Source organism: Mycobacteriales bacterium, assembly GCA_035550055.1.
GTDB lineage: Bacteria > Actinomycetota > Actinomycetes > JAFAQI01 > JAFAQI01 > DASZTV01.
Genome location: DASZRO010000028.1, coordinates 1 through 42194, shown reverse-complemented (window position 1 = coordinate 42194; position 42194 = coordinate 1). Strand labels below are relative to the sequence as shown.

At 70.9% G+C, this 42194-nt stretch carries 36 protein-coding genes; 16 read left to right on the top strand and 20 right to left on the bottom strand.

Features of this window, described 5'->3' with window-relative positions; genetic code table 11:
- Window positions 1-116: 116 nt before the first annotated feature.
- Window positions 117-878 (bottom strand): hypothetical protein, encoded by a 762-nt coding sequence (locus VG899_04615; protein HWA65634.1) that lies wholly within the window; start codon window positions 876-878, stop codon window positions 117-119.
- Between the two features lie 125 nt (window positions 879-1003).
- Between VG899_04615 and VG899_04610 the strand changes: the two genes are divergently transcribed.
- Window positions 1004-1546, top strand: coding sequence for a GNAT family N-acetyltransferase (locus VG899_04610; protein HWA65633.1), 543 nt, complete (start codon window positions 1004-1006; stop codon window positions 1544-1546).
- Here the strand turns inward: VG899_04610 and VG899_04605 are convergent.
- Together VG899_04605 and VG899_04600 are read right to left on the bottom strand one after the other, a co-directional pair.
- Window positions 1543-1770 carry a DUF1272 domain-containing protein gene (locus tag VG899_04605; GenBank protein HWA65632.1) on the bottom strand — a complete coding sequence of 76 codons (228 nt, stop codon included), beginning with the start codon at window positions 1768-1770 and terminating at the stop codon, window positions 1543-1545. The two genes, VG899_04610 and VG899_04605, sit on opposite strands and share 4 nt — an antisense overlap.
- Window positions 1771-1778: 8 nt before the next feature.
- On the bottom strand, window positions 1779-1937 hold the full coding sequence (locus VG899_04600) for a hypothetical protein (protein ID HWA65631.1): 159 nt from the start codon (window positions 1935-1937) through the stop codon (window positions 1779-1781).
- A gap of 70 nt (window positions 1938-2007) precedes the next feature.
- On the opposite strand from VG899_04600, the gene VG899_04595 reads away from it, so the two are divergent.
- The gene (locus VG899_04595; protein ID HWA65630.1) at window positions 2008-2682 is read left to right on the top strand and encodes a hypothetical protein; all 675 of its coding nucleotides are present in this window, start codon (window positions 2008-2010) and stop codon (window positions 2680-2682) included.
- Window position 2683: 1 nt separating this feature from the next.
- Here the strand turns inward: VG899_04595 and VG899_04590 are convergent, their stop codons facing one another.
- A complete protein-coding gene (locus VG899_04590) occupies window positions 2684-3406 on the bottom strand; it encodes a TetR/AcrR family transcriptional regulator (protein ID HWA65629.1) in 723 nt (240 codons plus the stop codon).
- Window positions 3407-3534: 128 nt separating this feature from the next.
- Between VG899_04590 and VG899_04585 the strand changes: the two genes are divergently transcribed.
- Window positions 3535-4989 carry an MFS transporter gene (locus tag VG899_04585; GenBank protein ID HWA65628.1) on the top strand — a complete coding sequence of 485 codons (1455 nt, stop codon included), beginning with the start codon at window positions 3535-3537 and terminating at the stop codon, window positions 4987-4989.
- A gap of 18 nt (window positions 4990-5007) precedes the next feature.
- Window positions 5008-5478, top strand: a complete 471-nt coding sequence (locus VG899_04580; GenBank protein HWA65627.1) for a nuclear transport factor 2 family protein — start codon at window positions 5008-5010, stop codon at window positions 5476-5478.
- Here the strand turns inward: VG899_04580 and VG899_04575 are convergent.
- Entirely contained in the window at window positions 5475-6950 is a 1476-nt protein-coding gene (locus VG899_04575; GenBank protein HWA65626.1) for an MFS transporter, read from the bottom strand. The two genes, VG899_04580 and VG899_04575, sit on opposite strands and share 4 nt — an antisense overlap.
- Before the next feature lie 98 nt (window positions 6951-7048).
- Between VG899_04575 and VG899_04570 the strand changes: the two genes are divergently transcribed.
- On the top strand, window positions 7049-7765 hold the full coding sequence (locus tag VG899_04570; GenBank protein ID HWA65625.1) for a maleylpyruvate isomerase family mycothiol-dependent enzyme: 717 nt from the start codon (window positions 7049-7051) through the stop codon (window positions 7763-7765).
- Between the two features lie 18 nt (window positions 7766-7783).
- Here the strand turns inward: VG899_04570 and VG899_04565 are convergent, their stop codons facing one another.
- On the bottom strand, window positions 7784-9964 hold the full coding sequence (locus tag VG899_04565; GenBank protein HWA65624.1) for a glycosyl hydrolase: 2181 nt from the start codon (window positions 9962-9964) through the stop codon (window positions 7784-7786).
- A 169-nt stretch (window positions 9965-10133) separates the two neighbouring features.
- On the opposite strand from VG899_04565, the gene VG899_04560 reads away from it, so the two are divergent.
- Entirely contained in the window at window positions 10134-10733 is a 600-nt protein-coding gene (locus VG899_04560; protein HWA65623.1) for a hypothetical protein, read from the top strand.
- Between the two features lie 9 nt (window positions 10734-10742).
- On the top strand, window positions 10743-11183 hold the full coding sequence (locus tag VG899_04555) for a protease inhibitor I42 family protein (protein ID HWA65622.1): 441 nt from the start codon (window positions 10743-10745) through the stop codon (window positions 11181-11183).
- Between the two features lie 30 nt (window positions 11184-11213).
- Here VG899_04555 and VG899_04550 read toward each other — a convergent pair whose 3' ends face one another.
- The 10 genes from VG899_04550 to VG899_04505 form a co-directional block, all read right to left on the bottom strand.
- Window positions 11214-12224: a hypothetical protein gene (locus tag VG899_04550; GenBank protein ID HWA65621.1), complete on the bottom strand. Its 1011-nt coding sequence runs from the start codon at window positions 12222-12224 to the stop codon at window positions 11214-11216.
- Window positions 12221-12529 carry a hypothetical protein gene (locus tag VG899_04545; GenBank protein ID HWA65620.1) on the bottom strand — a complete coding sequence of 103 codons (309 nt, stop codon included), beginning with the start codon at window positions 12527-12529 and terminating at the stop codon, window positions 12221-12223. The genes VG899_04550 and VG899_04545 overlap by 4 nt, the downstream gene beginning before the upstream one ends.
- On the bottom strand, window positions 12526-12888 hold the full coding sequence (locus tag VG899_04540; protein HWA65619.1) for a hypothetical protein: 363 nt from the start codon (window positions 12886-12888) through the stop codon (window positions 12526-12528). Before VG899_04540 ends, VG899_04545 begins: the two co-directional genes overlap by 4 nt.
- Window positions 12885-15782 (bottom strand): ATP-binding cassette domain-containing protein, encoded by a 2898-nt coding sequence (locus VG899_04535; protein HWA65618.1) that lies wholly within the window; start codon window positions 15780-15782, stop codon window positions 12885-12887. Before VG899_04535 ends, VG899_04540 begins: the two co-directional genes overlap by 4 nt.
- Complete coding sequence (locus VG899_04530; protein HWA65617.1) at window positions 15779-17788, bottom strand: ATP-binding protein; 2010 nt, start codon at window positions 17786-17788, stop codon at window positions 15779-15781. The genes VG899_04535 and VG899_04530 overlap by 4 nt, the downstream gene beginning before the upstream one ends.
- A complete protein-coding gene (locus VG899_04525) occupies window positions 17785-19215 on the bottom strand; it encodes an FAD-linked oxidase C-terminal domain-containing protein (protein HWA65616.1) in 1431 nt (476 codons plus the stop codon). Before VG899_04525 ends, VG899_04530 begins: the two co-directional genes overlap by 4 nt.
- Window positions 19212-20099, bottom strand: coding sequence for an alpha/beta hydrolase (locus VG899_04520; protein HWA65615.1), 888 nt, complete (start codon window positions 20097-20099; stop codon window positions 19212-19214). The genes VG899_04525 and VG899_04520 overlap by 4 nt, the downstream gene beginning before the upstream one ends.
- A 1-nt stretch (window position 20100) precedes the next feature.
- The gene (locus tag VG899_04515; protein HWA65614.1) at window positions 20101-21750 is read right to left on the bottom strand and encodes an ABC transporter substrate-binding protein; all 1650 of its coding nucleotides are present in this window, start codon (window positions 21748-21750) and stop codon (window positions 20101-20103) included.
- The gene (locus tag VG899_04510; GenBank protein HWA65613.1) at window positions 21747-22631 is read right to left on the bottom strand and encodes an alpha/beta hydrolase; all 885 of its coding nucleotides are present in this window, start codon (window positions 22629-22631) and stop codon (window positions 21747-21749) included. Before VG899_04510 ends, VG899_04515 begins: the two co-directional genes overlap by 4 nt.
- A gap of 64 nt (window positions 22632-22695) precedes the next feature.
- Window positions 22696-24639: a GAF domain-containing protein gene (locus VG899_04505; GenBank protein HWA65612.1), complete on the bottom strand. Its 1944-nt coding sequence runs from the start codon at window positions 24637-24639 to the stop codon at window positions 22696-22698.
- Window positions 24640-24753: 114 nt separating this feature from the next.
- On the opposite strand from VG899_04505, the gene VG899_04500 reads away from it, so the two are divergent.
- Both VG899_04500 and VG899_04495 read left to right on the top strand, forming a co-directional pair.
- Window positions 24754-25743, top strand: coding sequence for an alcohol dehydrogenase catalytic domain-containing protein (locus VG899_04500; protein ID HWA65611.1), 990 nt, complete (start codon window positions 24754-24756; stop codon window positions 25741-25743).
- The gene (locus VG899_04495; GenBank protein ID HWA65610.1) at window positions 25740-26618 is read left to right on the top strand and encodes a carbohydrate kinase; all 879 of its coding nucleotides are present in this window, start codon (window positions 25740-25742) and stop codon (window positions 26616-26618) included. Before VG899_04500 ends, VG899_04495 begins: the two co-directional genes overlap by 4 nt.
- 10 nt (window positions 26619-26628) lie before the next feature.
- Here the strand turns inward: VG899_04495 and VG899_04490 are convergent, their stop codons facing one another.
- Window positions 26629-27600, bottom strand: a complete 972-nt coding sequence (locus VG899_04490) for an NADPH:quinone oxidoreductase family protein (protein HWA65609.1) — start codon at window positions 27598-27600, stop codon at window positions 26629-26631.
- A 172-nt stretch (window positions 27601-27772) separates the two neighbouring features.
- Here VG899_04490 and VG899_04485 point away from each other — a divergent pair, with 172 nt between their 5' ends.
- Window positions 27773-28609 (top strand): hypothetical protein, encoded by an 837-nt coding sequence (locus tag VG899_04485; protein HWA65608.1) that lies wholly within the window; start codon window positions 27773-27775, stop codon window positions 28607-28609.
- Window positions 28610-28785: 176 nt separating this feature from the next.
- On the top strand, window positions 28786-29763 hold the full coding sequence (locus VG899_04480) for a hypothetical protein (GenBank protein ID HWA65607.1): 978 nt from the start codon (window positions 28786-28788) through the stop codon (window positions 29761-29763).
- A 17-nt stretch (window positions 29764-29780) separates the two neighbouring features.
- Here VG899_04480 and VG899_04475 read toward each other — a convergent pair whose 3' ends face one another.
- The 3 genes from VG899_04475 to VG899_04465 all read right to left on the bottom strand — a co-directional run bounded on the left by VG899_04475 (window position 29781) and on the right by VG899_04465 (window position 32813).
- On the bottom strand, window positions 29781-30077 hold the full coding sequence (locus VG899_04475; GenBank protein ID HWA65606.1) for a 2TM domain-containing protein: 297 nt from the start codon (window positions 30075-30077) through the stop codon (window positions 29781-29783).
- 76 nt (window positions 30078-30153) lie between these two features.
- The gene (locus VG899_04470) at window positions 30154-31620 is read right to left on the bottom strand and encodes a CoA-acylating methylmalonate-semialdehyde dehydrogenase (protein HWA65605.1); all 1467 of its coding nucleotides are present in this window, start codon (window positions 31618-31620) and stop codon (window positions 30154-30156) included.
- Window positions 31621-31646: 26 nt separating this feature from the next.
- On the bottom strand, window positions 31647-32813 hold the full coding sequence (locus tag VG899_04465) for an amidohydrolase family protein (GenBank protein ID HWA65604.1): 1167 nt from the start codon (window positions 32811-32813) through the stop codon (window positions 31647-31649).
- A gap of 23 nt (window positions 32814-32836) precedes the next feature.
- Between VG899_04465 and VG899_04460 the strand changes: the two genes are divergently transcribed.
- The 5 genes from VG899_04460 (at window position 32837) to VG899_04440 (ending at window position 42057) form a co-directional block, all read left to right on the top strand.
- Complete coding sequence (locus tag VG899_04460; GenBank protein HWA65603.1) at window positions 32837-33700, top strand: alpha/beta hydrolase; 864 nt, start codon at window positions 32837-32839, stop codon at window positions 33698-33700.
- A gap of 3 nt (window positions 33701-33703) precedes the next feature.
- Window positions 33704-36139, top strand: a complete 2436-nt coding sequence (locus tag VG899_04455) for a glycoside hydrolase family 2 protein (protein HWA65602.1) — start codon at window positions 33704-33706, stop codon at window positions 36137-36139.
- 104 nt (window positions 36140-36243) lie between these two features.
- Complete coding sequence (locus VG899_04450; GenBank protein ID HWA65601.1) at window positions 36244-39183, top strand: DEAD/DEAH box helicase family protein; 2940 nt, start codon at window positions 36244-36246, stop codon at window positions 39181-39183.
- Between the two features lie 2 nt (window positions 39184-39185).
- Window positions 39186-39890, top strand: coding sequence for a hypothetical protein (locus tag VG899_04445; protein ID HWA65600.1), 705 nt, complete (start codon window positions 39186-39188; stop codon window positions 39888-39890).
- A gap of 55 nt (window positions 39891-39945) precedes the next feature.
- Window positions 39946-42057, top strand: coding sequence for a hypothetical protein (locus tag VG899_04440; protein ID HWA65599.1), 2112 nt, complete (start codon window positions 39946-39948; stop codon window positions 42055-42057).
- The last annotated feature ends 137 nt before the right edge of the window (window positions 42058-42194 follow it).

The window sequence follows — 42194 nt, the reverse complement described above, 5'->3', positions numbered from 1 at the left end:
CGGCCTGCCCCGCTGGGGGGTCAGGCCGACGAGCGCCGGCTGAAGGTCTCGTTGCGATGTACGAGACCTTCCCTGCAAGCTCATGTGGCACGCCGGCCGAACGGGACCGAAGCCGGTCAGGAGCCGTCGACCGTCACGACGCCGCTCGTCGAGCCGGCGAAGTTGGGTCCGCCTGCAAAGCCGAGCTGGTACTCCTGCGTACCGGCCGCCTTCGGCGCGAGGAACTCGACGACGCCGTTGCGACGCGTGCGCCGGACCGCCAGGGTGGTCCACCCGGAGCCGCCGACCGGCTGGCCCTGAAGCATCACCTTGCGTCGGGCGAGCGCCCTGCCGCCGCCACGCAGCTGGCCCATGACGACCTCACGGTCGCCGCGTCGGCGCTGCTTGGCTCGGATCGACAACGAGCTCGGTCGCACGACGTGAACGGTCGCGATCGCGCTGCGCGCAACGACGGTGGTCGACGGTGCGGCACTCTGGCTGGCGACCGGTGCCGGTGTCGCATCCGGGACCCGGAACACGAGGCGATAGTGCGTGCTGGTGCTCGGCTGCACGGTGAAGTGGACGCTCCCGTCGCTGGCTGTGACGGCCGAGGCCACCCGATGCCCGGACCAGCGACCTGCCGGGCGCGCCCGCAGGATCACCGTGTCACCGGCCTGGACGACGCCCGCCTCGGACAGGACGCCGCTGACGACGTCGGAGTCGCCCGGCTGGATCGACTTCGCCGCGAGCGCAATGGAGAGGTCATAGCCGTTCGAGGCAACCGGCGCCGGAGTCACGGCAGCCGCTGGGCCGGCCGCCGTGACGACAGTGAGGCCGCCGGACGCGGTCAACGCGAGAGCTGCCGCCGCTCCGACTCGGCGCATCCGAGATCCGGTCATCGTCGATCCCCTTCGTGGGCCCTCCTCTGGGGCGGAGGGCGTGTCACTCCCGACAGCGACGGAACGTCCGGATTCGTTACGGGGCGAGGAGTTCCCGGCCTGGCCGCTCCGGCTAGTTTTCAGCCGTGGTGACGCGCGGCTACCGGACGGCGACCGCGGCCGACGTCGAGGCGATCGTCGCCCTCGTCGAGTCGGCGTACCGCGGCGAGGCGAGCCGGGCCGGCTGGACCACCGAGGCCGACCTGCTCGACGGCCAACGCACCGACGCCGACACGGTCGCGGCGACGATCGCGGCGAGCGACCGGCGAGTGCTCCTCGCATTCGAGGCCGAGGCGCTCGAGGCCGAGGCGCTCGTCGGCTGTTGCGAGCTGCGCCGGTTGCCGCAGGCGACGGCGTACTTCGGCATGTTCGCGGTGGTGCCGACTCTGCAGGGTGGCGGTGTCGGCGGCGAGTTGCTCACCGAGGCCGAGTCTGTGGTGCGGCGCGAATGGCAGGCGACGCGCATGGAGATGACCGTGATCGCGCAGCGGGAAGACCTGATCGCGTGGTACGAGCGACGCGGGTATCGGCGTACCGGCGCGACCGAGCCGTTTCCGTACGGCGACGAACGCTTCGGCCTGCCTCGGCGCGACGACCTGTTCTTCGAGAGGCTGGCGAAACCGCTCTAGGTCTGCCGAACCCTCACCGTCGATGCCGGATACGTCGCGAGCAGCGCCTCCGGCCGGGTCGGGCGGAGCACCAGGTTGCCGCCGCAGTTGGGACACACGTTGTCGAGGTGGTTCTCGACACAGTCCCGGCACCACGTGCACTCGAAGGTGCAGATCCGGGCGTCCGGGTCGCCGTTGGGCAGGTCACGATCGCATCGCTCGCAGTTCGGTCGCAGCTCCAGCACGGCGCAGGCTACTTCCCGATCTCGGCGTAGCGCGCCTGAAGCCGGTCACGCACCTGTTCGGGCGTGAAGGATCTGCGCTGGCGCTCACGTCGCGCGATCACGACACCGGTCGCGGCGACCCCGACCACTCCCGCCAGTCCCACGACCTTCCACCACTTCAAGTTCATGTCTCCCCCACCCTTCACCCCAACCGGCACCGACTGCTGCCTGCTCACCGTAGACGCGCAAGACTGCGGCATGACCAGCGAGCCGCTCTCCCTCGACTCCGCAGTCGAGATCACGCGCACCGGCGACCTCTGGCTTTTCCGGGGGCACAGCGCAGCCGACCGCGCGATCCGCACGCTGACGAACGCTCCGGTCAACCACGTCGGCATGGCGGTGGTGCTCGACGACCTGCCGCCGCTCATGTGGCACGCCGAGCTCGGCCGCTCGCTGGTCGACATGTGGACCGGGAAGTACCAGCGGGGCGTCCAGCTTCACGACTTGCGTGACTCGGCGTTGGTGTGGGCGAACAAGTACGGCCAGCAGGGGTGGCTGCGCCAGCTCGACGGCGAGGTGACGCGACAGGCCGAGGACGCGCTGCTGCGCGCGGTCGCGCGACTCGACGGGACGCCCTTCCCCACCACGCGGGCGCTCGCCGCGGGCTGGCTCGGCGGTCGGCTGCCCAGACGAGGGACGCCGGGACAGGATCGACGGGAGACCGCGTACTGCGCGGAGGTCGTCGCGATCACCTACCAGGAGATGGGACTGCTGCCGCGCGCCCGCGACGCGAGCTGGTTCGACCCGGGCAAGTTCTGGAGCGGCGACGACCTCGAGCTCTCGGCCGGGTTCCGGCTGGCACCCGAGATCCCGGTCGACATCCCGGACGAGGCGCCGAAGACCGGTCGCATGGGTGACGCTCCGACGCGCTGAGCTACTTCTTGGAACGCGCGACGAGGCCACGCACGAGCACGTCGAGGCCGAACTCGAAGCGGGCGTCTGCGTCGTCTCCGACGTCGCCCATCAGCGCCGGGACGAGACTGACGATGGTGGGGAAGCGGTCGGCGGGCAAGCTGCGCAGGTAGGCCTCGAGCTCTCGGTGATAGGCCTCACCCTCCTCGGGCGTCGCGGCAACCCCGGACCGCCAGATGCTGCCCTCATACGCCGAGCTGGTGACGTAGGCCGCAAGCAGATCCGCGCCGTAGCCGATCACCGCGTCGTCGAGCTTGCCGGCACGCATGATCGAGAGCATGCACTCCATGCCGACCACCGAGTTCGGACCGGTCGGCACTCGCCCGAGCCCGACCCGCGCGAGGTCGCGATGCGAGAGCAGGACGGCGTACCACGCCCGCAGGTGCTCCTTGAGCTGCTCCTGCCATCGTTTCGGATCGGCCTCGATCACCGGGATCTCGCCGGCGACCTCGTCGAAGACCAGGTCGAGCAGCTCGTCCTTCCCGGCGATGTGGGCGTAGAGCGAAGCGCCGCCGGTACCCAGCTCCTGCCCGATCCGCCGCATCGTGACCGCGTCGACGCCCTCGTCGTCGATCACCCGAAGCGCCGCGGCGACGATCGCCTCGCGGGACAGCGGCCGCTCCGGGAGCTGCCGGCTCCGCTTCGCCCCGGGACGCCTCGGCGGGAGCGGCAGCGGGTCGCCCACCGTCCACCTCCACGTCGGATCTGCGCCAGCCCGGCGGCTGGCCACGAACATCGTACGTTGACAACGAACATTGTTCGTGGAACAGTGTTCGTGATCTTCGAACCATGTTCGTGACCGAAGGGGCTGCAGTGACGAAGACCGCATACGAGCGCAGGTGGCTGATCTTGTTCGTGATCCTGGCCGCCGAGTGCATGGACCTGCTCGACTCGACGATCGTCAACGTCGCAGCGCCTGCCATTCACCGGAGTCTGCACACCTCGTCGACCGGGCTGCAGTGGATCGTCGGCGGCTACGCGCTGGCGATCTCCGTGGGGCTGATGACCGGCGGCCGGCTCGGCGACGTGTACGGGCGACGGCAGATGTTCATCCTCGGCGCCGCCGGGTTCACCGCGTCTTCGATCCTGTGCGGGGTGGCGCCCAACACCGGACTGCTCATCACCTTCCGGCTGCTCCAGGGCGCGCTCGGCGCGACCATGCTGCCGCAGGGCTTCGGGGTGATCCGCGAGGTGTTCGGGGACGAGTCGACCCAGGCATTCGCCATCTTCGGACCGGTCATCGGGTCCGCCGCGGTGTTCGGGCCCATCGTCGGCGGCGCGCTCGTCGACTGGAACCTCGGCGGCTCGGGCTGGCGGCTGGTGTTCTTCGTCAACGCGCCGATCGGCGTTGCGGCCGTGATCGGGGCGTGGCGGCTGCTGCCGAAGACGAAGCCGGTGCGCGACGAGCGGCTGGACCTGCTCGGCGCGCTGCTGTCGTGCGCGGCATCCCTCTGCCTGGTCTACCCGCTCATCCAGGGCCGCGAACTGGGCTGGCCCGCCTGGACCTACCTCTTGATGGCCGCGAGCGTCGTGCTCTACGCGGCGTTCGGACTGCAGCAGCGCGCCCGCAGCCGCGCCGACGCGGACCCGCTGGTCCTGCCGTCGATCTTCACGCACCGCGGCTACAGCGCAGGCCTGCTCGTCCTGCTCGTCTTCTTCTCCGGCATGGGCGGACTGTTGTTGACCGCGAGCGTGTTCTTCCAGCTCGGCGAAGGCTTCTCCCCGATTCACGCCGGGCTGTCGTTCGTGCCGATGTCAGCCGGGATGGCGGTCGGCGCGGGGCTGTCCGGCGCGATCCTCGGACCGAAGTTCGGGCGGCTGGTGATTCAGGGTGGCGGTCTGGTCACGATCGCCGGCTGGTTGCTGGTGATCCAGCAGGTTCACGGCGCCGGGAACGTCTCGTCGGTGGACGTGATTCCAGGTCTCGCCCTCGCCGGCATTGGCATGGGACTCGTGGTCGCCCCGCTGTTCGACGTGGTGCTCGCGTCGGTCACCGACGAGGAGACCGGGTCGGCGTCCGGTCTGCTGAACGCCGGGCAGCAGCTCGCCGGCGCGATCGGGGTCGCCGTGCTCGGCACTATCTTCTTCGCCGCGCTCGGGCACGTCGGCTTCCACGACGCCTTCGAGCGGACGTTGTGGGTCGAGATCGGCTCACTCGCGGCGATGGTCGGGCTGTCGACCCTGCTCCCGCGGTACGCCCGTGAACCCGGCGCCGAGACGGCCAGCGCCACCGCGGAGCCGGCCTCGCTCCAGCCGGCCAACAGCTGACTCGGGCATGATCGCGTCGTGGACACCGCCGCGATCCGCGAGCTCCAGTTCGGCTACGCCGACGTGGTGTCACGCCGGGCGTGGGACGAGCTCGAACGGCTGCTGCTGCCGGACGCCACGATCGAGGTCGACACCGTCACGAGCCCGAAACGCACGTTCATCGGACCGGCCGAGTTCGCGAACTTCGTCCGCACCGCCACCGACCGGTTCGACCACTTCCAGTTCGTCGTGTTGAACGCGGTGGTGGAAGCCGACGGCGACACCGGCCGTAGCCGGATGTTCATGTGTGAGATCCGGCATCACCGCGACGCCGGTTCGGTCGATGGCGACGACGGCTGGTCGACGGCGTACGGGGTCTACCACGACCGCTACCGCAAGCTCGACGGGCGGTGGTGGTTCGCCGACCGCCGCTACCGGTCCCTCGCCCGCACCGCGCCGCAAGCCGAGATCTTCGGGCTGCCTGCCGGGCTCGGTCCGATCGGCCGCTAAGCGACCGCCGGTACCGCCTCGGAGTCCGCGACCTCGGCCTCCGGGTTGCGCGGCGCCGACAGGATGTTGCTCTCGAAGAACGCGACGACGAACAGCGCACCGGCGACCAGCAGGCCGACCGCAACGTGATACGCCAGCACGAACCCGTGGGTCGACGCGAGCGGCGCGGCGACGCCGCCGCGGCGCAGCGAGGCGGCGTGGCGAAGGGCGAGCGTCACGAGGACCGACAGCCCGATCGCGCCGCCGACCTGTTGCATCGCGTTCTGTACGCCGGAGGCGAGCGAGGAGTCCTGACCGGTGACCTCATGCAATGCGGCGTTGCCCATCGCCGGGAAGCTCAGCCCGGACCCGAGCCCGAGCAGCACCATTCCCGGCACGATGCCCGACCAGTAGCCGCTGTGGATGTCGATCCCGGAGGTCAGCAGCATCCCGGCAGCACACAGCACGAAGCCGGCCGCCAGCAGTCGCTTCACGCCCAGCTTCGGCATCATCGCCGTCCCGATCCCGATGCCGGCACCGATCGTGAGGCCGAACGGCAGATAGGACAGCCCGCCGCGCACCGGCGAGTAGTGCAGCACCTGCTGCTCGAACAGCGTGAGCAGGAAGAAGTACGAGAAGAACGCGGAGGAGAAGAACAGCGTGACGAGGTTCGTCGCGACCCGGGTCCGGTTGCGGAAGAACTCGAGCGGGACGAGCGGCGCCGCGGAGTGGCCCTCGATGAAGCCGGTCGCCGCGAGCAACGCGAGCCCACCGAGCAGGGGCAGCAGCACCTGCCAGGATCCCCACGCGTGGCTCGCGGCCTGCAGCAGGCCGTCCACCACCGCGATCAGGCCACCGGTCATCGTCGCGGCACCGACGTAGTCCGGCTGACCGCCTTCGCGCACCATCCGGCTCTCGTCCACGAGCCGCGGCGTGAACACCAGCGCCACGAGGGCGACCGGCACGTTGACGAAGAAGATCCAGCGCCACGACGCGTAGTTGACGAGCACGCCGGAGATGACGGTGCCCGACGTGCCGCCCAAGCCGGCGATGCCACCCCAGATGCCGAGCGCCTTGACCCGCTCGGCGGGATCGGGGAACAGGACCGCGATCAGTCCGAGCGAAGCGGGGGCGGCGAACGCCTCGCCGGCGCCCTGCACGAACCGCGACGCGACCAGCATGCCCGGATCCTGGGCAGCTCCGCAGGTGGCGCTGGCCACCGCGAACAGGCCCACCCCGAGCAGGAACAGCCGACGCCGACCGACGATGTCGGCGAGCCGGCCGCCGAGCAGCAGCAGGCCCCCGGCCATCAGCACGTAGCCGTTGACGACCCAGGCGAGCCCCGGGCGACTGAAGCCGAGATCGCGCTGGATGTGCGGCAGCGCGACGTTCACGACCGTGACGTCGAGGACGAGCATGAACTGGATCGCGCCCAGCAGCGCGAGGGCCTTCCAACGGCGCGGGTCGGAGCTCGTCGCGGCAGGCGCAGTCATCGGTGGTCCTTCGTTCGAGGGTTCACGGATCAGACGGACTCTGGCACGCTCATGTGACAGTTTCGACGGGTTTCTCCCACGGCGGAGATACTTGCCGCGTGGAGTTCACCACCCGTTTGGAGCGCCTCGCGGCCGAGGCGGAGCGACTCGGCGACGCGGCCGCACGATGCGGCCTCGACGACCCGGTCCCGGGCTGCCCGGACTGGCGCGTTCGCGACCTCGTCGGGCATGTCGGAACCGTCCACCGGTGGGCTGAGCACATCGTCGCCAATGGCTTGGATCATCCGGACGCAGCCGCGCCGCAACCACCCCACGATGGCGAGCTGCTCGGCTGGTACGCCGACGGGCATCGAGCCTTGGTCAGCACGCTGGCGGCCGCGCCCGCCGACCTGAGCTGCTTCGCGTTCCTTCCGGCTCCCTCGCCGTTGGAGTTCTGGGCTCGCCGCCAGCTCCACGAGACGACGATCCACCGCGCGGACGCCGAAGCGGCAGCAGCGATCCCGGTGACGATCGACGACGCGACTTCGCTCGACGGGATCGAGGAGATGCTGTTCGGGTTCGCGAAGCGGAGGCGCGAGTTCGTGCCGGGGACGGTCCGGCTCGCACCGGACGGCAGCGCCGGTTGGCTCATCACCCTCGGCCCCGACGGGGCAAGCGCGGTCGAGGCGGCTGCGCCGGCGGTCGCCGACGCAACCGTGAGCGGGCGCGCCGACCAGGTCTACCTCTGGCTGTGGAACCGGCCGGCGGAGGTGTCCGTCACCGGTGACCACGGCGTTGCCGACCGGTGGCAGCAGGTGAAGGTGCGCTGGGGCTGACCGTCGCCTGCGGGGTCGCTACGGCGTACCGGTCGGCAGCGTCTTGATCAGCGGGTCCCGTAGCAACCGGGCCACGTCGGTGAGATCAGACAGCTCGTAGACGTACGTCGCCCTGCCCCGGCTGTTGTACGTGGAGTACCAGGCAGTGGCGAACGCGACCGCGGGGTAGCTGTCCCGGACGCGCTCGACCAACGTTCTCGCGTCCCACGACCGGCCCAGCGAGCCGGTGCCGTTGCCTGCGGCGTTCGGCCCCTGCCCGAACTCCGAGAACCCGAACGGCTTCCCCGCGGCGACCATGTCCTGGTAGGTGGTCAGACCACGATCGTCGTCGGGGGTGCGACCGATCGCGAGGTCGTTGTCGTAGACGTCGATGCCCACCGCGTCGACGTACGCCGACCCCGGGTAGTAGGTCATGGCCGGCACAGCGCAGTCGCACCCCACCGCGTTCGGCGAGTACAGGAACAGCAGGTTGTGCAGCCCCTTCGTGACCGTCAGGTAGTGGACCATGTCCTGCCACAGCGCAGCGAAAGCCTGAATCCGCGCCGCGTGCGGCGCACCGGTGCTCCCGTCGTCGGACCACCAGAAGAACTTCACACCGTTCATCTCGACCAGCGGCCGGAACAGCACGGGAACACCCGCGGCCTGGAACTTCGCCAGCGTCGCCGCCGCACCGTCAAGGTTGGCGTGCCACGTGTTGTACAGCGTCGTCCCGGGCTGGGTCAGCTGCGTCATCTGAGCGGGCGTGATCGGCGCACCGGGGAAGGAGTTGTCGACCGGGTCGTTCGGATGCCAGTCGAGCTCCAGCACCCCACCGGCGTGGGCGTGCGTGATCATCGTGCTGATCGCCGTGTCGTTCTTGCCGTCACGGATCGAGTCGAGCTCGGCGCCCATCACGACCGGCTCCGGCAGCTTGCGTCGGCGCAGCCGGGTGAACACGCGGTACCACTCGGCTTTCCCCGACTCGAACGTCGGCATCTCCTGACCGAGCAGCACGCGGCCCTTCGACAAGCCGGCCCGCGACTGCAAGGTCTGCAGCAGGCCATTGGTCGCGGCGCTCGCCAGGGGGTCCACCGCATGCGCCGGCGCCGGCAGGTAGTGCACGAGCACCCGGTAGCCCTCGTAGTCGGACAGGAAGATCCGCGAGCTCGCGTCGACGGCGACGCCGAGCGGAGAGTCGCCCGTGATGGCGCCGTCGAAGTTCGAGGTCGCTGCCGGTTGGGTCTGGCTCCCGCTTGTGACGGCGTTGGCGTAGACCGCGAGGCTCGGTGCCGCCGCAGCGCCGTCACCCTGCTGGGTCACGTAGAGCGACCCGTCGGGGCCGACTGTCAGGTCGACCGGATGCGTCACGCCGGTGTAGGTGGCGGTCGAGGCATACGTCGTGGCCGGGTCGTCGAAAGGGCCGGTGAAGCGCAGCACGCGGTTGTCGTAGTAGTCGGCGACGAACAACGAGTCCCCGGACACGGCGAGCGCCTTCGGGCCGGCGAAGCCGCCATCGGCTCCGGCGCCGATGCTGTCGTCCGCCTTCATTCCGGTGGCGAACGGCGGGTCGAACATCAGCACGCGGTTGTTGTCGTCGTCCGCGACGTAGAGCCGTCCGGTCTCGTCGACCGCCAGGCCGCGGGGGTAGTTGAACTCGTTCATCCCCTTGCCCGAGACGCCCGGTGTGCCCAGCACGTACGTCGGGCGCGACGGGTAGCTGCCGCCCGCTCCCGGCACGAAGATGTCGACCGTGTGGTTGAGCGTGTCCGCGACGTACACCTTGCCCGCGCCGTCGACCGTGATCGCCTCCGGACCGACCATTACGCCCGGGGTCCCACCGATGACCTCGTCGGCCGGCTGGCAGGCCGTCATGGCGTCCGCGTCAGGCCAGCTGAGGACTCGTCGGCCGCCGTCGTCGACGACGTAGAGCCGCCCGGTCGACCCGATCGCGATCCCGGTCGGGCCGTCGGTGGTGAACCCGCCGAAGTCATGGCTGCTGAACTGCGCGTCGGCGTTGGGACAGCGACTGGCGAGGGTGGCGCCGCCAAGACTCGGCTGACCGATCACCGAGAAGGTCGCAGCATCGGCAGGTCCGGGCCTGGCCTCGGCCGGATGGGCGGCGGCGCTCGGCGCCACCGCCGGGACCACCGCTGCCGCAACCGCGACGAGAACCCCGCCGAGTCGCGCGATGCGGCGTCGCTGAACAGCACGAATGCTCACAGAAACCCCCCGTTCCCCCGCTGCCGTGAGGTTAGTGCCTGGACCGCGAGTTGGCGACAGGTTGCGTAATGCCCCGTCGGCGGGGCACATCTGGCCATGACGACAAGAGCTCCAGAGAAGGGATCTGGTCATGTCACGCGGCAGTCACGCACAGCCCAGCCGGTTGCACATGTCACGGCGACGCGGGGCGATCGCCGGACCGTTGCTGGTCCTGCTCGGAGCCTGGGGTGCGCTCGTTCCCTTCTTCGGGCATTCCTTCGGCTACGGCTACACACCAGACAACACCTGGACCTGGACGGCCGCGCGCGGCTGGCTGGAGGTGCTGCCCGGCGCCGGGGTCGCACTCGGCGGTCTGCTGCTGACGGTCACCGCGCATCGCGCTGTCGCCCTCTTCGGTGGCTGGCTCGCCGCGGCAAGCGGGGCGTGGTTCGCCCTCGGCACCGTGGTGAGCCCGTGGTGGAACGCCGGCTTCATCGGGGTTCCCAGCGGCGACACGACTCGTGCGGTGTGGGAGCAGATCGGCATGTTCACCGGCCTCGGCCTGGTCTGCGTCTGCCTCGCCGGCATCGCGATCGGCAGCGCGATGGTGGTCGGGCTTCGCGACGTGTCATCGGGCCGGGAGCAGCTCAACGCCTACCGCCGCATCGAAGAGGCACCGGCGTACCGCGAACAGCCGGCGACGCATCCAGCTGACACCATCGACCTCAACGCGGCCGAGCGCGAGCGGCTCAGCCACGCGTCGACGACCACCAACGAGTCCGGCAGCTAGCGTCGTCGGATGAAGCCACGCGCCCTCGCCCTCACCGCCGCCACCGTCCTCGCCACCGCCGCGCCGGTGCTGGGCGTCGCCACGGCGGCCCACGCAAGGCCGGTCGCCAAGGCGCCGGTCGTCTACCGCCAGAAGGACTCCGGGCACACGGTCACCGCGTTCGTCGGCAAGCCGTTCAAGGTCCGCCTCGAGGTGTGCGGCGACTGCGGCGACTCGCTGAAGCTGACCTCCGCCAACACGCCGGTGCTGCACATGACGCACGTCAGCCTCACCTCCACCGCCAAGCCGCCGGCCGTCGGCGGCGAGCAGTTCGAGACGTGGACGTTCGAAGCGCGCAAGCCCGGCCGGGCCGCCATCCGCGTCGTGGAGCGTCGCGCCGAGAAGGGCGGCAAGACCAGCCCGCGCTTCCGCCTGACCGTGAGGGTCAGCAAGCTCGTCGTCGACAACTAGTCATCCGGCCACCGGCTTCAGCGGTTCGGTTCAGCGCCGGCGGGTGAGGTCTTTCGTCAGTGCCCGCAGCGTGAACGGGATGAGCACGATCAGCGCCAGCGGCAGCAGCCACACCTGCGGGTACTGGTAGCCGACTGTCACCAGCCGCCGAAGCTGCGTGGTCCGCCGCGCGATCACCGGCCGCGGGTCGGTCGGCGGCGCGGTCTCGGCGGTCGAGGGCAGCGCGGGCATGGGTACGTCGCCGCCGACGCTCGGCCCCGCTGCCCGCCGCCCGCCTTCCGAGGTGCCCGCCGCGGTGTGATGCTGCGCACCCGGGGTTTTGGTGGGCGGGGTCTTCGCGGCTGCCGGGTGCGCGGCCCGGGTCAGCAGGCGCAGCCGCGGGCCGGCGGAACTTGCTGCGTGGGCGAGGCGGAACGCGATCTGCCACGCGGTCGTGGGCGCGGCGTCGGCGGGCAGCAGCGCGAACCCTTTCACCCCCGCCAGCGGCCCGAGCCGGCGGAGGTCGGCGACCAGACGTGGCGTCGGTTTCGCGACGTACTTCGCGTGGGCGGCGGGCAGGCAGTTCACCGAAGGCGGATTGTCGAAGCCGCCTTCGGTGTCGGTGATCGCCTGATAGGTGACACAGACGTTCACCTTCGCGGCTTGCGGGTCGATGCTGCCGTCAGCCACCGACGTGTCGAGCGGGACGGTCAGCGTCCCGCCGTCCGCGCGCTGTGCCCGGGCGCTGAGCCGTACCGCGATGAAAGCGCGAGCGATCTGCCGCCCGACGGCGGTGCCGACGTGGAAGGTCCCTTTCGGGTACGGCGAGAGCGCCGGCAGCGGGATGAACCCGCATCCGAGCGGAGTGGCACACAGCGGATCGGGTTGGAACCAAGCGGCCGCCGTGATCTTCGGATGCAGCACGTCCGGCACGACCGGCTGCCGGGTGACGAGCACCGATCGCGTGCCACCGGTTGCGACGACGCCGCTGGCCGTGGCAGCCGGCAGCACGGCGGCCCCGATCGCGAACGCGGCGACGGCCAGCCGCAGCCCGGCCCTCATCGCTCGCCGCCGGCGGAGCGGACCGCCTGGATGACCTCGGACGTGCGATCGAGGACGTCGTCGAGATCGGTGCGCTCTTCAGCGGCCGCTGCACGCCCCAGCTGAGCGACGAACAGGCCGGTGCCGATCACGATGAGCACGAGCCCGCCCAGCCCACCGCTGACGACGGCGGGCACCTGCACGGCGACGTTCAGCGTCCGCGCCGCGACCCGCCACCCCAGCCCCATCGCCACGAAGCCGGCCACAACCATGCCGGCGAACAGCAACAGGCTCGGCAGCGCCGGGTTGTCGGCGGGGCGCTTCATCCGGCCTCCTTGCGGGCCCGGCGGGGACGAGCGGTCGGCGCCGCGGGCGGCGCCGACGGCGCTGTCAGCTCGTCGCGCAGCACCGTCAGCAGCGACGCCAGCTCTTGCTGCTGGGCGCGGCGGGCTCGCGCGTCGGCCTCGCGGACTCCGACGACGACCAGTCCGACCCCCACCACGATGAGTCCGACCCCGGGTAGCGCCGCCGAGAGCAGGTAGGGGATCTGCAACGCCACTTCCGACTTGCCCGCCACCAGGCTCCACCCGATGGCCAGCAGCACGCATCCGGCGGCGAGGACCGCCATGCCCAGACACGTCCAGGTCCTCGGCAACCTCACGAGCTCGCGTACCCGTCCGATCATCGTGACGCTCCTACCGGGGCTTCGGCTGCCCTGGTGACCTCGCCACCGAGGTACGCCGTGATGACGGCAGGGTGGCGCTGGACCTGTTCCGGCGTACCGATCGCGATCTCCTCACCGTCGGCCATGCAGACGATCCGATCCGACAAGCCCATGATCAGTGGCATGTCGTGCTCGATCACGACCATCGTCAACGACAGCTCACGGCGCAGCCTCGCAAGTAGCTCGCCGAGCGCCTCCGTCTCCCGCTGCGCCACGCCTGACGACGGCTCGTCGAGAAGCAGCAGCTCCGGCTGCAACGCCACCAGACAGGCGATCTCGGTGATCCGCCGGGTGCCGGTCGACAGCTCGCCGATCACACTCGACCGGTAGCGCGCCAGGCCCATCCAGTCCAGCAGCTCATCGGCGTCCGACCGCTTGCGTCGCTCCCCCGGCCGGATCCCGAGTGAGGCGAGCGCGACGGAGGTCGGCGCGGTCCGCTCGAGGGAGAGCGCGACGCAGTCGGCGACGGTGAGCGTCGGGAACAACGCGGCGTCCTGGAACGACCGGATCAGCCCTCGCCGGGCCCGCGCCTCGGGCGAGAGCCTCGTGATGTCGGCCCCGCGGAAGGACACCGAGCCGCCGTCGGGTCGGACGAAGCCCGCGATCAGCTCGAAGGTCGTCGTCTTCCCTGCGCCGTTCGGACCGATCAGACCAAGCGTCTCGCCCTCCCGCACCTCGAAGGACATCCCGCGCACCGCGCGGACCCCGCCGAAGGACACCCGCAGGTCACGGACCTCCAGCAGCGCCCCAGTCCCCGAGACGCGACGATGCACCGGGCGCGCGAACTCCGGGATCGCCCGCGGTTCGGTGGCGGCCTCGGTGATGCCGCGCTCGGCCGCGGCGGCGGCGGCGAAGTCGATCCCGGCGCGGCCGGCGAGCCACGCCGCGACGCGGTTGCGCAACGCCAGCGGGAGCTGCACGATGCCGCCCGGAAGGAACAGCACGGTCCAGAGGTAGACCTGGCCGAGCAGCGCGTTGCCGAGCGCGCCGATGGTGGCGTACGTCGGTCCCGAGACGACGGCGGCCCCGAAGATCGGACCGGCGAGGGTGCCCAGCCCGCCGACCACAGCGATCTGGACGACGCCGAGGCTGGCCGTGACCGGCCACCCGTCGTAGCCGATCTGCGGCAGCGAATGGCCGTACATCGCGCCGGCGACGCCGGTCAGCGCACCGGCGAGGGCGTAGCACTGCATCTTCGTCCACGTCGCGCTGATCGAGAACGAGCGCGCCGCATCTTCGTTGTCCCGGACGGCCACCAGCCGACGTCCCAGCCCGCCGCGGCGCACGTTGTGCGAGAACAGCAGCGCGATCACCAGAATGCACACCGCGAAGTAGTAGTACGCGTGGCCAGACGCGATGGCGTGCCCGTGGATGATCGGACGGCCCGGGATCTGACCGGTGCCGAGCACCCAGTGCTCGCCGAGCAGGAAGTCCGGTACGACGAGGCTGAAGGCGAGCGTCGTCACCGCGAACATCAGCCCGCGCGCCTTGACGGCGGGAAGGCCGAGCAGCACGCAGAGCAACGCGCCGGCACCGGCGGCATAGGCGAAGGACTCGACGTAGTTGCCGGTTCGTCGGGCGATCTGCCACGAGGCGTAGGCGCCGACAGCCGAGATCGCGAACTGTCCGAGGGACAACTGCCCGCCGAGCCCGGTCACGATCCCGAGCGCCAGCGCGACGATCGTGAAGGCGACGGTGACGGTCAGCGACTGGCTGGTGCCGTTGTCGACCAGCAACGGGAGCGCCGCGAGGATCGCGAACAGCACGACCCACGGCGCCCGTTCGAGCACCTTCACCGACGGCAAGGCACGCACGGTGGCGGGCAGCGGCCGGCTCGGCGTGATGACCGACCACGAGCCCTTGTCCTCGCTGCGTCCGATCGGCTGACGCTGCACCAGCAGGCCGACCACGATCAGCACGAACAGCGCCATCTCGACGATGCCGCCGTTCTGCGAGTTCCACGCCAGCAGCTGCTCGAGCACGCCGATCCCGAGCCCACCCGCCATCGCACCCGGCAGGCTGCGCATCCTCGCGAGCACCGCACCGGTCAAGGCGATGAGCAGCAGCGACGGGCCGAACCCTTCACCGCTGGACCCGACCGAGGGCGCGGTCAGGATGGCGGTGAGCGCGGCAAGACCGCCGGCGACCGCCCATGCGATCGAGCTCATGAGGTTGACCGGGATGCCGGCCATGCGCGCCGCGTCAGGGTTGTCGGCAGCCGAGCGGATGCCGCGACCGGTCCGGCTGAACTTCAGGAACATCCCAACCGCCGCGACCGCGATCGGCGCGATGATCAGGATGGCGACGTAGGACTGGGTGACGAGCAGTGCACCCACGCTGAAGGTCGGCAGGCCCGGCGGCTGCGGGATCGTGACGATCCCGTTGACCGCGTGGCTGTTGATCACCTGCGAGAAGCCGCCGAGACTCTCCCCGGCGATCAGCGTCGCGACGACGCTCATGACGGCGGGCGCGTTGCGCAACCAGCGCACGACGGTGTTGTCGATCAGTACGCCGATCAACGCCGCCACGATCAGCGCCGGGACGAGGGCCAGCCAGAACGGCACGTGCCAGGTCGTGACCTCGATCGCGAAGAACGAGGCGGCGAACGCGCCCACCTCTCCGTGCGCGAAGTTGATGATCTTGTTGGACCGGTAGATCAACACCAGGCCCGCCGCGAGCAGCCCGTACGACGCACCCTCGATCAGCCCGAGGACCACCACCGGCAACGGCGTCTGCCAGTGACCGGTCGAGGTTTCGCTGGTCGAGATGACGTGCGGCAGCACGAAGTCGAGCACGAGCCACAGCGCGACCAGACCAGCCGCGCACATCGCGGCGAGCCGCAGCCGGCCCGTCACGCGACGACGCCCTTCGCGGCGCCCTCGAGGAAGACCGCGCGGAGCAGGTCGTGGCGATCGATCAGGTCGGCTGCCGGCCCGTCGAAGCGCACCTCACCCTTCTCCATGAAGTACGCGCGGTCGACGAGCGACAACGCGGTCGTGACGCTCTGCTCGACGATCACCACCGCGGTGCCGTCGGCGTTGATCCGGCGCACCATGTCGAGCAGCCGGGTGACGATCACCGGCGCCAGCCCGAGTGACAGCTCGTCGATCAGCAGCACCCTCGGGCGAAGGATCAGCGCCTTCGACAGCGCGACCATCTGCTGCTCACCGCCGGAGAGCATCGCGGCCGAGGAGGTACGACGCTCCTTCAGCCGAGGGAACGCCTCGAAGCACCGCTCGATCGCCTCGTCGACGGCTCGCCGGTCCCGGCCGAGCGTGTAGCCGAAGCTCTGCAGGTTCTCCACCACGTTCATCGACCGGAACACGGCCTTGCCGCCGGGCACCTGCGTGATGCCGATCCGGACCCGGGCTTCGGCGTCGAGATAGGTGATGTCGCGCCCGTCGAAGGTGACGTTGCCGCGCTGCGGGATTCCGAGACCGGAGATGACGCGCAGCAGGGTGGACTTGCCGGCGCCGTTCGTGCCGAGCAGCCCGACGATCTCGCCTTCGTCGACATGGGCGTCGACGCCGAACAGGACCTGTAGCGATCCGTAGGAGAAGTCGATGTCGCGGCAGTCGAGGAGCGCGTCCGACCGCGCGGCCCCCTCCGGCCGCACGCCCAGACTCTGCCTTTCACTTCGGCCTCGATCGGCCTCGACATAAGCGCTCGCCCAGCGCCACACCAGCGCCGCGATCACCCCCATGCCGGCGACGGCGACGAGCGCGTTCGGGGCGCCGTACCGATCGGCGACGCAGACCTCGAGGACGACACCAAGCACGCCGCCGAGCGCGAGCAGGACCAGCGACACCGCCGACAGCCAGGTCCGTTGTTGTGCAGGGACGAGGGTGAGCGCGAAACCCACCATGACGGGAAGCACTGCGCTCGCAAGTGCGTAGCCGGCAGTGACCAGGACCGCCATCGCGTCGCGGTCGGACAGCGCCGGACCGACCAGCAGCAGGGCCGAGCCCGTCGCCATCGCCACCCACGTGAGGCGGGCCAGGCGCGCCGGAGCAGTCGTGAGCAGCCGATCGGCGTAGTTCGCGGTCGCCACGACGAGGACCAACCCCGCGAGGGACATCGCGAGGAACACTCCGCTGACACCGCGCGTCCCGAGCTTCCAGTGCTGGTGCAGGTAGATCGACAGCACGAGCTCGTAGGACATCGACAGCATGCCCAGCGCCACGATCACCGCGCCGATACCGAGCAGCGATCGTGACGCCTGCCAGGTGCGGAGCAGCTCCGGCAAGTTCGGCGCCTCGGCGACCGGCGGCAAGGCGGGGGCGAACGGCTCGGTCGCCCGCTGCAATCCCGATGCCAGCACCGCAACCACGACGGCCACGACCGCGGCAACGACCAGCGCGTTGTCCCAGCTCGCCCCGCCGGCGAGCAGAACACCGAACGGAAGGGTGACCTGCGCCAGCAGGACACCCGCCTGCAGCACGGCGAGCGCTCGGATCCGTCGGCCGTCCGATACCTCGGCGATCGCGGTCGAGCGCTGGAGCACCTGGCCCGGCGCAGCGACAACGACACCGAGGCACAACACGCCCACCAGCGCCCACACCCCATGCACCTCGCCGGTGAGCGCCAACACCGGCGCGCACGCGATCGCGCTGACCCGGGTCGTCCAGGTACGCACCGCGACGGCCCGGCGCTCGGTGAGCATCGGCACGGCGAAGGGCAGCAGGTAGGCGACGCCGATCGCCGGTCCCCGCACGCTGATCAGCGACAGCGCCGTCACCTTGAGGCTGGTTGCGAGCTGCGGCATGAACAGCGAGACGCCGTAAGGCTGGAGGTCGGCGACACCGGCGAGCAGGCCGAGCGCGACGAGCGTCCACAGTCCGCGCCGTCCGGGGCTGCTCATCGGGCGGCGAGCACCTTGCCGGGATTGAACAGGTTGCGCGGGTCGAGCGCCGCCTTGACGTCGTGCATCAGTGACTCGGCGGCTGGAGCGAGCTCGCGCTGCATGCCCCCTGCTTTCAGGACGCCGACGCCGTGCTCTCCGGTGACCGTGCCGCGCCGCGCGATCGCGGCGTCGAGGATCTCCTCGAAGGCTGCCAGCGCCGCGGGCGGCGGAGCGCCGTCGCCGGCGGCGCCGATGATCAGCGGGTGGAGGTTGCCGTCGCCGGCGTGCGCGATGCTCGCGATCTTCACGTCGTACCGTCGCGCGATCTCCTCGATGGCGGCGAGCATGCCGGGAACCTCCGAACGCGGCACGCACACGTCCTCGGTCAGCACCGGGCCGAGCCGTTCGAGTGCGGGATAGGCGAGGCGGCGCGCGGCGAACAGTGCCTCGGCTTCGGCGTCGTCGGTCGACTGCTCCGCCCAGTTGGCGCCGCACTCCGTGAACGCGTCGACGATCGCCTGCGCCTCGGTCGCGCCCGACTCCCCGGGGGTGTCCACCCGGGCCAGCAACAGCGCCTCGGCGTCGAGGCTGAGCCCGAGATGCTTCCAGTCCTCGACAGCTTGCATGCAGTAGCGGTCGAGCAGCTCCAACGCGACCGGTACCAGCCCCCGACGGGTGATCAGCGCGACGGCCTCGCCGGCCTGGACGAGCTTGTCGAAGCTGCCGACCACCGTGCGCGGCACCCCCGTGACTTGCGGGCGCAGTCTGACGGTCGCCTGCGTGACGATGCCCAGCGTGCCTTCCGACCCGGTCATCAGTCCGACCAGGTCGTAGCCCGCGACGCCCTTCGTCGTACGCCGGCCGAGGCGCGCGACGGTGCCGTAACCCGATGAGCCGCCGACCACTGCCTCGAGGCCGATCACGTAGTCGCGGGTGACGCCGTACTTGAGGCAACACAACCCGCCGGCGTTGGTCGCGACGTTGCCGCCGATCGTCGACCACGGCGAGCTGGCCGGATCCGGCGGGTACCACAGCCCGAGCTCCTTGACGGCGGCCTTGAGGTCGTCGTTGACGACGCCCGGCTCGACCACCGCCACCAAGTTGTCGCGATCGATCTCGACGATCGCGTCCATCTTCGACAGGTCGAGGACCACGCAGCCGTCGACGGCGTTCGCGCCGCCCGACAAGCCGGTCCCGGCGCCACGAGCCACCACCGGCGCGCCGAGCGTCGCGCAGGTCGCCACCACAGCAGCCACCTCGGCGGTGGTGCGGGCACGGATTGCGGCGACGGCCGCGCCGACCGGCGCCCACGCCGCCTGGTCGCGAGAGAGGCTGTCGAGGACGTCGGCGTCGACGACCACGCGGTCGGCAGGCAACTCGCGGCCGAGCAGCTCCACGAGTTGTGCCGCCGACACCGCCGGCGGCCCTGCCTCGACGGCGGTCATCGCCCGACGGCTCGCTGGAGCTCGACCGCGATCTCCTTGGCCCCGGTCGCCGACATCGCGCTGCCCGCGTGGTCGACGCCGGGCACGAGCCTCGCCTGCAGCTGGGGCAGCCGCGCCCGCCACCCGTCGACGACGTCTTCGGGGTACGCCGGATCGGAGCCGGCACCGATCGACCACTCGGCGTAGAGCAGGGTGACGGGCATGGTGAGCCCCGCCATCCACTCCTCAACCGGGCAGCCGAAGAACACGTCTGCGGCGTCCTGCCGGACAGCGTCCGGCGCAAGCCGCACTTCGAGCTCGGGCGCCTGCCCGACCAGGTCGTAGCGCAGGTAGTCGGTCAGCAGCGCGTCGTCGGGGTCGAGGGAGGCACCGACGCCGCCGAGGAAGGTGCGCTTGTAGTCCTCGACTCGGGCGTAGGTCCGGTCGGTGCGCTCGAGCCGGTCGGCAAGGGGCTCCTCGCTGGAGGTCTCGGCCGCGGCAGGCGCCGTCGGCGGGGTCATCGGCGGGCCGCCGTCGACCAGCAACAGCTCACTGACCCGGTCGGGGGCGAAGTCAGCCAGCGCCGTCGCGACGAATCCACCCATCGACATGCCGGCGACGACCGCCTTGTCGATCCCCATCGAGTCCATCACCGTGAGCACGTCGTCACGGTGTCGCGTCAGGCCGTACGGTCCCGCGACGTCGACGCTGCTGCCCCGCCCGCGCAGGTCCGGCGCGACCAGTCGCACGCCGGGCGCCGCCGCCGCGGTCCACTGCCAGAGCAGATGCGTGCTCGACACGCCGTGGATCGCGACGACCGGCGGACTGTCGGCCGCCCACTCCCCGACCATCAGCAAGCCGCCGTCGACCTTCACGCCCTTGCGGCTGTATCTCGACTCCGTCATCTCAGTCCCCGAAGCGGTAGTTGGTCGTCGACGTGTAGGCGAAGCACTGACACTTGGTCTCGAAAGCGAGGTCGCGCCCGGCGCCGGGGAGCGCGAAGTCGTTGGTGTGCAGCCCGCTCGCGAACGAGATCGACGGGACGTACGTCGGGCCGGCGAGCTGCAGACCCTTCACGAGATCCGGACCGGTCAGCCCGCCCGCCGCCAGCGCGGCCGCGCGGATCAGCCGGAACGCGTCGCAGTATTCGAGACCGATCGCCTCCGCGAAGCGCAGTCCGGAGTACGACTGGAGCTTCTGCTGCGAGAGCAGGCACGTCTTCTCCGCGGGCGTGATGTAGCCGGGGTCCTGCGCCTGCGCGACGTCGATGCTCGGGTCGGCGCCGATCCCCAGCGCGCCGACCAGCTCCTTCTTCGGGGCGTTGGCCTGCAGCAGCTCCGGGGTCTGGAACGACGAGATCGCCGACCGCGGGTAGTAGTGCTGGCTGTTCGCGCTCTCGAGGAACGACGCGTACCCGTTGTCGGTCGAGAAGATGTGCGTGATCCCGCGCGCCCGGAACTGAAGGACGGCACTGCTCAGGTTCGACGTCGTACCGCTGGCACCGACGGTGTAGTTGAACTGCGCCGTCGGTGCGTAGCCCGCCCGCGCAAGCGCGGCCGACAGCAACGCCGCCGCCCGCGCCCCGGTCGGGTCGTTCTTCGCGATGATCCCGACCTTGATCGGCGCGCTGCCCGGCGCGCCGGTCGTCGTGTTCCAGCCGGTGAAGAAGCCTTCGGCCTTCAGCCTGGCGACGAGGGTGGGCGCGAGGTCGGTGAAGCTCGGCGAGATCACCGAGATCGCGTAGCCGTGCAGGTCGTTGAGCGCGGCGGTGTCGGTCGGTGCAATCGATCCGCTGAGCAACGGGATGTGCGCCTGCGCGAAGCAGGAGCGGAACGTGGGCGTGTCCAGCGGGGTGAGGGTGTTCCAGACCGCGATGACCGGGCGGTCCTGCGTGAAGTGGGTGCACGCCTGGGAGGCGTCCTGGTCGGGGTCGACGAGCAGCGACGCGGTCGACTCGTTGTCGGCGGCGAGCACCACCTTGCGGCCGAACAAGCCGCCCTCACGGTTCAGCTCGGCGATCATGGCCTGGCCGTCCTTGACCTGGTTGCCCGGGTTGGCCGACTTCAGGCCGAGTGCGGTTGCGACAGTGGCGATGTCGTTGACCGTGGTGACGCCGATGTACACGTTGTGCGCGTCCCACCCGGGGCCGGTCTTGGGGATCGCGTCGTAGCCGGTGTCGACCTTGCCGGGCTTCGCGGGCGTGACGACGGGCTTGCCGGGCTTGCCGCCGGACGACGGCGCGCCTGTCGAACCCGTCTCAGCACCCGGGTTGCCGCCGGAGGTCACGCCTGTGCCAGGCAGCGTCGTCTGGCCCGGCGCGGTGCTCTGGCCCGGCAGCGGCGCCGACGACTGCCCGCCCGGCTCGTCGCCGGTGCCCCCGAGACCGTTGTCACCGAGTCCGTCGCTGAGGCTGCCGCCCGTGGCTGCGGTGCCGCCGCCGTAGACGTACTGCTGCGTCTGCAACGGGACGGTCGTCCCGCAGCCTGCGAGCAGCGCGGCCGCGAGTGCGAGCGCCGCCGGCAACGCGGCGCGCGCGGCTCGCCGGTGGTGACTCACGCGGCGCGCGAGGTCAGCGCCGCGATCACCGCGGCACGGCCGGTGGGCATCGCGATCTGGAGATGACCGCCCGGGACCTCCACCCCCACTACGTCAGGGGCGTGGCGCAACCACGCACGAATCGCCGGCGTCAGCGGATCGGTAGCGCCGTAGACGACGGTGCACGGCACGGTCTGCGTCGCCGGGTCGAATCCCCACGGCCGCCATGCGAGGCCGAACTCCTCACCACCCAGATGTCCTTGCCGACGCCCTTCGGTGCTGATGGCCCGGAACGTGTCGTACATCGTCTTGTCCTCTAGCAGCGTCGCGTCGTCCGGGGAGATCTTGCGCATCGCCTTGACGAACCGCGCCTGACCGTCCGGACGGTCGAAGCCCCTCGACTGCTTGCGCTGCATCGCGGCCAGCACGCCCGCCGCGTGCAAGGACAGGAAGGCGGTCAGTTTGAACTGGAACCCGAACGCGGCCCGCACATCCCGGTGAGGCTCGCCGTTCGCCGGCGGGCTGATCGGCACTGCGCGGTCGACCCGGTCGCGATAGACCTCGGCGCTCGCCCATGTGTACATGGCGCCCGCCGACAGTCCGCACACCGAGAACCGCTCCACGTCCTCCACCGCGAGCACGGCGTCGAGGTCGCGGACAGTTCTGAGCAGGGTGCGTGACGGCATCGGGTCGGTACGGCCACAGCCCGCCCGGTCGACCGAGATCACCCGCAGCCCGGCGGCCGCGGCGTCGGAGTCGAGATAGCTCGCCTCCAGCCGCGAACCGCCGGCGCCATGGAAGTAGACGACCGGCGTCCCGGTGGGGTCGCCGTACGTCGTCCAGGCCACGGTCCGGGCACCAACGGTGGTTGTGCGCACCTCGCCGCGGATGTCGATCGTCATGTCATGGACGCTACGAGCGGCTCGGACGCCACAACAGGTGGGTTTCCCACATGGGTTCGCGCGATCAGTAGGGAGAATCTCCGGCGAGCAGTCGGTGCAGGCGCAGCGCCATCTGCATGTCGAGAGCACGGTCACCGAATCGCCACCCCTCGCCGAGCAGACGGCTGATGCGCTGCAGCCGCTGGTAGAGCGTGTTCGGATGGATGTTGAGCTCCGCGGAAGCGGCCGCGTGCTGGCGCCCTGCCGCCAGGAAGATGTCTGCGGTCTTCACAAGTTCGGCGCCCCGGTTGGCGTCGTGCTCGATGAGCGGACCGATGGTGCGCTCGATGAACCGGCCGACGTCCTGGCGGCCCGCGCGCGCCAACAGGAACCGGTAGGGCCCGAAGTCCTCCGGTCCGGCGCACTCGCCGTCGCGACCGAGCGCGGTCAGCACGGATGCGCACGCGGCGGCGTCGTCGTAGGACTGCTTGAGAGCGTCGGGTCCGGCGACCGGGCCGGCAACGCCGATCGTCGTCCGGGGCGCGATCGCGGCGATCGCCGCGCGCGCCTCGTCGAGGTCGTCCGAACGTACGACGGCGACGACCTGGCCGCCGAGCCGAGCAGCCAGCCCGCCGTGGTCCTGGGCGTGGCGTTCCAAGCCGACAAGGACCGGCAGGGCGCGGTTCGCCTCGACGGCGGCGACGGCGACCACGTGGCGCGCCGTCACGTCGAGTCCGAGGCTGCGCGCCCGCCGGGTGAAACCGGGCAGGTCCTCGATCCGCCGGGTGAGCAGCTGCTCGAGGACCTCCGCGCTGGTGCGCCGCTCCGCGTCGCTGACCGCCCGCTCTGAGGCGACCACCAACGCGATCGTCAACGCCGAACGCTCCAGCAGCCGACGCGCCACGTCGTCGAGGCCGTCGTCGGTCGCCACCTGAAGGGCACCGAAGTAGGAGTCGGCGGAAGCGACCGGGACCGTGGTCAGACCGTCGGCAAGATAGGTGTGGCGTTGGGCGAGGGGCCGGAACGTCGTCGACGGCGCAGCGCCGTCGACCTCGCGCACCGTGACGCCCGCCACCGGCTTGCCGTCCTGCGCCGCAGCAACGACGACGTCGGACTCATCCGCAAAGGCGACGACGCCTTGCACCACTTCGGAGAGCGCTTCGATCACCTTGCCGACCCCGCCACCGGACAACGCGACGTCCATGAGCCGCTCGTGCAGGGTTGCCGCGCGAGCGGTGCCCTCCGCCTGGACCCGCAACGCCTCGTGCGCCGCGGCGGTCTCGGCCGCCGCCCGGACGTGGTCCTCGAGCTGTCGCGCCGAGTCGATGGCGATCGCCGCAAACGAGGCGAGCGACCCGAGCATCGACATCTCGTTCGGCGACGGCGGCCGGACGTCTCGCTGCGCGATCATCAGCACGCCGATGATGTCGCCGCGCAGCCGCATCGGGACGCCCGCGATGGTTCGCAGCTCTTCGGTGCGCGCGATGCGATCGACGTCGTCACGGTGGTGCAGCTCGGCGTCACCGAGGTAGTCGATGCTGCTGACCGGTTCGCCGCTGTCGACGACGCGACCGGCGACGCCGACGTGCGGCGGGATCACGACGCCCCGCAGGTGCGGGCCGAGCGACCCATCGGTGACCCTGATGGGCAGCGAGTCGTCGGGCTCGCGCAGCGCGAGATAGGCAACGTCGACGTCGAGCAGCCGGCGGGCCTCGGTGACGATGTCCTGCAGGAGCGCGTCGAGGTTGCGCACCCCCGCCAGCCGCAGCGTCAGCTCGTGCAGCGCGCCCAGCTCGGCGAGGCGCTGCCGGTGCTCACGCAGCTGGGCGTGCAGCCGCAGCGCCTGGTTGGCGGCGCGCTCGACATCCGCGCGCCCTGCTTCGTCCTTCGCCGCGGCGAGCAGCCGCGCCCGGTGCTCCTCGATGACCGCCACGTCCGCGCCGCCGGCGAGGACCTCGAGCCAGCCGGCCGTCCCCGCGGCGCTGGTGAGCTTCGCCGCGGCGTTGGCTGGCTTTGCGGTCGGTGGCATGCGCGCTCCTTGGGCCAGCACCGGGTTGTGGAGGTGCTCGACGCTAAATCGGCCGATCCATAGAGGCAATGCACGTACGGCGCACGATGGCGGGTACGGGAGGATGGACGCGCGATGCGTGCGGCAGTGATCGAAGGTCCCGACCAGGTCGCGGTTCGCGACGTCCCTGACCCGACCCCGGCAGCAGACGAGGTCGTCGTCGCGGTCGCCGGCTGCGGCATCTGCGGGACCGACGTCCACCTCGTCGAAGGAGTCCTGCCCGGCGCCCGCTACCCGCTCGTACCGGGGCACGAGTTCTACGGGCGGGTGGTCCACACCATCGACGGCGGCCCGCCGACCGGGTCACTCGTCGCGGTCGATCCGAACCTGCCATGTGGCGCCTGCCCGCCCTGCCGCAACGGGCGGTCGAACCTCTGTGAGAACTACTCCGCGATCGGTGTGACGCGCGACGGCGCCTGCGCGGAGTACGTCGCCGCGCCCGCCGGCGTCTGCCGACTCCTGCCGGACGGCTTCCGGCTCGACGCCGCCGCATTGATCGAACCGATGTCCTGCGTCATCCACGGCGTGGACCGGGTGCCCGCGCAACCGCGTTCGGCGCGCTGGGTGGTGTACGGCGCCGGCACCGTCGGAACGCTGATGGCCGATGCGGTCGCGCCCCTGACCGACCACGAGGTGAGTGTCGTCGAACCCAACCCCGACCGGCGGTCACGCGCCGGCGCGCTGGGTTTTCGCGCCGCTGCCAGCGCGGACGAGTTCCCGGTCGCCGAGTTCGATGTGGTGATCGACTGCACGGGGGTGCCGGCAGCCATCGGCGACGGGCTCGGCCGGATCGCGACCGGCGGCGCGATGCTGCTGTTCGGTGTCGCGTCGCCGAACGCCGTCGTCGACCTCTCGCCGTACGACGTCTACCGTCGCGAGATCACCATCGTGGGCAGCATGGCCGTGCATCGCAGCTTCGACCGGGCGATCACCGCCATCTCCGAGCGGCCGACGGTCGCCGCCGCGCTGGTCACACACCGCGTTTCGCTCGCCGACTACCCGAGCGCGCTGGAGGTCTTCCGCTCGGGCGGGTCCGGGAAAGTAGAGATCGTCGCGTCGTCATGACGATCGGCGTGATCGGCGAGTCCCTGGTCGACGTCTTCACCGACCAGGGCGGGAGCTCGCACGAGCGGCCGGGTGGCAGCCCGTTCAACGTCGCCGTCGCGCTGGCACGCCTCGACATCGACGTCCACCTGTTCACCGCGATCGGCGACGACCCGCACGGCCGGATGCTGACCTCACACCTTCGCGCCGAGGGCGTGTCCGTGACCACCGGCCGCACCTCGTCGAAGACGTCGGTGGCGCGCGCGGCGATCGACCCCGCCGGACACGCGACGTACGAGTTCGACCTCGAGTGGGACCCGCGGTTCGCCGACGACTGGCCGCCGCTGGACCTGGTGCACTTCGGGTCGCTCGGCTCGGCGCTCCCGCCGGGCGCCGAGGAGGTCCGCGCCGTCGTCGACCGGCTAGCCAAGGCGTGCCTGGTCAGCTACGACCCCAACTGGCGCGCCGGCCTCGTCGCGGGTGATCCGCAACGCATCGTCGAGGACAACGTCGCGCGCGCCGACGTGCTCAAGCTCAGCGACGACGACGCTTCGGCGATCTATCCGGGCGTCGACCTCGACGACCTCGCCCGCCGGCTGCTCGGTCTCGGTCCGGCGCTCGTCGTCATCACAAAGGGTGCCGGCGGAGCATCGGCGTGGACCGCGCACACCGAGAAGCACGTCGGCACGGCCACGGTCGACGTGGTCGACACCATCGGTGCGGGCGACGCGTTCATGGCGACCTTGCTCTCTGAGCTCGCGGACTTCGACCGGGCGAGGGTCGAGGGCCTCGGTCGCCGCGAGCTCGAGCTCGTGCTGGAGTTCGCCTCGTTCGTCGCCGGCAAGACGTGCGAGCGCGCCGGCGCTGACCCGCCGCGCCTCGGCGAGCTCTTCTGAGCTCGCTTCGCTACGGCTCCAGAACGACCTTTCCGGTGGCCTGCCGGTTGTCGAGCAGCGCGAGTGCCTCGCCGGCACGTTCCAACGGGAAGCGGGCGCCGATCGGCGGGTTGATGTGCCCGGCCGCCGCCAGCTTCGCGATCTCGACACCGACCTCAGCGCCGTACGCCAGGCCGCTGGACATGATGTATTCGCCCCACCCCGCGCCGATCACCTCGGTGTTGCGCAGCAGCAGCCGGTTGACCTTGACCTCCGGGATCGCGCCCCCGGTGAACCCGACCACCACCAGCCGGCCGGTGCGCGCGAGCGAGCGCAGACTGTCGGTGAAGCGGTCGCCGCCGACCGGGTCGATGACGAGGTCGACACCCTTCCCACCGGTCAGCGCGAGCACGTCGTCCTTCCACGGGCCGTCGGACCGTACGACGTCCGCCGCACCGGCCGCCGTGGCGACGGCGGCCTTCTCGTCACTGGACACGACCGCGATGGTGCGTGCCCCGAGGCCGTTGGCCACCTGGATCGTCGCCGTACCGACGCCGCCGGCGGCGCCGTGGATCAGGACGGTCTCGCCCGCCGTCAACCGGCCTCGGGTGACCAGCGCGAAGTAGGCGGTGTGGTAGTTGAGGATCAACGCCGCGCCCTGCGCGAAGTCGAGACCGTCCGGCAGCGCGAACGTCATCTGGACCGGCGCGACCACCACCTCGGCGAAGGCGCCCGACATGCAGAAGGCCACCACCCGGTCGCCGGGGACGAAGCCGGAGTCTGCCGGGGCGGTACGCACGATCCCGGCGACCTCGCTTCCCGGCACGAACGGGGTGTCCGGCTTGTACTGGTACTCACCGCGGGTCTGCAGCACCTCGGGGAAGGACACCCCCGCGGCCTTCACCTCGACGACGACACCGTCGGCTGACGTCGGGTCGGGCAGGTCGGCTACTCGCGTCGCGGTGGACGGTCCGGTCAGCTGAAAGATCTCGACGGCTCGCACCCGGCGGACGTTACCGCCTGTCGATCTGCGCGAGCTTGCCCGGGTATGCCGGAAATGTTGTCGCTGGGTTGGAGCATCGAAACCCGCGCTGCGGATTTCCGATCTCTATAGGGCAAGCGTTTTCACAGCACGCCAACCCAGCGCAAGACCAGACGAACCCTGGCAGATCCTCATGAACCGTCACTTCTCCCGCAGCCTGCGAGGCGTCGTCCTCGCACTGTCCGCGGCCACCTCGATCGGCTCCGGCATCCCCGTCGCGACCGCCGTCACGGCCACGTCGGCAGCGGCCGCGACCACCCCGGTCGTGCAGGTCGCGAGCCACCCGAGCAGCAAGCCCGCGAAGCTGCGGGACCCGCGGGCCAACCTGGTCGCCTCGCCCGACTTCCACACGTTGTGCGCGAGTGACGGTCCGCAGAACGCCTCGTGCATCGCGCAGGCGCTCGGCGCCATCAACAAGGCCCACGTCGCCGAAGGTGTCCGTCGCATGATCCTGCCGACGGACTACAAAGAACTGACGATCCCCGAGCAGACCTTCGTGGTCACCAACCTCGAGCGGGTCGACCGGGGCATGAGGCCGTTCCTCGGCCTCGCCGCCAAGCTCAACCCGAGCGCCCGGCAAGCCGCGGTCGCGCATGACGACCCCACGCTGATCGGCGCCCTCCTCACGCTGCTCGGCGTCCGCGAGTACGCCTCGATCTGGGCGGGCGACTTCGGTCCGCTGGCCAGCGACTACGACTGGATGTACGACGACGGGTACTCCGCCAACGGCAGCATCAACATCGACTGCAAGCAGCCCGGGCAGTCCGGCTGCTGGGGTCACCGGCACGCCATCCTCGGGCTGTTCAGCGGGCTGCCGACGCTGATCGCCGGCGGCGGCTCGGCCGGTCCGGGCGGCGGGTCCATCGCCGAGGTGCTCGTCGGATCGCTCCTGCACGCGCCGGCTCTCACCTACACCTGGGCGGACGCGCTGGCACACGGCGCAAACGGGCACAAGGTGACCGCGGCGTAACGCCTCACCCCTCGGGCACGTTGTACTGACGTCTGCCACATCGGCACGGACCGCTGTCGTGCCGGTGTGGCAGACCACTGCCAGTCGCCGCGTAATCGGGTGCTACTCGCGAGTAACCCGAAGCGAACTGGTGAGTAACTGAACGGGCCTCATCTTTGGTCCCTATCCTCTGACTGATGATCGAGCGAGCGGTCGCCGGCTTCACCGTGCTGGAGGCCGAACGCAACGGGCGGCGCTACGCCTATCCGCTGGACTACCCCAACGAGGACCGCATCGAGGCCTCGATCCAGCTCTCCGCGCATCACAGCGACGGCGACGTCGAAGACCTCAAGGTCGACCCGGAGACCTACGCCGCGCAAGACGCGTTCTTCTCGACGGGGACCGCGCAGTCGGCGGACTTCGTCCAGTCGATGGCATGCGTGATCGACCCTCGCTTCGAGGGCCTGCTCGACCGCGTGCTCGACGACGACGCCACCGTCGCGTCGTTCCACAAGCTCGGCGAGCACCTCGAGGCGGGCGGCAACGTCTTCAACACGGTGCCGCACGGTCCGCTGCTCGACATCGGACTGCTGCACGCGACGGCGTACATCGCCCTGTCGCGGCTGGGCTATGCCCCGAAGATGGGGATCGTCATCAGCCACGGCGTCGCCGGACGCGGCAAGCGGTTCGGCGACGAGATCGTGTGCCTGGCAGATGCTCTCGACTGGGCCTGCGCGAAGGTCTGGTACGTCACGCCGCGTACCAGCCGGGTCAAGGAGTCGGCGTACGTCGGGCTCGTCTCCGGCGAGCGGATCACCGAGCAGAACGCGATCGTCCGGGCCGACATCGCACAGACCCTCGACGTCGGCGGCTACTGCATCACGGTGGCGCCCAGCGCGACCAGCAACAAGCGCACCCCGGACGGCGGGTTCTCCATCGAGGCGCCGACCCTCGGCACGCTGCGGCTGATGTCGCATCCGCAGTCGTGGGTCGCCCTCGCCGCCGGACGGGTCCTCGGGGCCGAACGACCGAGCTACTCACTCGCTTCGGAGTTCCCGGTCCTGGCCGGCAACGGCGAGCAGCTCAACGCCCAGGGCGAGGAGCTGATCAGGCGGCTCACCGAGGAGATGAACCGGATCGACGCGCCGACGACGTACACCGTCCGCTCTCGGTAGCGACGTACGGCGGACGGCTACGTGCCGCGGGCGCCGGTCATGCGGTCCATCTGCCGGCGGATCTCGGTCTCCGAGAAGCTCTGCGGCCGGAACGAGTTCACCCCGTTGACCACGACGAAGATCGCCCACACCGCGATCGGCCACACCGGCCAGAAGAATCCGTGACGGTCGGTGAGCGCCCACATCAGCACGAGGAACGCGTTGACCAGCACGTAGACGAGCAGGTGCGTGCGGAAGCCACGCTGCTTGCGCAGCCGCCACACGGCCTGCTTGCGAAGCTCGGACTCATCCAGCCCAGCGACGTCATCCTTCATGCCCTCATTGGAGCGCATGGCGCATAGGTATTGCTATAGCTGTTGTCGACCTATGTGTTCGCAGGTGCCATCCGCCCTAGCGGGTGGTGGGGAAGCCGAGGTCCAGGCGGCTCGGCGCCGGGTCGGGCCAGCGGGTGCTCACCACCTGCTGCTTGGTGTAGAAGCGCACACCTTCCGGGCCGTAGATGGCGGTGTCGCCGAAGATCGAGGCCTTCCAGCCGCCGAAGGAGTGCCACGCGACCGGCACCGGGATCGGCACGTTGATGCCCACCATCCCGACCTCGATCTCCCGCTGGAACCGCCGCGCCGCGCCACCGTCGCGGGTGAACAGCGCCACCCCGTTGCCGTACGGGTTCGCGTTGACCAGGCCGATCGCGTCGTCCAGAGACGGCACACGTACGACGCAGAGCACCGGGCCGAAGATCTCGTCGTCGTACACCTTCATCCCCGGCTCGACACCGTCGAGCAGCGAGCAGCCGAGGAAGAACCCGTCACCGTCGACCGGCGGCGCCGACCCGTCGACGACGACCCTCGCGCCCTCATCCGCCGCGCCCGCGACGTAGGAACGCACCCGGTCGCGATGGGCGGCCGTGATGACCGGACCCATCATCGAGCCGGCCTGGTCGCCCGGACCGATCACGACGTCACCGATCTTCGACGTGATCGCCGCGACCAGCGGGTCCGCCGCCGAGCCGACCGCGACCACCACCGAGATCGCCATGCAGCGTTCGCCGGCCGACCCGTAGGCCGCCGACACCGCCGCGTCGGCGGCCCCGTCGAGGTCTGCGTCGGGCAGCACCACCATGTGGTTCTTCGCGCCACCGAGTGCCTGCACCCGTTTGCCGTGCGCGGTCCCGGACTCGTAGACGTGCCGGGCGATCGGCGTGGAGCCGACGAACGAGATCGCATCGACGTCGGGATGCTCGACCAACGCGTTGACCGCCACGGCGTCGCCGTGCACCACGTTGAAGACGCCGTCGGGGAATCCGGCATCGTCGACCAACCGAGCCAGCACCATCGACGCGGACGGGTCCCGCTCAGAGGGTTTGAGCACGAACGCGTTGCCACACGCCAGCGCGTTGGCCGCCATCCACAGCGGCACCATCACCGGGAAGTTGAACGGCGTGATCCCCGCAACCACTCCGACCGGGTGCAGCACGGTGTGTACGTCGATCCCGGTCGACACCTCCGAGCTGTGCGCGCCCTTCAGCAGCTGCGGGATGCCGCAGGCGAACTCGACGCAGTCCAGCCCACGCGCGACCTCGCCGAGCGCGTCGGAGCGCACCTTGCCGTGCTCGCGGGTGATCGCGTCGGCCAGGTCGTCGCGGTGTGCGTCGATCAGCTCCCGGAGCTTGAACAACGCCGAGGTACGACGCGACAGCGACGACAGCGCCCACTCGCGCGCCGCGTCGCGAGCGACCTTGACGACGTCGGCGACCTCGTCGGCCGACGCGAGCGCGACCTCGCCGGTCTGCACGCCCCGCGCCGGGTCGTAGACGGCGCCGACTCGACCGGACGCGCCGGAAACGACCCGACCGCCCACCCAGTGCTCGATCGCCGCCAAGACGACTAGAGCCGGTAGAGGGCGCGGGCGTTCTCGCCCAGGATCTTGTTGCGCGCGGCCTCCGACAGCGTCGCCATCTTCTGCTCGACCGTCTCCAGCGGCGACGGGTACATGCACGTCGGGTGCGGGAAGTCGGTCTCGAACAGGATGTTGTCCTCGCCCACCGCATCGATCAGGTCGGGCAGCTTGTTCCGGTTGTTCTCGAACCAGAACGTCGCGTAGATGTTGCTGCGGAAGTACTCCGACGGCGCCTTGTCCATCTGGGCCAGCTCGCGCGGCGCGTTTTCGGCCATCTCGTAGTCGAGGGTCTCGAGGATGAACGGGATCCAGCCGATTCCGCTCTCGACCGAGACCAGCTTCAGCTCGGGGTGGCGGTCGAACACGCGCGACAGGATCGTGTTGACGACCACCCGCGAGTTGCCGATGAACAGCAACGAGCCCCCGATGGCGAGCTTCACGTTGTCCGGGTGGGACTCCCAGAAGTACTTGCCGTAGAAGTTCATGCCGGTGACGCTCGCGCCGATGTGGAAGTGCACGGGCAGCTTCAGCCCGGCGCACACCTCCCAGAACGGATCCCACTCCTTGCTCGCCAGATCCGGCGCACCGAGGTCCTGCGGGTCGGAGGTCATGTTGACGCCACGCGCGCCCATCGCCGCGACGCGCTCCGCCTCGCGGACGCAGGCGGCGATGTCCCACGCCGGCATCACCGGCATCGGCAGCAGCCGGTTGCCCGACTCCTCCTGGATCTTCGCCATCTGGTCGTTGTAGATCTCGATGGTCAGATGGCGAAGCGTCTCGTCGCTGCCGAGGCCGATGTCCTGGCCGCCGAGGCCGATCGTGTTCGGGAAGATCACCTGGTGGTCGATGCCGCACTCGTCGAGGACGCCGATGCGCACCTTCGGGTCGTACGCCCCGACGTGGATCATCTCGTGTTCCCACTCGAAGAGCGCTGTCTGCGCCTCTTCCTTGGACCCGTCGCGGCCGATCACGCCGCCGGCGCTGTAACGGCCCATCGGCGTCCCGTCGAACACCCACATCCGCTGGCCGTCGACCACCTCGACGTGCGGCACCCGCTCCTTGTACTTCGCGGGTGCGAGCGCAGTGAAGAAGTCCTCCGGCTCGGAGAAGTGCGAGTCCGCGTCGACGACGAATTGCTGTCTCAGGTCTGACACGAACCTGACGTTAGTGTCGCGCCATGGCAACGGCAATGGTTCAGGGCCTCAACATCTCCTACGAGGTGATCGGCGACGTCGGGGACGGCGGGCGGCAGTGGTCGATCACCCCCGGCGGCCGGTTCAGCAAGGACATCCCCGGCATCCGCGAGCTCGCGCAGGCACTCGCCGACCGCGGCCATCGCGTCCTGATCTGGGACCGGCCGAACTGCGGCGAGTCCGACGTCTGCTTCACCGGCGAATCCGAGTCCGAGATGCAGGCCGACGTGCTGATGGCGCTGCTCGACCAGCTCGACATGACGCCCGCGGTGATCATGGGCGGGTCGGGCGGAGCGCGCATCTCGCTGATCGCGGCGGTCCGTCACCCGCAGCGCGCTTCCGGCGTCGCGATGCTGAACATGAGCGGCGGTGTGTACGGGCTGATGTCGCTGGGCGTGCACTACTGCGGCGGGTCGCTGGCCGCCGCCTGGACCGACGGCATGCACAAGGTCGCGGACCTCGCCGAGTGGGCGGAAGTGCAACAGCGAAACCCCGGTAACCGGCAACGCATCCTCGACCAGGACCGCGCCGAGTTCATCGCCACGATGGAACGCTGGATGGCGGCGTACTGCCCGAACGACGAAGAGCTCGTGCCGGGCCTCACCGTCGCCGACGCCGGACGACTCACCATCCCGGCTCTGGTGTTCCGAAGCGGCGCGAGCGACGCCCACCACACCCGCGCGACCTCCGAACGAGTGGCCGAGGTGCTGCCCAACGCGCTGCTGGTCGAGCCGCCGTGGGGGGACACGGAGTGGAACGAGCGCATGGCGACCGGCCCTAACCTCTTCAGCGGCTGGCCCGCCTTGGCGCCGCAGCTCGACGAATGGGCGAGAGAGAAGCTCGACTAGCGAATGACGACGCAACGCATCACGATCACCGCCGGCCACTACCTCGACGCGGACCCAGCGCAACAACTGCCGGACGACGGCTGGGCGGCGATCAGCCTTCCGGTCGACGTCCATCGACAGCTCGTCGCGGACGGCCGGATCGCCGACCCCGATCACGGCGACGCCAACCACGCCTGCACCTGGGTGCAGGAGCGCGCGTGGTGGTTCCGGTTTGCGCTGCCCGACCTCGACGCCGGGCCGGGCGCTGACCTGGCCGTCGTCCTCGATCGGGTCGACACCCAGGCCACCGTCTGGCTCGACGACGTCCTGCTCGGGTCGCACGCCAGCGCGTTCCGGCCCGCGACCTTCGCGCTGCCGGCGCGTCTCGACGGCGCGTCGCTGATCGTCCGGATCGACCCGCCGGCTCGCGACGACAACGGCGAGTACGACGCGGCCCGCGACCGGCTGCGCAAGCCGGCGTACGGATACGGCTGGGACTTCGCGCCGGTGCGGCCATCGATCGGCCTGGGCTCGGTCACCGTCGTACGACGCGACCGAGCGGCCATCGACTACGTAGACGTGCGGACGATGTCGGTCGCCGACCCGGCGCGGCTGACAGTGCGCGTCGACTGCTCGCGCACCGCCGACGCGGCCACCCGCATCCGCCTGCTGCTGACCGACCCCGACGGCTCGCCGGTCACGACCGCCGAGGGAACGGACGGCGCGGTGATCCCGCTCGAGGTGCCCGCGCCACGGTTGTGGTGGACGGCCGACCGAGGCGAGCCGAACCGCTACACGCTGACCACGCAGCTGCTCGCCGACGGCGAAGTCGTGGACACCGACGTCCGCAAGATCGGCATCCGCACCATCGCCCTCGACCGCTCCGCGGACCCGACCGGTGGCGAGTACTTCCGCTTCGTCCTCAACGACGAGCCGGTCGCCTCACTGGGCGCCAACTGGGTGCCGTGCGGGATGTCGACGGCCGCACCCGACGACGCACGTAGCGTGACGTTCCTGACGCTGGCCCGCGACGCCGGCATGAGCATGCTGCGGATCTGGGGCGGCGGCTACTACGAGACCGACGCGTTCTATGACGCCTGCGACCGGCTCGGCCTGCTGATCTGGCACGACTTCATGTTCGCCAACCGCGAGTACCCGCAGGACGACGCCTACCTCGCCGAGATCGAAGCCGAGGCGCGCCATCAGGTGCGACGTCTCGTCTCGCATCCGTGCATGGCGCTGTGGTGCGGCAACAACGAGATCGAAGCGATCGCCGCGATCTACGACTGGCCCGAGCCGCGCGTCTCGCCGAAGGTGTTCTACGACGTGCTGCCGCAGGCAGTGGCGACCTACAGCGACCTGCCGTACGTCGGGTCGAGCCCGTGCGAGTTCAACGCGCACGACAAGGGCGACCGCCACAACTGGCAGGTCTGGCACGGCGTCGACGCCAACCCCGAGCCGGCGACGCGCGCCTCGATGGAGTGGTATCCGACGGCGACCTGGCCCGCGCTCGACGACCCGGGCACGAAGGCCTACGTCGCCGTCGCGCACCCGCGGCGCTACCTCGACGACGTGACCCGCTTCGCCAGCGAGTACGGCCTGTGCTCCTACTCGCATTTCGAGACCCTGCAGAAGTGGCTCGACCCGCAGGCGTTGCAGATCAACCACCCGCAGCTGCTCGAGCGGTCGCGGCCGGGCCGGTTCGGGCCGTACAACAAGGTGGAGATCTTCCTCGACGCAACCGTCGGGATCCCTGACAACCTCCCGGACTACGTGCGCGCCACGCAGCTGATGCAGGCGGAGGGCATCAAGCTCGGCACCGAGCACTTCCGGCGGTTGTGGCCGATCTGTAGCGGCGAGCTGCTCTGGCAGCTGCACGACTGCTGGCCCTCGATCAGCTGGTCGCTGGTGGACACCGAGCTGCGGCCCAAACCGGCTTGGTACTACACCCGCCGGTTCTACGCACCGATGCTCGCGTCGGTGAAACCGGTCGACGGCGGCGTCGAGCTGTGGCTGACCAACAACGGTCACGACGCCTTCGCCGAGACCTTCGAGGTGCGGACGACGACGTTTCGCGGCGACCTGCTGTGGGCCGCCGAGGTGAGCGGGCGGGCTGAGCCCGGCGAGAGTGCCGCCGTCGCCGGCTGGAGTCTCGCGGAGATCCAGGCGAGCCCGTCGGCGTACCTGACCGCGACCAGCGCGACAACGGCCAACCGGCACTTCTTCACCGACGTCGTCGAGATGGACCGCGCCGTGCCGACGCTCGACGTGCGGCAGGCCCGCGACGGCGACCGCCTGGACGTCACGGTCAGCGCGGACGCGCTCGCGCTGATGGTGACCGTTCGGGCCGGCGAAGCGAGCTTCGACGACAACTACTTCGACCTGCACGCCGGGCAGCCGCGGACGGTGACCGCGTACGGCGTCGCCGCCGACGTCGCGGTCGAGGTGTTCGCCAGCTGACCTGCCGGCCCCGCCGTGGGGCGGCGCATCACGCGGAAACGGCCGCAGCCGGGTAACCCGTTCGGGTTAATCGGAATCTTCGAGATGTTCCGAGAATTCGACGTATGGACGGGCCTGACACCGGCGTACCTTCGCGAAGCATGGACGTCCTGCCCGAGACACCACCGGCACGACGGACCCGCAAGCCGCGCGCGATCGGCGACGCCGCACCGGAGCTGCCCGTGTCCGGCCGCGCGCCTGCCGAGCTGGCGACGCCACCCGCGGCCGAGACCCCCGCCCCGTCGGAGGCGCCCGCGACACCGGCGGTGTATCCGCCCTCGCAGCAGGCAGCCGCCGCGGCCGCGACGCCCGCCGCCGCACCTGCCGTCGCCCCGCCGGCCGTCGCCCCGCCGGCCGTCGCGCCAGCGGCACCGACCCTCGCGACCCAGACCCCCGCGACACCGACCCCCGCTGCGCAGACCCCCGCGACCCAGACCCCCGCTGCGCAGACCCCGCAGGAGCCGCCGGCGTCACCCCCCGAGGCGGCGCCGCCTGCCGCCGTCACCCCAGCCGCGCCACCCGTGCCATCGACGACTACGCCGGACGACGGCGGCGCCGGGGTCCGTGCGTTGCAGGAAGCCTTCGCCATCGACATCGCCGAGCGCGAGGACCGTCACCGCGCCGAGGTGCGCGCGATGCAGCAGTCCTTCATGGCCGACGTCAACGCTCGCGAGGACCGCCACCGCGCCGAGGTGCAGGCCCTTCACCAGCGGGCCACCGCCGACAACGCGGCGCGCGACGAGCGGCACCGCAACGAGATCGGCGAGCTACAGCAGTCGCTGGACAACACCCGCGCCCAGCTCTCCGACGCATCGGCGGCACGCGACCGCGAGACCGAGGCGCGCATCGCCGCCGACGCCGAGGTCCAGCGGCTGCGCAAGGAGCTCGAATCGCACCGAGGCGAGATCGGGCGGCTCAACACCCAGACCGACGACCTGACCGTCTCCCTCGCCGAGTCCCGACAGCAGACCGACAAGTGGACCGCGCAGGCGCAGCGGCTGGAAGCCGACCTCGCCAAGGCCCGCGCCGACGCCGAGAAGGCGGCAGCGGTCGCCGCCCGGCAGCTCGACGCGAAGACCTCCCAGCTCGACGACACGTCACGGCAGCTCGCCGAGACGACGCGTCGGCTCGAGACCAGCGAGGAGCGCGCCGCCCGGCTCGTCGAGACCGCCGCCGCGCACGAGGCAGCGGCACAGCAGCTGCGCCAGACCGTCGCCGAGCAGCGATCCGAGCGCGAGCGGATCACCGAGGAGCGCGACGAGGCGCGGCAGCGCACGATCGAGCTCGAGGCACAGGTCCGCACGATCGAGTTCGACGCCGAGCAAGCGGCCGACGAAGCGGCCCGCAAGCTCAACGAGGCGACTGAGCTGATCCAGGCGGCCGAGGAGCGCTCCGCGCGCGTCGGCGGGCAGTCCGCCGTCCACGAGGCGACCATCGACGAGCTCCGTCAGGCGCTGTCCGAGCAGCAGGTCGAGGCGCGCGAGGCGAAGGCCGACCGCGACAGCGCGCAGCGCCGCGCCGCCGAGCTCGAAGCCGAGGTCGCCCGGCTCCAGCGCAAGCTCGAGACCGTCGTACGCGACGACAAACCCGCCGACCCGGCGGCCGCGGTGACCGACGACAAGCCGGTCGCCGCCACCGAGCCGAGCGCCGAACCGAGCGCGGACGTGACCGACGGGTCGGCGTCGACCGACCTCGTCGACGACCGGCCGCTCTCGCTCGCCGAGGAGATCGAGATCGTCCCGTGGCAGCGCGAGGCGCTCGCCGCCTGGGCCGCCAAGGGCCATCGCGGCGTGATCGAAGCGGTCAGCGGAACCGACAAGACCCCCGTCGCGTACTGGGCGATCGCCGAAGCCCTCGACCAGCGCATGAAGGTGCTCGTCGTCACGCCGACCGCAGAGCGGGTCGACCAGTGGTACGACGGCCTGCGCAGCGCGCTGCCCATCAACCGCGTCGGGAAGATCACGGCGCGCCACGGCGCTGCGGACGTCATCGTCTGCACGATCCAGGACGCGGTCCACGAGAGCGCCTTCGGGACCAGCTTCGAGGGGCTGATCGTCGCCGACCAGGTGCACCTGTACGGCACCCGTGAGCACTCTCCCGCCCTCGACCCGCTGTTCACGTGGCGGCTCGGGCTGACCGCCACCTACGAGCGTGACGACAACGGCATCTCGACCTATCTCGACCCGTACTTCGGCGGCGTCAGCATGCGGCTCGGCTACGAGCAGGCGCTGGAGAGCGCGGTCATCGCGCCGTTCGACATCGCGGTCGTCTCTGTCCGGCTCACCAACGCCGAACAGGCGGAGTACGACGCACTGGGCAATCAGATCAAGGACCTCGCCGCAACGTTGGTGGCCGAGTTCGGCGTGCCGCCGACCGACCGCTTCACCGAGGCGGTCACCACCCTCGCCGGCGGCCGGCTCGGGCCTGCGCGCAACGCTGCGCGCAGCTACCAGAAGGCCCTCGCGAAGCGGAACGAGCTCGTCGCCGGCGCGTCCGGCAAGTCGCCCGTCTTGAAGGCGCTCGCGGCGCGGGTGCGCGACGGCGAGCGGGCGCTGGTGTTCGCCCAGGACGAGCCGTCCGCGTCGCACGTGACGAAGCTGTTCGCCGCCGAGAGCTGCTCGACGCGAGCGCTCACCGGCATCGAGCTCGGCCGCCGGGCTCGGCGCGGCGACAGCGGCCGCGACGGTGACGACATCTGCCTGGTCGCCGCGCCGCGCGGCGCCGACGAGAACGTCAACCTCTCCGACGTCGACCTCGCGATCGTCATCGGCGCCAGCGGCGGCAGCCGCCAGGTGATGCACCGGCTCGGTCAGGTGATCCGGCCCAAGTCCGACGACCGTCACTCGCGGCTCGTCGCGGTCTACGTCCACGGCACCGACGAGGACGACTACTCCGACGACGCGTCCGCGATCGCGACGATCACGCCGTACGCCGCGAGCTCTCGTGAGCTGACCGGTGCCGAAAGCGGCGCCCTGGTGGAGTTCCTCAACCCAGCCGCCGGCTAGCCATGCAGTCGCCCGCGCCCACCGCCGCGCCGCAACCCTCGCCGCCGATCCCGATGCCGGTGCCGGTGGCCACGGCGGCACCCGTCTCGATGCCGGCGCCGGGGCCCGCCACCGCCTCGCAGGAACAACGCCCGAGGCCCCCGACGCCGGAGGCGATTCGCGCCCGGCAGGCAGCCGAAGCCGAAGCTCTGAAGGAGCAGACCCGCCGCCGTGCGGAGATCGAGTCGCTGCACGCCGCGCACTCCCTGGAGCTCGCCCAACGCGAGCAGCAGCACCGAGCGGAGGTCACCGCGCTCCAGCGAAGCCTCGAACAGGTCCGGGCGCAGCTGGCCGAAGCGCTCCCCGAGCTGCAGCGCGAACATCAGGCACGGCTGATCGCCGAGACCGAGCTCGAGTCGGCGCGCGCTGAGCTCGCCGCCGCCGGCAACGCCGCGGCCGACCGGCTGGCCGACCTCACGAGCCGACACGACGCCGCGGCACAACGCGCAGCCTGGCTCACCGAGCAGTCGGCCGCTCATGAAGCGGCCAACGCCCAGCTGCGGCAGACGATTGCCGAGCAGCGCGAGGACCGTCAGCGACTGACGGCCGAGCGCGACGAAGCGCAGCGCCAGCTCGCCGAGCTCCGGGCCACCGTCGCCGAGCAGCACCTGCAGCTCGGTGCAGCCGCACCGCCGCCGCGCGACACGTACTGGGCAAGCCACGCCTGATCCGGCTGGGGCTGCTGCGGCTCAAGAGTTTTCCAGCGCTTCCGAGAATTGGATCATGGATTCGGCGGGAAACGCAGCGGCGGGCGCGACCGCCGTGCTGGCGGCGCAGCAGCCCACGAGGCGTCCGCTCCCGCCGGCGCCCTGGCGTCAGATGCCCCCGGTGGGCTCACCCGAGGCGCCCTACCCGCCGCGGCCCGGCGAAGCCCCTCGTGACCACGCCCGCGAGCTCGAGGCCGAAATCGAGATCGTGCATCAGGCGCTCGACGAGGCTCGGCGACGCCTGCGCGAGGTGGAGGCGGCGCGCGACGCCGAAGCACGCAACCGGGCGGCCGCGGACGCCGAGATCGTGCGCCAGCGCAACGAAGCCGCCGAGCTGCTCGGCCGGGTGCGATGGCTCGAGCGGGCACTCGGCGAGTCGCAGCAGCAGAATCGCCACCAGCACGATCAGCTCCAGGAGCTCGCCTCCCGGGTAGAGGCGCTCGTCGCCGACGGCCAGCGCCGCCAGCAGGCCGCCGCCGCGGAAGTGCAGCGCGCGCAGCAGGCCGCCGCCACCCGGGTCGCGCTCGCCGAGCACGAAGCGCGCGAGGCGGCCGAGGCGGCCGCCCGCCACAAGGCACAAGCTGACGCGCGGTGCGCCGAGCTGTCCGGCGAGGTCACGACCCACCGACGCGCGGCTGAGGAGCTCCGCCAGACGGTGGACACCCTGCGCGCCGAGCTCGACGCGGTCGTCGTACCGCTGCACGACACGATCGCGCAGCTTCGCGACGAGCTGACCGACGTCGCCGCCGAGCGCGACCGGGCGCGGCTGGAATGCATCGAGCTCGAAGCCGAGCTGAACCGGTTGCTGACCCAGCCCACGCCCGCAGAGCTGGTCGAGCCCGAGGACGTCGACAGCGACTACGTCCAGCCGGAGCTGCCCGAGGCGGCCGACGCCGAGCCTGCGTACGAAGAGGCTGCGTACGAAGAGGCTGCGTACGCACAGGCCGACGTTCAGCCGGACCTCGCCGGCAACTACCCGGCTGCCCTCGTCCCCGGCCGCGACCTGCACGGCTGGCAGCGCGACGCGCTCGACGCGTGGCTGTCAGCGAACCACCGCGGGGTCGTCGAGACGGTGACCGGGGTCGACCGGCAGCGGCTCGCCCAGTGGGCGATCGCCCGCGCTCTCGACGACGGCGGCAAGGCGATGGTCCTCGTGTCGAGCGCCGACCGGGCCGAACGCCGCTACGACGAGCTGCGGGAGGCGCTGCCGGGTCACCGGGTCGGCATGTACATCGGCCGGCTGCGCTCAGCGGAGTTCGACGTCGTCGTCGCCACCGCCGACGCCGCCGCCAAGGAGCGCGTCTTCGAAGGCACGGGCCACCTGCTGGTGCTTGCCGACGACCTCCACGACGTCACTGCTGCGGAGCTGGCGGCGGCCCTCGACGACTCCTTCGAGCGGCGGTTGGCGCTGAGCTCGGAGTACGACGGCACCGACAGCGACGCTTCGGCGTACCTCGCCGCTTACTTCGGCGACGTCGTCTTCCGGCTCGACCACGACCGCGCGGTCGCGGAGGACGCCCTCGCCGGCTTCGACATCGCGCTCATCGAGGTGTCGTTCACCGACGACGAGCGGGCCGCCTACGAGGAGGCCGACCGGCAGGTGCGCGAGCTCGCGGACCGCTTGGTGAGCAACTTCGGGGTGCCCGTCGACGACTTCGCCGCCGAGGTCGAGGCGCGCGCCGCGGCCTGGAGCGGCCGGGCGCGATCGACGGCGCGCAGCTACCTCTCCGCCGTCGCGAGCCGCGCAGAGGTCATGTCGCGGTGCGCCGCCAAGGACGTCGTCGCGCGCACCCTGATCCACTTCCCCGGCGCCGCCCACGCGCTGGTCTTCTCCTCGGCCACCGTCGGCCGGGCCGACCTCGTCGGCTCCAAGTCCGGCTCGGACTTCGCGATCGCGCTGAGCGCGAGCGGCAGCAAGCGGGAGATGGCGGAGCGGCTCGGGCGGCTCACCGGCAGCGGGCCTTCCGGGTCGCGGCGACGGCTCGCGGTGATCTACGTCGCCGGCACGGTCGAGGACGACCGATGCGACGGCAACGTCACCCACCTGTCGGACATCACGCCGCATGCCTGCCGCATCCGTCGCTTCGACAACACGATGCTCGACGAGCTGGCGGACTTCCTGAGCTAGGGAATCACTGATCAATGCCGTCCGTCGCGAGCGGCGATCCGGGCGGCGGCTGGCAAGGCGGAGGAGGAGCGCGGTAGCAGCGCTACCGCCGACGACGACAACGCGGTCCAGCCGTCGATCCGGGCGACGCGCAGTAG

What these genes read in the sequence shown, in the direction of transcription:
- VG899_04485 (HWA65608.1), top strand. Translation starts at nt 27,773, where the DNA reads ATGAACCGTCACTTCTCCCGCAGCCTGCGAGGCGTCGTCCTCGCACTG.
- VG899_04480 (HWA65607.1), top strand. Translation starts at nt 28,786, where the DNA reads ATGATCGAGCGAGCGGTCGCCGGCTTCACCGTGCTGGAGGCCGAACGC.
- VG899_04510 (HWA65613.1), bottom strand. Translation starts at nt 22,631, where the DNA reads ATGACGATCGACATCCGCGGCGAGGTGCGCACAACCACCGTTGGTGCC.
- VG899_04495 (HWA65610.1), top strand. Translation starts at nt 25,740, where the DNA reads ATGACGATCGGCGTGATCGGCGAGTCCCTGGTCGACGTCTTCACCGAC.
- VG899_04455 (HWA65602.1), top strand. Translation starts at nt 33,704, where the DNA reads ATGACGACGCAACGCATCACGATCACCGCCGGCCACTACCTCGACGCG.
- VG899_04520 (HWA65615.1), bottom strand. Translation starts at nt 20,099, where the DNA reads ATGACGGAGTCGAGATACAGCCGCAAGGGCGTGAAGGTCGACGGCGGC.
- VG899_04560 (HWA65623.1), top strand. Translation starts at nt 10,134, where the DNA reads ATGTCACGGCGACGCGGGGCGATCGCCGGACCGTTGCTGGTCCTGCTC.
- VG899_04525 (HWA65616.1), bottom strand. Translation starts at nt 19,215, where the DNA reads ATGACCGCCGTCGAGGCAGGGCCGCCGGCGGTGTCGGCGGCACAACTC.
- VG899_04500 (HWA65611.1), top strand. Translation starts at nt 24,754, where the DNA reads ATGCGTGCGGCAGTGATCGAAGGTCCCGACCAGGTCGCGGTTCGCGAC.
- VG899_04555 (HWA65622.1), top strand. Translation starts at nt 10,743, where the DNA reads ATGAAGCCACGCGCCCTCGCCCTCACCGCCGCCACCGTCCTCGCCACC.
- VG899_04460 (HWA65603.1), top strand. Translation starts at nt 32,837, where the DNA reads ATGGCAACGGCAATGGTTCAGGGCCTCAACATCTCCTACGAGGTGATC.
- VG899_04540 (HWA65619.1), bottom strand. Translation starts at nt 12,888, where the DNA reads ATGATCGGACGGGTACGCGAGCTCGTGAGGTTGCCGAGGACCTGGACG.
- VG899_04600 (HWA65631.1), bottom strand. Translation starts at nt 1,937, where the DNA reads ATGAACTTGAAGTGGTGGAAGGTCGTGGGACTGGCGGGAGTGGTCGGG.
- VG899_04545 (HWA65620.1), bottom strand. Translation starts at nt 12,529, where the DNA reads ATGAAGCGCCCCGCCGACAACCCGGCGCTGCCGAGCCTGTTGCTGTTC.
- VG899_04450 (HWA65601.1), top strand. Translation starts at nt 36,244, where the DNA reads ATGGACGGGCCTGACACCGGCGTACCTTCGCGAAGCATGGACGTCCTG.
- VG899_04550 (HWA65621.1), bottom strand. Translation starts at nt 12,224, where the DNA reads ATGAGGGCCGGGCTGCGGCTGGCCGTCGCCGCGTTCGCGATCGGGGCC.
- VG899_04530 (HWA65617.1), bottom strand. Translation starts at nt 17,788, where the DNA reads ATGAGCAGCCCCGGACGGCGCGGACTGTGGACGCTCGTCGCGCTCGGC.
- VG899_04595 (HWA65630.1), top strand. Translation starts at nt 2,008, where the DNA reads ATGACCAGCGAGCCGCTCTCCCTCGACTCCGCAGTCGAGATCACGCGC.
- VG899_04440 (HWA65599.1), top strand. Translation starts at nt 39,946, where the DNA reads ATGGATTCGGCGGGAAACGCAGCGGCGGGCGCGACCGCCGTGCTGGCG.
- VG899_04445 (HWA65600.1), top strand. Translation starts at nt 39,186, where the DNA reads ATGCAGTCGCCCGCGCCCACCGCCGCGCCGCAACCCTCGCCGCCGATC.
- VG899_04505 (HWA65612.1), bottom strand. Translation starts at nt 24,639, where the DNA reads ATGCCACCGACCGCAAAGCCAGCCAACGCCGCGGCGAAGCTCACCAGC.
- VG899_04615 (HWA65634.1), bottom strand. Translation starts at nt 878, where the DNA reads ATGACCGGATCTCGGATGCGCCGAGTCGGAGCGGCGGCAGCTCTCGCG.
- VG899_04475 (HWA65606.1), bottom strand. Translation starts at nt 30,077, where the DNA reads ATGAAGGATGACGTCGCTGGGCTGGATGAGTCCGAGCTTCGCAAGCAG.
- VG899_04575 (HWA65626.1), bottom strand. Translation starts at nt 6,950, where the DNA reads ATGACTGCGCCTGCCGCGACGAGCTCCGACCCGCGCCGTTGGAAGGCC.